The sequence below is a fragment of the Streptomyces sp. NPDC001970 genome (assembly GCF_053594115.1).
In genome coordinates this window covers 113,072-160,416 of sequence record NZ_JBSFDW010000001.1, presented here as the reverse complement: position 1 = coordinate 160,416, position 47,345 = coordinate 113,072, and the positions used below count along the sequence as shown (strand labels likewise).

The following is a 47,345-nucleotide window of genomic DNA, read 5'->3' as shown; positions in this document are numbered from 1 at the left end:
CCCGGTCCAGCTGCCCGCACCGCCGCTCCCGGGCCCGTCCGTTCCGAGCCTGCCTTCCCGTCCGGCGCCCACCGCCTCGGTGCTGACTTCCGCGTAGTCGAGCCTGCCCACCCCGCGTTCCCGGTCGAGCCGGTCAGGCCGGCACTTCCTGTCAGGCCGGCGCCCCCGGTCCAGCTGCCCGCACCGCCGCTCCCGGGCCCGTCCGTTCCGAGCCTGCCTTCCCGTCCGGCGCCCACCGCCTCGGTGCTGACTTCCGCGTAACCGTCTGACCTGCGGTTCTCCGTTCCCGAAGAAAAACTTCCGGCCAGGTGTGACGTTTTTCGGCGCTACGGCGCAGTAGGAAGTGAGCCGACTGGTCATCGGCGGCGCCTGAGCCGGGGTTCCCCCCGTACCTACGGCTCGGCGCACTCGGCGCGGGCGGGACACGTTCCCCCGGTCCCGCCCGCGCCCCCTGTTCCCTCCACCGTCACCAGTGGACGACCACCTTGTCGCCGACCTTCACCTGGGCGAAGACCGCCGCGATCTTTCCCTTGTCGCGGACGTTGACGCAGCCGTGCGACGCGCCGTTGTAGCCGCTGGCCGCGAAGTCCGCCGAGTAGTGCACCGCCTGGCCGCGGCTGAAGAACATCGCGTACGGCATCGGCGTGTGATAGATCGTCGACGTCCACTCCCTGGCCTTCCAGTCCACGCGGAACGACCCTTCACGGGTCGGAGTGTTCTCCGAGCCGAAGCGCACGTCCATCGCCGAGACGACCTTGCCGTCGATCATCCAGGCGAGCGTCCTGCTCTCCTTGCTGATGCACAGCACCCGGCCCGTCATGCACCGTGCGTCGGGCTTGTCCAGCGTGTTGGTCGTCGGCGGGCGCAGCTCGTCGGCCGTCGGCGGGCGCGTCATCGCGATGAGCTGCGCCCAGGTGGTGGCGTCGACCGAGCCGGTCGCCGTCAGCCCGCGCTTCGTCTGGAAGCCGCCGACCGCCTTCGCGGTCATCGAGCCGTAGAACGCGGTGGGCGAGCGGTGGAAGTGACCGATCTGACGGAGCCGCGCCTGCAGTTCACGTACCTGCTCGCTCTCCGTCCCCTCCTTCATGATCGGCTCGGGCGCCGGGGCCGAGGGCTTGGCGTCCGCCGGAGACGGCGAGGCCGACGGTACCGAGCTCGGCTTGGCGTCCGTGACCGGGTCGGCCGACGCGGCGGGCCCCTTCGACGGCGTACCGCTCGCAGACGCCCCGCCGCCCCCCGCGGCCTGGGCGCTGCAACCGGTGGCGAGCGCCACGGCGACGGCGGCCATCATGGTTCTTTGCAGTACGGACATTCGGCGCATACGTGCCCCCCGGGACGGTTGTGTATCAGTAGGGATGCTTCCCGACCGTGCTTGGTTGCGGACGGTGGGGAGCATCCTGTGAGGAAGGTCCCAGCGTGCGCCACTCCACGCGCCGCACGCTCGCCGCTACAGTCCGTCGCGAGGGCCGGTACCAGTCGGTAATAGCAGCATCAGCAGTAGTTCCAGCGGGAGGCACAGCACATGGCGCGCGAGTCGGAATCGGGACTTCCCATCGAGCCGGTCTACGGGCCGGACTCCCTGGACGGTTGGGACCCGGAGGAGAAGCTCGGCGCGCCCGGTTCCTATCCCTTCACGCGCGGTGTCTACCCGTCGATGTACACCGGCCGCCCGTGGACGATGCGGCAGTACGCCGGTTTCGGCACCGCCGTCGAGTCCAACGCCCGCTACAAGCAGCTCATCGCGAACGGCACGATGGGCCTGTCCGTCGCCTTCGACCTGCCGACCCAGATGGGCCACGACAGCGACGCCCCCCTCGCGCACGGTGAGGTCGGCAAGGTCGGTGTGGCCATCGACTCCCTCGACGACATGCGCGTGCTGTTCGGCGGGATCCCGCTGGACAAGGTCTCCACGTCGATGACGATCAACGCTCCTGCCGCCCTCCTGCTGCTCCTCTACCAACTCGTCGGCGAGGAGCAGGGCGTCCCCGCGGACAAGCTGACCGGCACGATCCAGAACGACGTGCTCAAGGAGTACATCGCCCGCGGCACCTACATCTTCCCGCCCAAGCCCTCGCTGCGGCTGATCGCCGACATCTTCAAGTACTGCAAGGCCGAGATCCCGAAGTGGAACACGATTTCGATCTCCGGCTACCACATGGCCGAGGCCGGGGCCTCGCCCGCGCAGGAGATCGCATTCACCCTTGCGGACGGTATCGAGTACGTCAGAACGGCTGTAGCCGCGGGGATGGATGTGGACGACTTCGCTCCCCGTCTCTCCTTCTTCTTCGTCGCACGCACGACGATCCTCGAGGAGGTCGCCAAGTTCCGCGCCGCGCGCCGGATCTGGGCACGGGTGATGCGGGACGAGTTCGGTGCGAAGAACCCCAAGTCGCTGATGCTGCGCTTCCACACCCAGACCGCGGGCGTGCAGCTGACCGCCCAGCAGCCCGAGGTCAACCTCGTGCGCGTCGCCGTCCAGGGCCTCGCCGCCGCACTCGGCGGCACCCAGTCGCTGCACACCAACTCCTTCGACGAGGCCATCGCCCTGCCGACGGACAAGTCGGCCCGCCTCGCCCTGCGCACCCAGCAGGTCCTCGCGTACGAGACCGACGTCACCGCCACCGTGGACCCGTTCGCCGGCTCGTACGTCGTCGAGTCGATGACGGACGACGTGGAGGCCGCGGCGCTGGAGCTGATGGCGAAGGTGGAGGAGCTCGGCGGCGCGGTCAACGCCATCGAGCGCGGCTTCCAGAAGAGCGAGATCGAGCGCAGTGCCTACCGCATCGCGCAGGAGACCGACAGCGGCGAGCGGGTCGTCGTCGGTGTCAACCGCTTCACCCTCGACGAGGAGGAGCCGTACGAGCCGCTGCGCGTCGACCCCGCGATCGAGGCCCAGCAGGCGGAGCGGCTCACGCAGCTGCGCGCCGAGCGCGACCAGGCCGCGGTCGACGCCGCCCTCGCCGCGCTGAAGAAGGCCGCAGAGGGTACGGACAATGTGCTCTACCCGATGAAGGACGCGCTGCGCGCGCGGGCGACGGTCGGCGAGGTGTGCAACGCGCTGCGGGAGGTGTGGGGGACGTACGTCCCGACGGACGCGTTCTGATCGTCTCGTCTCTCGGGTCTCGTTCCGCGGGTCTCGTTTCTCGGCGCGTCTCCAGGTGGCGGGGTTTTCCACCATGCGAAACGCAACGGCGGAGTGTCGTACCCCTGTGCGACACTCCGCCTCATGCTGGGTGTGACAGATCTTCCGACCTATCTCGCGGGCCTCGTCCTGATCGTTCTGCTGCCGGGGCCGAACTCGCTGTACGTGCTCTCGGTCGCCGCGCGCCGGGGTGTGCGCACGGGATACACGGCCGCGGCCGGTGTGTGGTGCGGGGATACAGTCCTGATGACTCTGTCGGCCGCCGGGGTCGCGTCCCTGCTGCAGGCCAATGCCGTGCTCTTCGCCATGGTGAAGTACGCCGGTGCGGGCTATCTGACCTGGCTGGCGATCGGGATGCTGCGGGCGGCCCGGGGCATGTGGCGCACCCGGCACGAGCGCGTTCCCGAGCCGGCCGGTGCGGACACCGCGGCCGGTGCGACGGCGGCCGGGGCCGGAGCCGGGGTCGAGCGGCCGTTCCGGCGCGCCTTCGTCGTCAGCCTCGTCAACCCCAAGGCGATCCTCTTCTTCGTCGCCTTCTTCGTGCAGTTCGTGGACCCGGGCTACGCCTACCCGGCGCTCTCCTTCCTGGTGCTCGGCACCCTCGCCCAGCTGGCGAGCGTCCTCTACCTCAGCCTGCTGATATTCGCCGGTACGTATCTGGCGTCCGCGTTCCGTCGCCGCAAGCGGCTGTCGGCGGGCGCCACGTCCGCCGCCGGTGCGCTGTTCCTCGGCTTCGCGGTGAAGCTGTCGCTCAGCAGCGCGTGACCCGGGCCAGATGGTCACCGAGGCCGGTCGTGTCCTCGCCGGCCCGGCCCACGTACCCGTCGGGCCGGACCAGGAAGAGGCCCTTGCCGTACGGCTCGTACGCCGGGACGCGCCGGACGCGGACGGTCGCGGGGAGGGAGTCCGGCAGCGGCGCGTCCGTGCCGACCGCGAGCAGCGTGAAGTGCGGGCCGCGGAAGACGTCGAAGAGCCGGGTGCCGTCCGGGAGCGGACCGTCCGGGGCGCGGTATCGCCAAGGAGCTCGACGTCAAGGCGCCGGCGCTCTACTGGCACTTCAAGGACAAACAGGCGCTGCTCGACGAAATGGCGACGGAGATGCTCCGCCACATGAACGCGGACATGCCGGACGAGCCCCCCCGCGGACTGGCGCGAGGGGCTCGCCGGAGCGATGCGCGGGCTACGGGCGCATCTGCTGCGCTACCGGGACGGCGCCAAGGTCTACAGCGGCACACACTTCACGGACACCAGCTACGCCGGGCCCATGGAGGCCCACCTGCGCCTCCTCGTCGACGCGGGCTTCACCCCTGCGGGGGCGGCGCGGGCCTGGCTCACCGCGTACAGCTACACGATCGGCTACGTCATCGAGGAACAGGCGATGGGCCCCGATCCGGCGACAAGCGCGGAGGGCTACGACCTTGAGGCTCGCGCCGAGCGGCTCGCCGACCATCCACTGGCCGCGGGAGCGGGCTTCGAGCTCTTCGCGCACCACGACGAGGGCTTCGAGGCGGGCCTGGCGGCGGTGGTCGCGGGGATCGACCAGATCCTGCGCGGCGCGACGGGCCCGGGCACACCGAGCCCGTCCGGCGTCCGAGGCCGGGCGCTGCTCACGGAGCCCGTCCGGCGTCTGAGGACGGACACGCGGGCCGGCCGGGCGCTGCTCACGGAGCCCGTCCGGCGTCCGAGGAAGGACACGCGGGCCGGCCGGGCGCTGCTCACGGAGCCCGTCCGGCGTCCGAGGACGGACACGCGGGCCCGCCCGGCAGTACCGGGCAGGCCCGGGGCCCAGGGGCAGAAACGCTCAGCCGAGCGCCGCGCGCTTCAGGCGGCGCACTCGCCGTGCCACCCGCCGCACCGCCGCGTGCCGCGGGACCGGGATGCCGCCCGGGAGGCCCAGAACCGTCAGGCGGCGACGCTTGAAGTAGCGCCAGGTGCGGGGCGACAGATGGGCGGCCAGATAGCTCTCGGCCGCCTTGCGCAGATCGGAGCGGATCTGCGGCTGCATCGCGAAGCCCACCGCCCGCACCAGCCCGGACACCTCCTCGTCCGCCTGCCCGGCGGCGCCCGCCGTGCCCTCCTCCAGATCGGGCAGCAGCGCGTCGACGATCGTCAGCGGCACCCGGTTGCTGTTCTGGTACGGCGTGAGCCGGTCGAGCAGCGGCGCGGTGCCGATCCTCGCGACCGGGATGCCGTAGAACGTGCTCGCCGTCAGCAGCGCTGTCGAGAAACAGCCCACCACGAGCCCCGGCCTGACCTCCTGGTACAGCACCTCGGCCAGCAACGGCTCCTCCAGCACGGTCAGTTCCGCGCCCAGTCGCTCCGCCTCCCGCTCCAGTGCCAGCGACCACGCGGCCGGGGCCACCGGATGCGGCTTGAAGACGAGACGCCGGTGGCCGAGCGCGACCGCGCCCCGCACCATGCGCAGGTGCAGCGTCTCCTCCTCGTCCGGGGTGAGGATGTCCAGCGCCGCGAGGTACTGGCCGAGCAGCAGAGCCGGAGCCTCGCCACCGGCGGGCCCGCCGCCGGCGGAGTCGTGACCGGAGGACCCGCCCGTCACCGACGACTCTCCCTGCCGGCCTTCGGCGTGGGAGGTGCCCCCGGCGTCCTCCGCCAGTTCCTCGACGACCTTCGTGAACGCCTCGGCCGGCACGAGCCGCGGCTCGGCCCCGAACTCCGCCAGCAGCAGCGGCTTCAGCCCCGGCACCAGGTCCAGGTGGAGCAGCCGCCGCACGCGCTCACCGACCAGCGGGTCGAGCTTGTTGCGCGTCGGTCCGTAGCTCATCAGCCCGTCCGCGTACACATCGAGCCGCGCGTCCGGGAAGAGCTGGGCGACCGCCAGCGCCGGGCTGACCTGGATCGACTCCAGTGCCAGCTCGATCCGGTCGTCCCCGAGCCCCCACAGGACCCGCAGATACCGCTCCCACATCGGGACGTCGTCCGGTCGCGGCGTCCAGCCGCTCGGGTGGAGCGGTTCGATCGCCTCGTTCCACGACAGCACCTCGTCGAACCGCCCGCGCAGCCGCTCGAAGCCCGGCATCTCGTCCAGCGATGCCGTCGTCTCCGGGATCGGCGCGTTGTTGCTGACCAGCAGCAGCCGCCGGTCGGCGGGTTCGAAGCAGCCGCTGTCGAGCGCGGCCGCGAGCGTCGCGGCGCCGTAGAGGGTGGAGGCGAAGAAGATCTGGGTGGTGCGCGTCGTACCCATCAGGCGGCCGCCCCCGCGGAATCGACCGCGGCCGGGGCCGGCACCGGCACGCCCAGGGCCCTGCGGCGCACCCGGCGCAGCCGGGTCGCCCGCTCGGCGTCCATCGAGCCGAGCGCGTCCTTCAAAATGTCCTGCGGCATCCGCCGCATCGCCGCCGCACTCATCGAACGCAATTTCCGGGCCACGGCCGGTTCGAACCTCTCCATTGATCCCAGGTGGTGGGAAATAAGCGCACAGTACGTTCGTACGGCTTTCGGCATCAGCCGGTCGGAATCCGGATCCTTTGCCGTCTCTTCGAGCACCTCGTCGAAAGCCCTGATGAAATCGAGCTGCCGGACGTCGCCGATCTGGGTCAGTGACGAGGCGACCCCGCGCCGGTAGAAGATCCCGAGCAGCCCCACGGCGGCGAAGGACTCCGTCTCGCGGTGCAGCCGCCAGATCCACGGCCGGTCCTCGGCCGTCCGCAGCCCGTCAGTGAAGTGCAGCAGTCCGCGGTCGAGCAGCTCACGCCGGTAGATGCCGGCCCACGCCATCGGGTAGTCGACGGACGTCGTGCGGTCGGCCGGCAGGATCGCGTCGCGCGGCCGCAGCACCTCGCCCCGGCGGCCCACCGGCACCCGGAACGCCTTGCGCTCACGGCCCGTGCACTGGACGTGGTCGGTGCGGACGAAGTCGACGCCGAGCTCCTCGATCGAGGCGAGGAGCTGCTCGTAGTAGCCGGCGGCCAGCCAGTCGTCGCCGTCGAGGAAGGTGATGTACTCGCCGCGCGCGGCGTCCAGACCGGTGTTGCGGGCCGTGGCCAGCCCGCCGTTCTCCTCGTGTCTGATCAGGACCGTTCCCGGGACCTCACGTTCGGCGCGCTCGAGGATCTCGGGCGTCCCGTCCGTCGAGCAGTCGTCGACGAGCAGGAATTCGAAGTCCTCACGCGCGTTCGCGCGCAGGCTTCTGAGGGTGTCGGGCGCGTATGACTGGACGTTGTAGAACGGCACGATGACGGAGAGCTTGACCACCCACCGGACACTAAGCGCCGGTCCGCCATCCACTCTGACGCCAGGAAAGACAGCGGGTGAACAAGGTGCGGCGGAATTGTTAACCGGTACGACTGTTAGGCCATGTCGCGATTCGTCGACGTGCTGTTAACCATTTGTTGCTGTCCAGTTGGGCTGCCGACCGGAATGCCTTTCTAGCGTCTTCGACGTGCCATCCAGTACCAGTAAGGCGCTGCGCGTAGCCGTGCTCGCCGACTCCGACACCCGGTGGAAGTGGGGTGCGCTCACCGCGCGCCGGATCACCGCCCCCGACGCCGCCGAAGAATCCGACCGGGGCACGGCCCTCACCGGATTCCTCCTGCGCGGCCGGGCAACGCCCACCGCCCGCCAGCTCGCCGAGGTCGGGGTCACCGCGGACGACCTGCGCGAAGTGACCGGCGTCGAATTCCTGCGCGCGATGAGCGACGAGGAGTACGACGTCGTCGTCCTCGCCCTCGTCGGCGGCGCCGTGCAGGCGATGCTCCACGGACTGGCCGCGCTGCGGCTGCCGCGCAGGCCGGTGCTGGTCACCGGTTATGTCGGGGTGGTCTACGAGAAGCTCGCCGACGGCCTGCTGCTGCGGCACGGCGCGGACATCGTGCTCGCCAACTCGCGCCATGACGCGGAGCGTTTCCGCGCCGTGTACGAGGGCGTGGGCGCCGACGCGTCCGGGGTGACCGAGGCGGCACTGCCGTTCCTCGGCGGGGCGCCGTACGAGCGCAAGGACGGCCGCGACACCGTCGTCTTCGCGGCCCAGCCGTCCGTGCCGGAGAGCCGCGCCGACCGTACGTACCTGCTGCGCAGGCTCGTCGAGCACGCCCGTCTCCATCCGGACCGTGAGGTCCTGCTGAAGCTGCGCTCCAAGCCCGGTGAGCACACCACGCACCTGGAGGAGCTGCCGTACCAGAAGCTGGCGGACAGGCTCCCCGGCGGACTGCCGCCCAACTTCAGCCTGGTGTACGGGCACATGGGCGAGGTCCTCGACCGCACCGACCTGCTCGTCACCGTCTCCTCGACGGCCGCGCTGGAGGCGCTGCACCGCCGCATCCCGACCGCGGTGCTCTCCGACCTCGGGGTGCGCGAGGCGCTCGGCAACCACCACTTCCTCGGCTCCGGGCTGCTCGCCTCCTGGGACGCCCTGGACGGCGGCCACGCGCCGCGGCCGGACGAGGAGTGGCTGACCAGGCAGGGCGTCGCCGCCGACGGCTCGTACGGGACCGCCTTCGACGAGGCCCGCAAGCGGGTCGCCGACCTGGTGGGCCGCGCGGAACTCCCGCCGGTCGCCCCGTACTACACAACGGCCACCGCGCCCGGCTATCTGCCCGGCATCCTGGCCCGCCACCACCTCGCCGCCGACGGCACCCCGCTGCCCGGCGCGGCCGCGGCGACCGAACCCACCGGGGTGCGCCGTCTGGTGCGCGACGCGGTGCGGGGGGCGGCGCGCGGTGCGTACCGCCACGGCGTGCAGCGCGTCGCCCCCGTCATCCGCCGCATGGGCGCACTGTGATCCACCCGAAGGAGCCCCTCCCCATGTCCACCGTTCTCGCCGTGATCCCAGCCCGCGGCGGCTCCAAGGGCGTCCCCGCGAAGAACCTGGCGCGGGTCGGCGGCATTCCGCTCGTCGCCCGCGCCGTGCGCGCCTGCCTCGGTGCGCGTCTCGTGACGCACGTCCTGGTCTCCACCGACGACGCCGCGATCGCGGACGCCGCCCGCGCCGCCGGAGCGGCCCTCGGCGCAGCCGACAGAGTGCACTGCGTCCAGCGTCCGGCGGCCATCGCGGGCGACACCGCGACGAGCGAGTCCGCGGTCCTCCACGCGATGGACGCCCACGAGGCGATCCACGGCGCGCCGGCCGACGCGGTCCTCCTCGTCCAGTGCACGAGCCCCTTCCTGACCAGCGAGGACATCGACGGTGTCGCCTCGGCGGTCGTCGAGGACGGCGCGGACACGGCGGTCACGGTGGCCCCCTTCCACGCCTTCGTCTGGCGCCGTACGCCCGCGCTCGCCGCGCTCCCGGCGCAGCCGGGCGCCGCCGACGAGGACGCCGCGGCCGCGGTGGAGGACGGCCAGGGCGTCAACCACGACAAGTCCTACCGCCCGCGCCGGCAGGACCGGCCCGAGGACTTCCTCGAGACCGGGGCCGCGTACGCCATGGAGGCCACGGGCTTCCGGACGCACGAGCACCGCTTCTTCGGGCGGACCGTGCTCGTCGAGACCGACCCCGCGCGGGTACTGGAGATCGACGACCCCCACGACCTGGCCCGTGCCCGCGCGCTCGCGCCGCTGCTCGATCCCGCGCCCCTGCCCACCAGGGCGGACGTCGACGCCGTCGTCCTCGACTTCGACGGCACGCAGACCGACGACCGTGTCCTCATCGACTCGGAGGGCCGCGAACTCGTCGCCGTGCACCGCGGGGACGGGCTCGGAATCGCCGCGCTCCGGCGCGCCGGGCTGAAGCTGCTCATCCTCTCCACCGAGCAGAACCCCGTGGTCTCCGCGCGGGCCCGGAAGCTCAACATCCCCGTTCTGCACGGCATCGACCGCAAGGACCTCGCCCTCAAGGAGTGGTGCGAGGAGCAGTCGGTCGCGCCCGAGCGGGTCCTCTACGCCGGAAACGACGTCAACGACCTCCCCTGTTTCGGGCTCGTCGGCTGGCCCGTAGCCGTGGCGAGCGCGCACGACTCCGTGCGCGCCGCCGCCCGCGCCGTCACCACCACCCCTGGTGGCGCCGGCGCGATCCGTGAGATCGCCGCATGGCTCCTCGGTCCCACCCTCAACACCCCGTCCCCTGCCACCACCCCGTAAGGAACCCCACATGAACTCCCGTCTGCGCACCCTCGGCAGCAAGACCGCGGGCCCCGGGCACCCCGTCTACGTCACCGGCGAGATCGGCATCAACCACAACGGCGACCTGAACAATGCGTTCGCGCTGATCGACGCCGCCGCCGACGCCGGCTGTGACGCGGTCAAGTTCCAGAAGCGCACCCCGGAGATCTGCACTCCGCGCGACCAGTGGGACATCGAGCGCGACACGCCCTGGGGCCGGATGACGTACATCGACTACCGCCACCGCGTCGAGTTCGGCGAGGACGAGTACCGCCAGATCGACGAGCACTGCAAGAAGCGCGGCATCGACTGGTTCGCCTCCCCGTGGGACACCGAGGCCGTCGCCTTCCTGGAGAAGTTCGACGTCCCGGCCCACAAGGTCGCCTCCGCGTCCCTCACGGACGACGAGCTGCTGCGCGCGCTGCGCGCCACCGGCAAGACGGTCATCCTCTCCACCGGTATGTCGACGCCGAAGCAGATCCGCCACGCCGTCGAGGTCCTCGGCAGCGACAACATCCTGCTCTGCCACGCCACGTCGACCTACCCGGCCAAGGCCGAGGAGCTCAACCTGCGCGTGATCAACACCCTGATGCAGGAGTTCCCGAACGTCCCGATCGGCTACTCCGGCCACGAGACCGGTCTGCAGACCACCCTCGCCGCCGTCGCCCTCGGCGCCACGTTCGTCGAGCGCCACATCACCCTCGACCGCGCCATGTGGGGCTCCGACCAGGCCGCCTCCGTCGAGCCCGGCGGTCTGCAGCGCCTCGTCCGCGACATCCGCACCATCGAGGACGCTCTCGGTGACGGCGTCAAGAAGGTCTACGAGTCCGAGCTCGCCCCGATGAAGAAGCTCCGCCGGGTCGCGGGCGTCGTCGCCGAGGCCGAGGTCGAGGCCGAGCAGGCCGAAACCGTCGCGGTCTGACGACCATGGACCTCGCCTTCGTCGAGAGCCCGGTCCAGCTGCTGAACGTCCTGGAGTGGGCACACAGCACGCAGGCCGGCACGGCCGGCAGGCTGCCGGGGCTTCCGGCTCAGTCGGCCGCCCCGGCCACGGGTGGCGCGGCAGCGGCGGCACGGGATCTGACCGTCGTCGTCCTGTCGCCCACCGACCCCATGTCGCGCGGTCAGCTGCGCCGCATGGCCGAGCTCGCCCGCGACGAAGGCTTCACGGTCCGCTGGCAGGAGGCGCGCGGCGGCAAGGGCGCGCCCCTGCGGACGATCCGGGAGCTGGCTCCGCTGCTGCGCAGGTCGCGGCGGATCGTCATAGGCGACCCGTTCTCCCGCTACGTCCAGATGCTGCTGACCCTGGTCGGGGCGAAGGACCTCACGGTCGTCGACGACGGCACCGCCACCATGGAGTACGTCTCCCAGGTGGCCCGGGGCGAGCGCCTGGTGCGCTGGCACCGGCGCGGACGGCGGGGACCGCGCGAGTTCGTGCTCGCGCCGGTCTCCGCCGCCGCACGCCGCCGGCTCTCGCCGTCCGGGACCCGCGAGGTCGAGGTCTTCACCTCGATGCCCGTGGAACCGCCGGCCGGGATCACGGTCACCGCCAACACCTTCGCGTGGACCCGCTCCCGCTTCGGCCCTCCGCGTCTCACCCGCGGTGCCGACCTGGTCGGCACCTCCCTCGTCGAGACGGGCGTCGTCGACCCGGAGCAGTACGAGGAGGCGGTCGCCTCGCTCGCACGTGAGCACGGCGCGACCCGCTACTTCGCGCACCGCCGCGAGAGCCCGGAGAAGCTGCACCGGCTCGCGCAGCGCACCGGCCTGGAGATCGTCCGGCCCGATCTGCCGCTGGAGCTGATCGCCAGGCGTGGCCCGATAGGACGTACGGTGCTCAGTTTTCCGTCGACCGTGGTGCACACCCTGCCGCTCGCCCTGGCGGGAACGGGGATCAGGGTCGCGGTGTGCGACATCTCACCCGAGTGGCTCAACGACACCGCATCACCGCGGGCGCAGGGGTTTCTGGCGGGGGTCACCGGCACGGCCCGTGACGTCCACCGGATCGCGGCCCCCGCGTGACGGGACCTCACGCGGCCGGGCCCCGTGCCGGGCCCGGCATGTCCACATCGTGGTCATGGATCGCGTGAGCTTACCCACACCGACGGACGGCTATGCGTCGTCAGGCGACTTTCTTTCCCCTAACGGGCTGAACTTTTGTTGATCTCGAGTTAGTTGGGGCTCAAAGGGGCCTACTCTTCAACGGGTGAACCAGTTGATGTCCCGCGAGCCCGACGCCGACCTGAGCGGCGCAGCCGTACTGCCCGGCACGCTGTCCGATGCCCTGCGCACCGAGCTGATCGCGTTCCGCCGGGACCTTCACATGCACCCCGAGCTCGGCAACCAGGAGTTCCGCACCACAGCCGCGCTCAAGGCCCGGTTGGAGGCCGCGGGGCTGCAGCCCCAGGTACTCGCCACCGGCACCGGGCTCGTGTGCGACATCGGCACCCGGGACAGCGTCCGCCCCATGCTCGCGATCCGCGCCGACATCGACGCCCTCCCCATCCCGGACACGAAGACGGGTGTGCCCTACCGCTCGACCGTGCCCGACCGCGCCCACGCCTGCGGCCACGACGTCCACACCACCGCCGTGCTCGGCGCCGGCCTCGTACTCGCCGAGCTCGACCGGCAGGGCCTGCTGCCGAACGCCGTGCGGCTGATCTTCCAGCCCGCGGAGGAGGTGCTGCCCGGCGGCGCCGCCGACGCGATCGAGTCCGGCGTGCTGACCGGAGTGGGCCGGATCATCGCCGTGCACTGCGACCCCCGGGTCGACGCGGGCCGGATCGGGCTGCGCGTCGGCGCCATCACCTCCGCCTGCGACCGTCTCGAGGTCACCCTCGACGGCCCCGGCGGCCACACCGCGCGCCCGCACCTGACCACCGACCTGGTCACCGCGGCCGCGAAGATCGTCACCGAGGTCCCTGCGGTGCTGTCCCGCCGCGTCGACGCCCGCGCCGGGCTCGCCGTCACCTGGGGCCGCATCGAGTCCGGCCACGCCTGCAACGTCATCCCGCAGCACGCCGAGCTCTCCGGCACCGTCCGCTGCCTGGATCTGCACGCCTGGCGCGAGGCGCCCGACCTGGTGCACGCCGCGATCGACGAGGTCGCCACGCTCCACCGCGCCAAGTCGCAGATCAACTACGTCCGCGGGGTCCCGCCCGTCGTCAACGACGCCGCCGTGACCGAGCTCCTGCGCGACGCCCACGCCGCCCGCCGCGGATTGGATGCAATCGAGGACACCGAGCAGAGCCTCGGCGGCGAGGACTTCTCCTGGTACCTGGAGCACGTCCCCGGCGCGATGGCACGGCTCGGGGTGCGGCCCCCGGGGTCGGGCGCGAGGCTCGATCTGCACCGCGGTGACTTCGACGTGGACGAGTCCGCGATCACGGTGGGCGTGGAGCTGTTCACCGCGGCGGCGCTTCTCGACGGTCACTGTTCGTAGTGCTCGACAGCGTCTGGACCCACTCGATCGCCACCGTTCGTAATCGGCCAGTTCACCCTTCGTTCGCCGTACGCGTCGATCCGATAACGGCTGTCGAACACACCTTTACCTGACATCTACGCGCGTTACGATCGCCGCGAACCCAGCGCCGGAAGTGGCGCTTTCGGTCAGGTTTAAAGGAGCCTCCCAGTGCGCCGGATCACCAGGATCGCCACCGTGGGCATCGCGTCCGCGGCGCTTGCACTGTCCGCCACCGCGTGTGGCGGCAAGACGTCGTCCGAGGCTGGCTCGGACAGCGGCACCAAGGCCGCCATCGCCTACGACATCGGTGGCCGCGGCGACCAGTCGTTCAACGACGCCGCCTTCGCCGGCCTGGAGAAGGCCGAGAAGGAGCTCGGTGTCAAGGGCACCGAGGCCGAGCCCAGCGAGGGCGAGGCCGACCCGGACAAGGTCCAGCGCCTCACCTCCCTCGCCCGCGCCGGCAACAACCCGGTGATCGGTGTCGGCTTCGCCTACGCCCCGGCCATCGCCGAGGTCGCGCCGAAGTTCCCGAAGACCACCTTCGGGCTCATCGACGACACGTCGAAGACCGGCAAGAACATCGCCAACCTGGTCTTCAACGAGGAGCAGGGCTCCTACCTGGCCGGCGTCGCCGCCGCCAAGGTGACCAAGTCCAACACCGTCGGCTTCATCGGCGGCGTCGAGACCCCGCTGATCAAGAAGTTCGAGGCGGGCTTCGTCCAGGGCGTCAAGGACACCAACAAGAACGTCAACGTCAAGGTCCAGTACCTGACGCAGCCGCCGGACTTCGGTGGCTTCTCCAAGCCCGACCTGGGCAAGGCCGCCGCGCAGGGCCAGATCGACGCGGGCGCCGACGTGATCTACGCCGCCGCCGGTCTCGCCGGCTCGGGCTCCATCGAGGCCGCCGCCAACGCGAAGAAGTGGGCCATCGGCGTCGACTCCGACCAGTACAACCAGTCGGGTCTCGCGAAGTACAAGGAGTCCATCCTCACCTCCGTGACGAAGGACGTCTCGGGCGCGGTCTACAACCTGATCAAGTCGGTCAAGGACGGCAAGCCGCAGAACGGTGAGATCCGCTACGGCCTCGACAAGAACGGCGTGGGCCTGGCCACCTCCAACCCGGCCTTCACCAAGATGACCGATGTCGTCGCCGCGGTCGACAAGGCCAAGGCCGACATCATCGCCGGCACGATCACGGTCAAGACCGCTCCGTAACCGAGCGGCCGGACCAGGACCCGCGGGTCCGGAGGGGCGGCGAAAACCGCCCCTCCGGACCCCGGATCAGGTTCTGGCCAGTGGTTTCTGTCATTTGGCATCGCTACGCGCGTAGAACCCTCTCCGGCGCGATAACTTCGCCCCACCCCCCTGCCGCTGCGACAGCCCCCTGCCCTGCCCTCGCTCCTTTCCCGCCAAGGAGAGTGCGTCATCAACGCGTCCAGTCCGTCATCGCCGCCGGCTGCTGCTGCCGTAGAGCTGCGCGGCATCACCAAGCGCTTCCCCGGCGTCGTCGCCAACCACGACATCGACATCACGATCCGCAAGGGCACCGTGCACGCCCTCGTCGGTGAGAACGGTGCCGGCAAGTCGACCCTGATGAAGATCCTCTACGGCATGCAGAAGCCGGACGAGGGCACCATCACCATCGACGGCAGCCAGGTCTCCTTCCACAGCCCGGCCGACGCCATCGCCACCGGTATCGGCATGGTCCACCAGCACTTCATGCTGGCCGACAACCTCACGGTGCTGGAGAACGTCGTGCTCGGCGGCGAGAAGCTGTACGGCATCGGCGCCAGGGCCCGCAAGAAGATCAGGGAGATCTCGGACGCGTACGGGCTGAACATCCGCCCCGACGTCCTGGTCGAGGACCTCGGAGTCGCCGACCGTCAGCGTGTGGAGATCCTCAAGGTCCTCTACCGCGGCGCCCGCACCCTCATCCTCGACGAGCCGACCGCCGTGCTCGTCCCGCAGGAGGTCGACGCGCTCTTCGACAACCTGCGCGAGCTCAAGGCCGAGGGCCTGACCGTCATCTTCATCTCCCACAAGCTGGGCGAGGTCCTGTCGGTCGCCGACGACATCACGGTCATCCGCCGTGGTACGACCGTGGGCACCGCCGACCCGCGCACCACCACGACCAAGCAGCTCGCGGAGCTGATGGTCGGCAGCGAGCTGCCCTCGCCGGAGACCCGCGAGTCGACCGTCACCGATGTGCCGATGCTCGACGTGCGGGAGCTGCACCTGAGCGAGACCGACTCCGACGGGGTCGTCCGCGCGGTTCTCGACGGCATCACCTTCACCATCCACAAGGGCGAGGTCATGGGCATCGCCGGCGTCGAGGGCAACGGCCAGACCGAGCTCATCGAGGGCGTGATGGGCATGCGTGATCCCGACAAGGGTGTGATCACCCTCGACGGCACCGACATCTCGCACGCGCCGACCCGCAAGCGCCGCGAGAACGGCATCGGCTACATCCCCGAGGACCGCCATCGGCACGGTCTGCTCCTGGAGTCCCCGCTCTGGGAGAACCGCATCCTCGGCCATGTCACCGAGAGCCCCAACAGCAAGCACGGCCTGCTCGACCTCAGGGCCGCCCGCAAGGACACCGAGCGCATCGTCCGCGAGTACGACGTCCGCACCCCCGGCATCGAGGTCACCGCGGCCTCCCTGTCCGGCGGCAACCAGCAGAAGCTGATCGTCGGCCGGGAGATGAGCCACAAGCCCAAGCTGCTGATCGCCGCGCACCCCACCCGGGGCGTGGACGTCGGCGCGCAGGCCCAGATCTGGGACCAGATCCGTGAGGCCCGCCGCGAGGGCCTGGCGGTGCTGCTGATCTCCGCCGACCTGGACGAGCTCATCGGGCTCTCCGACACCCTGCGGGTGATGTACCGCGGCCGGCTGGTCGCGGACGCCGACCCCGCCACGATCACCCCCGAGGAGCTGGGCTCGGCCATGACCGGCGCCGCCACCGGCCGCCTCGACGAGCAGCCTGAGAACGGTGAGGGCCGATGAGGAAATTCGACAAGGACCGGCTGATCCTGGGCTTCGCAGGCCCGGCGCTCGCCCTGGTCGTGGCCTTCCTGCTCACCTCGGTGGTGCTGCTCGTATCGGGCCGTGATCCGATCGAGCCGTACCAGCTGATGATCAACAGCGCCGAGTTCACCGACGTGCAGGTACTGATCATCAATCAGACCGGTACGTACTACCTCGCCGCGCTCGCCGTCGCCATCGGCTTCCGGATGAACCTGTTCAACATCGGCGTGGACGGCCAGTACCGCCTCGCCGTGATGCTGGCGGCCGTCGTCGGTGCGTCCGTCGAGCTGCCGGGACCGCTCCACATCCTGCTGATCGTGGTCGTCGCCATGCTCGTCGGCGCCATGTGGGCCGGTATCGCGGGCGTCCTCAAGACCACCCGCGGGGTCAGCGAGGTCGTCTCCACGATCATGCTCAACGCGATCGCCACCAGCCTGATCGCGTGGATGATCCTGCCCGCCAACCTCGGTGTGCAGCTGCCGGGCTCCAACGACCTGACCACGGGCGAGATCGCCGAGTCCGGCCGGTTCCCGGGCCTGGATCTCGAGGGCGGCTCGATCTACGGCTTCACCTTCATCGCCTTCGCGCTCGGCATCGTCTACTGGTTCGTGCTGAACCGCACCCGCTTCGGCTTCGACCTGCGCGCCACCGGCGCCAGCGAGTCCGCCGCCCGGGCGAGCGGTGTCGACTCCAAGAAGATGGTCCTCACGGCCATGCTGATCTCCGGTGCGGTCGCGGGTCTGTCCGGTCTGCCGCTCCTGCTGGGCCAGACCCACACGTACAGCCTCAGCTTCCCGGTCGGCGTCGGCTTCACGGGCATCACCATCGCGCTGCTCGGCCGCAACAACCCGGTCGGCATCTTCTTCGCCGCCCTGCTCATCTCCTTCCTGGAGAAGACCTCGGCCGATCTGGACCAGTACGGCTACGAGAAGGAGATCGCCACGATCATGCAGGGCCTGATCGTGATCTCGGTCGTCGTGTCCTACGAGCTCGTCCGCCAGTACGGGCTCCGCCGTCAGCAGCAGAAGGTCGGCGAGGAGCTTGCCGCCCAGGCCCGTATGAAGAAGGAGGTGGCCGCGTGACCACCACGGCCGTCCCGGCCGGCGCGGCGCCCATCAAGCGCGCCCGTCGCACTCTGTCCGTGCCCATGATCCTGCTCATCATCGCGGGCGGTCTTGCGCTGTTCTCGCTGGTCCGTGTCATCAGCGGCGCGAACGACCTCACCTCCGTCGGGCAGGTGTCCGGCGCTCTTCAGCTCGCCGTGCCCATCGGTCTCGCCGGTCTCGGTGGTCTGTGGGCCGAGCGGGCGGGCGTCGTCAACATCGGCCTCGAAGGCATGATGATCATGGGCACCTGGTTCGGCGCCTGGGCCGGCTACCAGTGGGGCCCGTGGAGCGGTGTCCTGCTGGGCATCGTCGGCGGCGCGCTCGGCGGTCTGCTGCACGCGATCATGACGGTGACGTTCAACGTCAACCACATCGTCTCGGGTGTGGCCATCAACATCCTGGCCGTCGGCGTCACCCGCTACCTGTCGAACTTCACCTTCGCCGAGGCCCCGGGCGGCTCCTCCAAGCAGTCCCCGCGCATCGAGCAGATCGCCGACATCACCATCCCGGGCCTGTCGGACTGGATGGCCCAACTCCAGGCCAAGCACTGGTTCTTCGTGTCGGACCTCGCGGGCGTGCTCGGTGGCCTGATCACCAACCTGTCGGTGCTGACCGTTCTCGCGATCCTGCTGATCCCCGCCACCTGGTGGATCCTGTGGCGCACCGGCTTCGGCCTGCGGCTGCGGTCCTGCGGTGAGAACCCCGTCGCCGCCGAGTCCCTCGGCGTCAACGTCTACAAGTACAAGTACATCGCCGTCATCGTCTCCGGCGCTCTGGCGGGCCTCGGCGGCGCCTTCCTGGCCATCGTCTCCACCGGCATCTACCAGGAGGGCCAGACCGGCGGCCGCGGCTACATCGGTCTCGCGGCGATGATCTTCGGCAACTGGATGCCCGGCGGCATGGCGCTGGGCGCGGGCCTCTTCGGCTTCACCGACAGCCTCAAGCTGCGTGGCGGCGCCGAGAACGTCCACGCGATGCTCCTGCTGCTGGCGATCCTGCTGGTGCTCGTGTTCGCCTGGCAGCTGTACAAGAAGAAGCACTGGCAGGCCGCGATCTCCCTGGGTGTCTCCGCCCTGCTGTTCACCTGGTACTCGCTCACCGACGCGCTGCCGAGCCAGTTCGTGGACGCCGCGCCGTACGTCACGACGTTGCTGGTCCTCGCCCTGTCGGCACAGCGGCTGCGCATGCCCAAGGCGGACGGCCTGCCGTACAAGAGGGGACAGGGCAAATGACGTCTCCGGCGTCGGCCGCCGATTCCGCCGTCTGGGAGGCCCTGCGCGAGGCGGCGCGGGACGCGATGTCCCACGCCTACGCCCCGTACTCGGGCTACCCCGTCGGCGCGGCGGCCCTCGTCGACGACGGTCGCACGGTCAGCGGCTGCAACGTCGAGAACGCCTCGTACGGGCTGTCCCTGTGCGCCGAGTGCGGTCTCGTCTCGCAGCTGCAGGCTTCGGGCGGCGGCCGGCTCACGCACTTCACCTGCGTCGACGGGAACGGCGAAGTGCTGATGCCCTGCGGGCGCTGCCGTCAGCTGCTGTACGAGTTCGGCGGGCCCGGCCTGCTGCTGGAGACCGCGGCGGGCATCCTGACGCTCGCCGAGATGCTTCCGCTGGCCTTCGGGCCCGAGAAGCTCGGGCCGGAGAAGCTCGGCTAGACCCGCGGCCCCTTCGCTCCCCCACGGCGGAGGGGCCGCGACATTTTCGTACCTGGAAGGAATCCGGAAAGACATGGACGCCATCTCCGTCATCCGCACCAAGCGGGACCGCGGCGAACTCACTCCCGAGCAGATCGACTGGGTCATCGACGCCTACACCCGCGGCGAGGTCGCCGACGAGCAGATGTCCGCGCTGGCGATGGCGATCCTGCTCAACGGCATGAACCGCGCCGAGATCGCCCGCTGGACCGCCGCGATGATCGCGTCCGGCGAGCGCATGGACTTCTCGTCGCTGTCCCGCCCGACCGCCGACAAGCATTCCACCGGAGGCGTCGGCGACAAGATCACCCTGCCGCTGGCACCGCTCGTCGCCGCCTGCGGCGCGGCCGTGCCGCAGCTGAGCGGCCGCGGTCTCGGCCACACCGGCGGCACCCTCGACAAGCTGGAGTCCATCCCCGGCTGGCGGGCGCTGCTGTCCAACGAGGAGATGCTGCACGTCCTCGACACGACCGGCGCGGTCATCTGCGCGGCGGGCGACGGCCTGGCACCGGCCGACAAGAAGCTGTACGCGCTGCGCGATGTCACGGGCACCGTCGAGGCCATCCCGCTGATCGCCTCCTCGATCATGTCGAAGAAGATCGCCGAGGGCACCGGCTCGCTGGTCCTGGACGTCAAGGTCGGCTCCGGCGCCTTCATGAAGAACATCGAGGACGCGCGCGAACTCGCCTCCACCATGGTCGGCCTGGGCACGGACCACGGCGTGAGGACCGTCGCCCTGCTCACCGACATGTCGACCCCGCTCGGCCTCACCGCGGGCAATGCCCTCGAAGTCCGCGAGTCGGTGGAGGTGCTGGCGGGAGGCGGCCCGGCCGACGTCGTCGAGCTCACGCTCGCGCTGGCCGGCGAGATGCTCGACGCGGCCGGCATCAAGGACGCCGACCCGGCGAAGGCGCTGGCCGACGGTTCCGCGATGGACGTCTGGCGCCGGATGATCGCGGCGCAGGGCGGCGACCCCGATGCGGCCCTCCCGGTCGCCCGCGAGCAGCACGTCGTGACGGCCCCCTCCTCGGGTGTCCTCACCCGTCTCGACGCGTACGGCGTCGGCGTCGCCGCCTGGCGCCTCGGCGCGGGCCGGGCCCGCAAGGAGGACCCGGTCCAGGCGGGCGCGGGCATCGAGCTCCACGCCAAGCCGGGCGACACGGTCACCGCCGGCGCCCCGCTGCTGACGCTGCACACGGACACCCCGGAGAAGTTCGACTACGCCCTCGAGTCCCTGGAGGGCGCGTACGACATCGCCCCGGCGGGCACGGCGCACGAGGCGAGCCCGGTGGTGCTGGGACGAATCGCCTGACTTGGGATTTCCTCGTCCGGGTGAACGGGATCGGCGGGTCTCCGCCGGTCCCGTTCGGCATGCCGGCCCCGGTGACGCACCGACACGCTGTCCTGACGTATGCCCATGACCGCATCGGCCTGCGGAGGCAGGACCCACGCGGGGGCACGCCGCGGGGCACGAAGGGGCCCGTGGCGATGAGTTATCGCCACGCCAGGGGTCTCTTCCATGTGGACAGCACAGGACAGCCGATCGTTCTCGAGCTCATCGGCCGGGTCACCCCGGCCGATGTGCCGCTGCTGTGCGCGCATCTGCAGGCACAGGCCGTCACCGCCGGGGATGCCGGTGACGTGATCTGCGAGGCCGGCGGGCTGGTCGTCGCCGACCTCGCGGCCGTCAACGCCATCGCCCGGCTGCGGCTCACGGCGCACCGGCTCGGCCGCGGGCTGCGGCTGAGGAACGCCGGGGCCGAACTCCTCGCGCTCCTCGACTTCGTCGGGCTCGGCGACGACCCGGAGCCGGAGCCGGACGCGGGCCCGGAACCGGACGCGGGCCCGGAACCGGATGCGGACCCCGAGCCGGATGCGGACCCCGAGCCGGACCGGCCGCCCGCGCTCAGTCCTCGCGGCTGAGCCGGTCGGGCAGACCGAAGAGCGGGAACCAGCGCTTGGTGTCCAGGAAGAAGTCCATCCCGCCGATCTTGCCGTCCGAGACATCCAGAACGATCAGCGCCCACGGTTCGTACCCTTCGCCCGACTGGCTCGGGTGGTAGTGCGCGAACGCCGGCGAGCCGTTCGCCACGGTCGGGACCAGCTTCGAGCCGCGGCAGACCTCGCCCACTCCGAGCATCCAGCCCACGATGTCGTCATGGCCGCGCAGCCACAGGTCGTACGGCGGCATGGACATCGTCGCGTCCTCGTGGAGCAGCGCGGTGAGGGCCTTCATGTCGTACCCCTCGAAGGCGGCGACATAGCGCTCCAGGAGCCGCTGCTGCTCCTCGTCGAGCGGGTCGGCCGGGTCGGACTCCCGGGGCTCGGACTCGGCGAGGGTGGCGCGGGCGCGCTGCAGTGCGCTGTTGACCGAGGCGACCGACGTGCCCAGCAGCTCGGCGACCTCGGCGGCCTTCCAGGCCAGCACCTCGCGCAGGATGAGCACGGCGCGCTGCTTGGGCGGCAGGTGCTGCAGTGCCGCGACGAACGCCAGCCGGATCGACTCCCGCTCGACGGCCGTCTCGGCCGGATCGGCCACCGACGGCAGCACGCGCCCGTCCGGAACCGGCTCCAGCCAGGTGATCTCCGGACGGGCGTTGAGCTGGGCCTGCGCCACCGGCGTCGCGGGGGACAGGTCCATCGGGCGGGCCCGGCGGTTGCCCGCGTTCAGCATGTCCAGGCACACGTTCGTCGCGATGCGGTACAGCCACGAGCGCAGGGACGACCTGCCCTCGAACTTCTCGAAGCTCTTCCAGGCACGGACCATCGTGTCCTGGACGGCGTCCTCCGCCTCGAAGGCGGAGCCCAGCATGCGGTAGCAGTAGCCGGTCAGCTCCGTCCGGTACTTCTCCAGCCGGGAGTCGAGATCCTGCGTCGTTGCCAGATCACTCATCGGGTCCACCCCTGTCGCCCTTGGCACCAGCCCTTCGGACGCTACAGGAGGGCACTGACAACGGGGGTCAGGTTCCGGGCTTGCGCCCGTACACGTAGACGTCGTCCCCGTTCTTCAGCAGGTTCCAGTACGCCTTGGCGTCCGCCGACCGCATGTTGACGCAGCCGCCGGATCCCGGGGGGTTGTACATCGACTTGGTGACCGAGTGGAACGCGATCCCGCCGTCGAAGAACTGCGAGTACGGCATCCACACGTGGTAGATCGTCGACCAGTGGTTGAGGTTGCGGTAGTAGATCCTCTTCGAGCCGGTCCGGGTCTCCGCCCCGTCCCGTCCGGTCCGCACGGGCACCGGGCCGTACTTCAGCCGGGAGCCGTCCTGGATCCAGCTCAGCTGCCGGGTCAGGTCCACACAGGCGATGCGGCCCTTGTTGGTCGGACACTTGCCGGCCTTGTTGGGCGTGCTGCCCGCCGCCTTCTGCGCCAGCATCGTGTTCATCGTGCGCCAGGTGATCGGCCCGGCGTAGCCCATCGTCGGCGTGATGCCGTGCTTGGCCTGGAACGCCTTGATCGCCTGGCAGTCGCTCGCCGACTGCCTTCCGTCGACGCGGAGGCCGAGGAACTTCTCGACCTGCTTCTGGTACGGCCCGGTGCTCATGTTGCACGAGGCGGCCTGCGCCGGGGCGGCGCCGAGCGCCAGCGTCAGCGGCACCACCATCCCCGTGATGCCGAGGGCGACGCCGCCCCGTCTCCGTATGTTCGTGATGCTCCTTGCACGTTCCACGGTCACCAACTCCCCTGGGCGCCAGAGCGGTTGCTCTACCGTTGGACGCTTGCAGGGGTGCCGGAGTTGCAGGGAAGTGGCCGTGGATTTCCGGAGATTTCCTCAATGGTGGGCGGCCGCCGTCCTCAGGACGGGCCGCGGCTCCTTCGCCCGGGCCGCGTACGTGCCGTACAGGGTGATCGACACGACGCCGAGGACCGCGAGCAGCCCCAGCAGGACGGTGCCCGCCCAGCCGCCGGAGTGGAAGGCGACGGCGCCGAGCGTGCCGCCCGCGCTGCTGCCCAGGTAGTACGCCGACTGGTAGAGCGCCGACGCCTGGGCGCGGCCGGTCTTCGCGGTGCGGCTCACCTCGGACGAGGCGACCGCATGGCCCGCGAAGAAGCCCGCAGTGATGAGGACCAGGCCGAGCAGGACCGCGGTCAGGGAGTCCGCGAGGGAGAGCAGCAGCCCCGTCGCCGTCGTGCCGACCGCGAGATACAGCGCGCCGCGCCGGCCCATGCGGCCGACGAGCCTGCCGGCCGCCGCGGAGGAGACCGTACCGACCAGGTAGACGAGGAAGACCGAACCGACCACGCCCTGGGCGAGGTTGAAGGGGGCGTCGACGAGGCGGTAGCCGATCACCGTGTAGACCGCGCCGAAGACGGTCATGAAGAGCGCGCCGATCCCGTACAGCCGCATCAGCAGCGGGTCCGAGAGGTGACCGCGGACGGTCTCCGCCAGCGCGCGCGGGTTCAGCGAACCGGGGGCGAAGTGACGTGCCTTCGGCAGCAGCAGCCGGAACGCGACCGTGCAGACCACGGCGATCAGACCCACCGCGGCGAGCGCCGCCCGCCAGCCCCACAGCTGGGCGACCCAGCCGGTGACGATCCGGCCGCTCATGCCGCCGATGCTGTTGCCCGCGACGAACAGGCCGATCGCGGCGATGAGTGCCCTCGGCCGCACCTCCTCGGCGAGATACGCCATCGCCGAGGCCGGGATCCCGGCCAGCGCCGCGCCCTGCACCGCGCGTAGCACGACCAGCCACTCGAGGTCGGGCGCGAGCGGCACCAGCAGTCCGATCGCGGTCGCGACCACCAGCGACACCGTCATCAGCCGCACCCGCCCGAAGCGCTCGGAGAGCGCGCTCAGCGGCAGCACGCACAGGGCGAGTGCGCCGGTGGCCGCGGAGACCGTCCAACTGGCCGCGCTCGCGGTGACGCCGAAGCCGGCGGAGACGGCGGGGAGCAGGGCCTGCGTGGAGTAGAGGAGGGCGAAGGTCGCGACGCCCGCGGCGAAGAGCGCGAAGCTCATGCGGCGGTAGCCGGGCAGGCCGGGGGCGAGCTGAGGGGACGGCGAGGTGAGGGCACCCACGGTGGTGGGCGCCCCGGTACTGGCGGAAGGCATACCTCGAAGGTAGACACGTCCTTCTGATGCGTCCAATGCATGGAACGGCTTTAATCGTTCCCATGGCGCATGACTACAGCTCAGGGGCTCGCCTGTCACCGAGCAGTTACGAAGAAGACATGCGGCTGCTGCTCGCGCCGCGGCTCGCGTACTTCGCCGGGGTCGCCAGGCACGAGCATGTGACCCGGGCCGCGCAGGAGCTGGCCGTGCCGCAGTCGACGCTGTCACGGGCGATGGTCCGGCTCGAACAGGATCTGGGAGTCGCGCTGTTCACGCGCAAGGGGCGGACGGTGTCGCTGACCGCGGCGGGCCGCACCTTCCTCACGGCCGTGGAGCGGGCCCTCGCCGAGGTCGAACGGGCCGCGGAGTCCGTGCGGGCCGACGCCGATCCCTCCGGCGGCAAGGTCGCCTTCGGCTTCCTGCACACCATGGGTTCCGAAACCGTGCCCGAGCTCATCCGCGCCTTCCGCGTCAACCACCCCCGGGTGCGCTTCACGCTCGTCCAGAACTACGGCGAGGCGATGATCGAGCGCCTTCGCGCGGGAGAGCTGGACCTGTGCCTGACCTCGCCGATCCCGGACGCGCCCGACCTGGTCGCCCGCCGCCTCGACGAGCAGCGCCTGCGCCTCGTCGTCCCCGACGACCACCGCCTCGCCACGCGCAAGCGCGTCCGCCTGGCCGAGGCCGCGGACGAGACCTTCGTGACCCTGGAACCCGGCTACGGTCTCCGCCGCATCACCGACGCCCTGTGCGCCGAGGCGGGCTTCGTCCCGCGCGTCGCCTTCGAGGGCGAGGAGGCCGAGACCCTGCGCGGCCTCGTGGCGGCGGGCCTCGGCGTGGCCCTGCTTCCGCCGCCCGCGGTGCCGCGCCCCGGGGTCGTCGAGCTGACGGTGACGGCCCCGCGCGCGGTGCGCGAGGTCGGTGTCGCCTGGCTCGACGGGCATCCGGACACGGCACCGGTGGCGGCGTTCAAGAAGTTCCTGCTGTCGCGGCGCGGGAATCTGCTGCCGGACTGACCCGGCGGGGAGGCGGGCGGCGTCGCGGCGTCGGCGTCGTGGTGCAGCGCCGCAGTGCAGGGTCGTGGTTCGGCGTCGTGGTCTCGGCCGGCGTCGAGGTGTCAGTGCCGCAGCGAGCGCCCGAAGCCCGCCGCGAGCGGCATCCGCAGCCCCAGCGGCGGCGGCGCCGCCAGCGCGTCCGCGACCGGGCGGGCGTACCCGCGTGAGAAGAGCGCGCCGAGGACGAAGTCGGAGGCCAGGGCGAGGACTTCCGTCTGGTACTGACGCAGCGCGTGGCCGTCCGAGTGCACCTCGAAGCGGCAGGTGTCCCGGTTGGACTTCTTCGCGCGCTCGGCCAGCCGGTACGACAGCTCCGGATCCGTACGCGCGTCGTTCGTGCCGTGGACGATGAGGACCTGGCGGCCGGTGAGCTGTTTCACCGGTTCGGGTTGCGCCGCCACGTCTTGCGGGGGCAGCCAAGGGGCGAGAGCGAGCACGGAGTTGACGGCACCGTGCCCGGCTGCGTGCAGCGCGGCGCGGCCGCCCATGCCGTGCCCGGCGAGGCACACGGGGACGTCCCCGTACCGCCGTATCGCCTCGTCCGCCGCCCATGCGGCGTCCGCCGCGAGCCGTGCGTCGGGTCCGTTCCAGCCGCGCCCGCGGTAGCGCACGACGTGGGCGACGAGTCCGTCGGCGCGCCCGGCCCGCGCCAGCGAGCGCGCCAGCGGCAGCGCGGCCGCGTGCGACACGGCCGAAGGCCCGCGTGCCGACTCCGGTTCACCGTCCGGGAGCAGCAGCACCACCCCGCTCACGGCCCCGTCCGCGGGCGTCGGGCCGGCCACCGTTCCCCGGACCGGCCGACCCAGCCTCGGCCGTACCACCGAACTGCCTCCTCGCGTCACGTTCGCTTCGAGACGGGCCTGTGCCGCTCCGGCCTCGGCCGGACGCCCCCACCGCCGGGGCAGTGCGTGGTGTGCCATGGCAGAACAGTCTCAGAAGTGCGGGTGTACTCCACCCGTCCGCACGGTCACTGTTACGTATCGACAGGTGGTTCGTGGAGCCGCCCTCTACGCGCGTAGGGACTAGAGTGCGGAGATGAGGCAGACCACCCATGTGTCATCCCGGGGAACCGCCCCCGGACCTGACAGGCCCACCGCGGACCAGATCCGCCGCGCCCCGAAGGTGCTGCTCCACGACCACCTCGACGGCGGGCTGCGCCCCGGCACGATCATCGATCTCGCCCGCGAGTCGGGCTACGAGTCCCTTCCCGAGACCGAGCCCGACAAGCTGGGCATCTGGTTCCACGAGGCCGCCGATTCCGGCTCGTTGGAGCGATACCTGGAGACGTTCGCGCACACCTGCGCCGTCATGCAGACCCGTGAGGCGCTGACGCGCGTCGCCCTCGAGTGCGCCGAGGACCTCGCCGAGGACGGTGTCGTCTACGCCGAGGTGCGCTACGCCCCCGAGCAGCACCTGGAGGACGGCCTGACCCTCGAAGAGGTCGTCGAGGCCGTCAACGAGGGCTTCCGCGAAGGTGAGCGCCGCGCACGCGCGAACGGGCACCGCATCCGCGTCGGCGCCCTGCTCACCGCCATGCGGCACGCCGCCCGCGCCCTGGAGATCGCCGAACTCGCCAACCGCTACCGGGACTCGGGCGTCGTCGGCTTCGACATCGCGGGTGCCGAGGCGGGCTACCCGCCCACCCGCCACCTCGACGCCTTCGAATACCTCAAGCGCGAGAACAACCACTTCACCATCCACGCCGGTGAGGGCTTCGGATTGCCGTCGATCTGGCAGGCCCTCCAGTGGTGCGGTGCCGACCGCCTCGGCCACGGCGTCCGCATCATCGACGACATCGAGGTCGCCGCCGACGGCACGGTGAAGCTCGGCCGTCTCGCCGCGTACGTACGCGACAAGCGCATTCCGCTGGAGCTGTGCCCGACGTCCAATCTGCAGACGGGCGCGGCCGCTTCGTACGAGGAGCACCCCATCGGACTGCTGCGGCGGCTGCACTTCCGGGCCACCGTCAACACGGACAACCGGCTGATGAGCAACACCAGCATGAGTCGTGAATTCGAGCATCTGGCCGAGACCTTCGGGTACACGCTCGACGACATGCAGTGGTTCACCGTCAATGCGATGAAGTCCTCGTTCATTCCTTTCGATGAACGCCTCGCGATGATCAATGACGTGATCAAGCCCGGCTACGCGGAGCTGAAATCCGAATGGCTGTTCCGTCAGACCGTCACGACCAGCGAGTCTTTCCCCGACGAGAGCTGAGCGCGGGCAGCGGCAAGGGGCCGGGAGCGTCAACTCCCGGCCCTTTTCGTCGGCACGGCCGTTTGCGGCGCGGAGTTCACGCTGGCTAGCTTGCAAAGCCGCTCATATTCCCCCTCCCCAAGGAAAAGTCGCTGATGAAGCACGCTGCCAAGACCCTCGGTGTCGCCGCGCTCGGTGCCGCCTTCGCCGCTGCCGCCGCAGGTACGGCCTCCGCCGCTCCGCAGCTCCCCGAGGTCGGCACCCCGCTCAACGCCGTCTCCCTCCTCCAGAACCCGGCGGTCGCCTCCGCCGTCCAGCAGGCCGTCGAAGGTGCAGGTGCGAACGCGCTGCCGCCGGGGCCCGCCGAGCAGGCCACCGGTCTTCTCGGCCCCGCCGAGGCGGCCACCGGTCTCCTCGGCGGTCTGCCGCTGCGCTGACCCGCGGACGACGAGAGGGGCGCACACCCGGTGCGGGTGTGCGCCCCTGCGCGCTGTCAAGGCGCCGTCACCAGGCGGTCGACGCGCTCTTCTCGGACGGCAGCAGCAGCCACAGCGCCAGGTAGATCAGGAACTGCGGGCCGGGCAGCAGGCACGAGACCACGAAGATCACGCGCATCGTGGTCGCGGAGGTGCCGAAGCGCCGTGCCAGCGCTGCGCACACTCCGCCGATCATGCTCCCCCTACGCCTCCGGCGTGGGAGGTGCCCCCAGTCACGGGGGCGGGCAAGTGCGGCCATGGTGGGCTCCTCGAGTCCTCGACTGGGAGCCACTCACCGGGCTCCCGATGACTCCATGCTCCCGCCGCGAACAGGGACGAAGCGTCGCTCTACGGGGCGATCCCGACCCTCGGAATCGTCGGGGTCGGCCCCTGAGAGGTGTCCTCCCGGAGCAGGGGTCCCCGCTGCTTCCTCGGGCCCGCGGACTGCCTGCGGCGCCTGCGCCGCAGCCGTGCGCGACCCGCGGGGACGACCGCGAGGTGGGCCAGGGCCACGCCCGCCGTGTTCAGCAGCAGCGAGTCCACGTCGACGACCTGACCCGGCACCCCGGTCTGCAGCAGCTCGATGCCCAGCGACAGCAGCGCGCCCGCGGCGACCGTACGGGCCAGCGAGGCCCAGGGGGAGACGACGAGCCGGCCGCCCGCCATCGGCAGCAGCACACCGAGCGGGGCGAGCAGCAGCAGCCCCTCGCCTATCCGGCGGGCCGCCTGCACCGGGCCCAGGGCGAGATCCGCCTTGATGCCCGCGAGCGGCTCAAGATTCGCCGCCGTCACCCACATCACGTCGAGAGGGCGAAGCGTCAGCCATCCCACGAGTGCCAGATGGGCGAGGAGGAGGACGACCCCCGCCACGCGGAAGCGGATGGCGGCACTGCCGCCCGAACCTTGACGCTGCACGACCACCAAGACGACACGACCGGCGGGATCGGTTCCGCCGAGTGACGCGAACGTCAGGAACCACTCGCGGCGGGCAGCGGGCCGACCGTCGGGAGAACGGTCTCGGGGCGCTCCTTGGCCGCGTCCGTGCACCGGTATCCGCGTGGCGCGTACTCCCCGGGTCCGCCCAGGACCACCGTGCCGGAGTCCGCCGCGACCTCGCTCTCCGCGAGCGTGCACACGATCTGCGCGAGCGCGACGGGCGGCAGGTCCTCCGGCTGCCGGGTCAGCCGCAGCGTGCCCTCGGGGTCGCCGTCGCGCGCCGGGGCCACGGTCAGCGGGCCTCGTACGTCGGTGGCGAAGCCTGCCTCGCGCTCGGCCGCGGACGGGTCCGCCTGCAACTGGTCGAGGAGTGTCCTCGCGATGACGCTCCGGTCGCCGGCGGCCTTCTCGGAGACCGTTGCCGTACGGTCCACGGGCTCCAGCGCCGACGCGCACACCAGATACACCCGCACCGGCACGGCCCCCGGCGCGGCCGGCGTGCGCGTCTCCTTGCCGGTCAGCGAGCACGGCACGCGCGACGGGGCGGGGCCCGCGTCGACGGGGACGGAGGTGGTACGGATGCCGCAGCCGGTGGCCGCGGCGGCCACGACGAGAGCGCCGGCGAGCGCGGCGGCACCGCGCCGCAGCCGGGCCCGGGCGCTGCTGACGGTGGTCGTCGCTGTCACGGTGCGTCACCTGCCTCGTGCCCGTCGTTCTCGTCCGCGGGCGTGATGTCCGAGGCGTCGCGCGGGAGGCGGAGCACGAAGACCGCGCCGCCGTCGCCGTCCGTGGTGTTGGCCGCGGTGATGCCGCCGCCGTGGATCAGGGCGTTCTCCATCGCGATCGACAGGCCCAGACCGCTGCCCTCCGAGCGCGGGCGTGAGGCGCTCGCCTTGTAGAAGCGGTCGAAGACATGGGGCAGTACGTCCTCGGGGATGCCGGGCCCGTGGTCCCGTACCTCGATGATCAGCTCGTCCCCTCCCGTGCCGCCGGTCTCCGTACGCACCGACACCCGCACCGGGGAGCCGCCGTGCTTCAGTGCGTTGCCGATCAGGTTGGCCAGGATGACGTCGAGGCGGCGCGGGTCGAGGCGGGCCACGATGCCGCGCTCCGCGTCCAGCTCGACCGCGTCCAGCCAGGCGCGTGCGTCGATGCAGGCGGTGACCTGGTCGGCGACGTCGACGTCGTCGAGGACGAGCCGGGCCGTGCCCGCGTCGAAGCGGGTGACCTCCATCAGGTTCTCCACCAGGTCGTTGAGGCGCCGTGTCTCGCTCACGACCAGCGCGACCGCGGGCGCGATCATCGGGTCGAGGCTCTCCTGCTCGTCCTCCAGGACCTCGGTCACGGCGGTCAGCGCGGTCAGCGGTGTGCGCAGCTCGTGCGACATGTCGGCGACGAAGCGGCGGCTCGACTCCTCCCGCGCGCTCATGTCGGCGACCTTCTTCTCCAGTGACTCCGCCGCGCGGTTGAACGTCCGCGACAGCTCCGCCAGTTCGTCCGTACCGGAGACGTTCAGCCGGGTGTCGAGCTTGCCCTCGCCGAGCTGCCGCGCCGCCTCGCCGAGGCGCCGCACCGGCCGGAGCACGGTCGTCGCCGCGGCATGCGCGATCAGCGCGGAGCCGACCAGCGCCAGCGCCGTGGCGATGCCCAGCGACCAGGCCAGCGAGTTCAGATCCGCCCGCTCCTGGTCCAGTGACTTGAACATGTAGCCCGTCGGCCCGCCGCCGGTGATCCTCGTACCGCCCACCAGATAGGGCGTGTTGCCCTGCTGCGTCCGCAGCCAGAACAGGTGGTACGGGTACGCGTTCCCGGCCGTCACCGGCTGCTGCTCGTTGACCGCGTCCCGTAGCGACTTCGGCACGTCGTCGAGCGTGAACACGTCGGGGTCGGACGCCCCGACGATCGGCTTGCCCGCCTCGCGCTCGCCCAGCAGCACGACGCTGTAACCGGCGTTGCCGCTCGCCATCTGCTCGGCGGTCGTCTGCAGCTCGCTCTGCGTGGGACGCGCGGGCAGCGTCGCGGCCCGGTTCTGCATCTCCTGCCGGAAGTCGCCCAGCGCCGCGTCCTGCGTACGCGTCAGTACCGCCTCGCGGTTGAGCCAGTACGCGATCCCCGAGGCGGACACCGCGGCCGTCAACGCGACCAGGCCGAACACGACGACGAGCCGCAGCCGCAGGCTGGTCCACCCGAATCCCGCGAGTATGCCTCTCTTCGCGGAACCCTTTTTCTCGGCCTGCGTCACCGCGCCGTCCCGTTCTCACCCAGAGCTGACGCCTGGGAGGGGGGCCCATCTCCGACCGCGCGACGCAGAAGTGCGGCCATCGTGGACGGCTGCGGCCCGGCGGCCGCGCGTGCGTCGCTCACTGAGGAGCGTCCAGTCGGTAGCCCACGCCACGGACCGTACGGATCAGGGTCGGCGAGGACGGCACGTCCTCCACCTTCGCCCGCAGCCGCTGCACGCACGCGTCCACCAGGCGGGAGTCCCCCAGGTAGTCGTGCTCCCACACCAGCCGCAGCAGCTGCTGACGCGACAGCGCCTGGCCCGGGCGGCGGCTCAGCTCCAGCAGAAGCCGCAGCTCGGTCGGCGTGAGCTGCAGATCCTCGCCGTTCTTGGTGACCGTCATCGCGGAACGGTCGATCACCAGCGAGCCGAAGGTCGCCGAGTCCGTAGACTCGCGCTCACCGCGCCGCAGTACGGCCCGGATACGTGCGTCCAGGACACGGCCCTGCACGGGTTTGACCACATAGTCGTCGGCTCCGGACTCCAGCCCGACCACGACGTCGATGTCGTCGCTGCGCGCGGTCAGCAGGATGATCGGCAGCTGGTCCGTGCGCCTGATCCGCCGGCACACCTCGAAACCGTCGATGCCGGGCAGCATCACGTCCAGCACGATCAGATCCGGCCGCTGCTCACGCAGCAGCTTCAGGCCGTCCTCTCCCGTCGCCGCGGTGGCCACACGGTGGCCCTGGCGTGACAGCGAGAGTTCGAGGGCCGTGCGGATGGCGTCGTCGTCCTCGATCAGCAACAGGAAAGGCACGGAGGTCATTCTGACTCATGGGGGAGCCGGAGTTCGACAGTTGGGACGCCTCCCGCCACGACGTGGCCCTGTGACAGCCCTGTGACAGTCGGCGGACACCGGCGTGAAGGTGCCCGGGCAATCTTTTTCGCACAGGGCCGGAAGACGACCCGCAGCCGACTCCAACCGACGGGGGGCGCGAGATGAACGCACTGCACAGCACCACGTCAAGCGCAGTTGTCACGCGTCTGCACGACGTCGTGCGGAGCACCGAGAAGTCCGGCGCCGTGAACGGGCGGGGGTGCGTTCGCGGCGCCGGGCGCCAGCACAAGGCGTCGACGCCGGCCACGACGTACATCACGGTCGTCGACACCACGCACGAGGGGGGCCACGGGGGGTCCGCGTACGGGGAGGCCGAGGGGGAGCGGACGGGGTCGCCCCTGACGGAGGCAAGGGGTCTGTCGGAGGCGGAGTTCACCGCCTACGTGCAGGAGCGCCGCGCCTCCCTGTACGCGACCGCGTACCACCTGACCGGCGACCGGTTCGAGGCCGAGGACCTGCTGCAGAGCGCGCTCTTCTCGACGTACCGGGCGTGGGATCGCATCAGCGACAAGGCCGCGGTCGGCGGCTATCTGCGCCGGACCATGACCAACCTGCACATCAGCGCGTGGCGCCGCCGCAAGCTGAACGAGTACCCGACCGAGGAGCTCCCGGAGACGGTGGGCGAGACGGACGCGATGCGCGGCACGGAACTGCGGGCGGTGCTGTGGCAGGCGCTGGCGCGGCTGCCCGAGCTGCAGCGCACGATGCTGGTGCTCCGCTACTACGAGGGCCGCACGGATCCCGAGATCGCGGACATCCTCGACATCAGTGTCGGCACGGTGAAGTCGAGCATCTGGCGGTCGCTCCGCCGGCTGCGCGAGGACCAGGTCCTCAGCTTCGGCCGTGACGAGGAAGAGTCCTTCGGCGAGCTGGTGGCCTGAGGGAGTACGGGGGGAACACGGGGGACACGGGGGAGCCCGGGGCCGGTCAGGACCGAGAGGTCCTGGTCGGCCCCGGGGTCGTTGTGCGGTGACCCCGGAGCGGCCCCCGACGGCAACTCATTCGTGCCGGGTCACCCCGACCATCAAGCCCGTCCGGCGTTCGAGGACGGACGCGCGGGCCGCTGACCCGGCACGAGGCACCTGGACAGGCCCCACGCCGCGGCTGCGGCACCGGCTCACGCCGTACCCGTAGCGGCTACGCCTCGCTTGCCGCAGGCGTACGGCGGCAGCGGCCCGCCGCCGCGGCGGCGAGGCGGCCGAGGGCCTCCTCCTTGCCGCACGGGTGGGCGCCGAGCGCGGCCTGGCGGGCGACGATGCCGCGTTCCAGGCGCATGAGGCGCCAGCCGCGGCGGAGCAGGAACGCCACGGACTTGCGGCCCTCGCGCAGGTCGCGCAGCAGGCGTCGGCGGAAGGTCGTGGAAGGGCGCCCGCGCAGGCACAGCGCGTCGGCCAGTACCCCCGCCTGCCGGCAGGGGTCGACGATCTCCGCCGCGAAGATGCCCTCGGCGACGAAGAGCGGGGTGCGCTCGATGTCGAGGGTCTCGGTCCCGGCCCGCGAACTGGTGGCGATGTCGTAGACGGGAACGGTCGTACGTCCCGTACGGCACAGCTCCACAACCGCGTCGACCGCCGCGTCCGCGTCCCAGGACGCCGGGGAGTCCCAGTCGATGTCCGTGCTGCCCGTGATCAGCGGGAGCGTGGGGTCGTCCGCTTCCTTGTAGAAGTCGTCGAGGCGCAGCACCGGGAGGCCGGAGCGGGCGGCGAGGGACGACTTGCCGGAACCCGAGGGCCCGGTGAGCAGGACGACGCGCGTCGGAAGGGGTTGGGAATTCACGGGACACCAGTCTGGGGCATTCAGCCGTGTGGGGGACCCCTCGGAGGTCCCGTTGGTATCGAGCATCACACCGGAACTACGCTGCGTGCTCCAGCTGTCACTTCTCGTCGAGGCAGGATTCTCATGGCACGTCCCACATTGCTCAGATCGGCCGGTCTCACCGTCACCGCGCTCGGTGCGGCGCTCGGCGCCGGTGCCGGCGTGGCGCAGGCGGGTCAGGCGGGCGACCTCGACCCGGCGGCGGCGCTGCGGACCACCGCGGCGACCGCCGAGCACCTCCCGCTGAACCCGCTCGCGAACACCGGCGTGGACCCGCTCGACAACGGCGTCGCCACCCAGGGCGCAGGCTTCAAGGGGGTCAACACCCGGACCCTCACCGGCGACCTGGCCAGTGCGCCGGACCTCCCGGTCGCAGGCCCGCTGCTGGGCGGCCTGCTGCCCGGCTGACGGACCCGTCGGCCCGGCGGACACGAGGGGCCCGCAGGAAGCTTCCTGCGGGCCCCTCGTCGCTGCACGGCAGGGTCGCTGTGCGGAGGTCTCGCGCGGTGTACGGCGGTCTCGCTGTACGTCAGTACGCCGAGCCGGACGCGCCCAGCGAACCCGTCGGGTGCCACACCGTCTTCGTCTCCAGGAACGCGGTCATGCGCCGCGTGCCCGGGTCGGCGGACCAGTCCTCGTCGCGCGGGCGCAGCATCCGCTTGAGGTTGTCGGCGGCGGCGACCTCCAGCTCCTTGGCCAGCTGCTCGTCCGCGCCGGTCAGGTCGATCGCGTTGACGTCCTGGTGGGCGGCGAGCGGGGCCGCGATCTCGGCCGTGCGGCCGGAGAGGACGTTGACCACGCCGCCGGGCAGGTCGGACGTCGCCAGCACCTCGCCCAGCGAGAGCGCCGGCAGCGGTGCCTGCTCCGAGGCGATCACGACGACCGTGTTGCCGGTCGCGATCGCCGGGGCGATCACCGACACCAGGCCCAGGAACGACGACCTCTGCGGCGCCAGGACCGTGACCACACCGGTCGGCTCGGGCGTCGACAGGTTGAAGAACGGGCCCGCGACCGGGTTCGCCCCGCCCACGATCTGGCCGATCTTGTCCGTCCAGCCCGCGTACCAGACCCAGCGGTCGATCGCGGCGTCCACGACCGCGCCGGCCTTGGACTTCGACAGGCCCTCGGCGTCGGCGACCTCGCGCACGAACTGGTCCCTGCGGCCCTCCAGCATCTCGGCGATGCGGTAGAGGATCTGGCCCCGGTTGTACGCGGTCGCGCCCGACCACGCGCCGAACGCCTTGCGCGCCGCGACGACCGCGTTCCGGGCGTCCTTGCGGGAGGACAGCGGTGCGTTGGCCAGCCAGTTGCCCTTGGAGTCGGTCACCTCGTACACCCGGCCGCTCTCGCTCCGGGGGAACTTGCCCCCGACGTACAGCTTGTAGGTCTTGAAGACGGACAGACGCGTCTGCTCGACGGGACTCACTTGCGCTCCCCCTCCGGGGTCGACGGGGCGAGGTAGGCCTCCAGACCGTGGCGGCCGCCCTCGCGGCCGAAGCCCGATTCCTTGTAGCCGCCGAAGGGCGAGGTCGGGTCGAACTTGTTGAAGGTGTTGGCCCACACCACACCCGCGCGGAGCTTGTTCGCCACCGCGAGGATGCGGGAGCCCTTCTCCGTCCAGATGCCCGCCGACAGGCCGTACTGGCTGTTGTTGGCCTTGGCGACGGCCTCGTCCGGCGTACGGAACGTCAGGACCGACAGCACCGGGCCGAAGATCTCGTCGCGGGCGACGGTGTGCGCCTGCGTGACGTTCGTGAAGAGCGTCGGCGCGAACCAGTAGCCGGACGACGGCAGTTCGCACGGCGCGGTCCAGCGCTCGGCGCCCTCGGCCTCGCCGGTCTCGGTGAGGGCCGTGATCCGGGCCAGCTGCTCGGCCGAGTTGATCGCGCCGATGTCGGTGTTCTTGTCCAGCGGGTCGCCGAGGCGCAGGGTCGCGAGGCGCCGCTTCAGCGAGTCGAGCAGCTCGTCCTGGATCGACTCCTGTACGAGCAGACGCGAGCCCGCGCAGCAGACCTGGCCCTGGTTGAAGAAGATGCCGCCGACGATGCCCTCGACGGCCTGGTCGATGGGGGCGTCGTCGAAGACGATGTTGGCGCCCTTGCCGCCCAGCTCCAGGGTGACCTTCTTGTCCGTACCGGCCACGGAGCGGGCGATGGCCTTGCCGACCGCCGTCGAACCGGTGAAGGCGACCTTGTCGACGTCCGGGTGCCCGACGAGCGCGGCGCCCGTGTCCCCGTAACCGGGAAGGATGTTGACGACACCCTTCGGCAGCCCGGCCTGACGGCAGATGTCCGCGAAGAACAGGGCGGACAGCGGGGTGGTCTCGGCGGGCTTCAGGACCACCGTGTTGCCGGTGGCGAGCGCCGGGGCGATCTTCCACGCGAGCATCAGCAGCGGGAAGTTCCACGGAATGACCTGCCCGGCGACGCCCAGCGGACGGGGGTTCGGGCCGTAGCCGGCGTGGTCGAGCTTGTCGGCCCAGCCCGCGTAGTAGAAGAAGTGCGCCGCGACCAGCGGGAGGTCCGCGTCGCGGGTCTCCTTGATCGGCTTTCCGTTGTCCAGGGTCTCCAGGACGGCCAGCTCACGGCTGCGCTCCTGGATGATCCGGGCGATACGGAAGAGGTATTTGGCGCGCTCGGAGCCCGGCAGCGCGGACCACTTCTCGAACGCCTTGCGCGCGGCCCTCACGGCGCGGTCGACGTCCTCGGCACCCGCCTGGGCGACCTCGGAGAGGACCTCCTCGGTGGACGGGGAGACCGTCTTGAAGACCCTGCCGTCGGCGGCGTCGGTGAACTCGCCGTCGATGAACAGGCCGTACGACGGCGCGATGTCGACGACGGACCGGGACTCGGGAGCCGGTGCGTACTCGAATACGGATGTCTGCTTGTCCATGGTCATGGGGTCTCAGTCCACCGTCACGTAGTCGGGGCCGGAGTAGCGGCCGGTGGCCAGCTTCTGGCGCTGCATCAGCAGGTCGTTGAGCAGGCTGGACGCGCCGAAGCGGAACCAGTGGTTGTCCAGCCAGTCCGCGCCCGCGGTCTCGTTGACCAGCACCAGGAACTTGATCGCGTCCTTGCTGGTGCGGATGCCGCCGGCGGGCTTCACGCCCACCTGCACTCCAGTCTGCGCCCGGAAGTCGCGGACGGCCTCGAGCATGAGCAGGGTGTTCGCCGGGGTCGCGTTGACCGCGACCTTTCCGGTCGACGTCTTGATGAAGTCGGCCCCGGCCATCATGCCGAGCCAGGAGGCGCGGCGGATGTTGTCGTACGTGGACAACTCGCCGGTCTCGAAGATGACCTTCAGGCGAGCGGCGCCCGAGGTCTCCTTCACGGCCCGGATCTCCTCGAAGACCTTCATGTAGTTGCCCGCGAGGAAGGCGCCGCGGTCGATCACCATGTCGATCTCGTCTGCCCCGGCGGCGACGGCGTCGCGGGTGTCCGCGAGCTTCACGTCGAGCGCGGCGCGGCCGGCCGGGAAGGCGGTGGCGACGGAGGCGACCTTGACGTCCGCGCCCTGCAGGGCGGCCTTGGCGGTGGCCACCATGTCGGGGTAGACGCAGACGGCGGCCGTCTTCGGGGCCGTACGGTCGGTCGGATCGGGATGGACGGCCTTGGCCGCGAGCGCCCGGACCTTGCCCGGGGTGTCCGCGCCTTCCAGCGTCGTCAGGTCGATCATCGAGATGGCCAGGTCGATGGCGTACGCCTTGGCCGTCGTCTTGATCGAACGGGTGCCGAGAGACGCGGCGCGCGCTTCCAGGCCGACGGGGTCGACACCGGGGAGCCCGTGCAGGAAGCGGCGCAGTGCGCTGTCGGACGAGGTCACGTCAGCGAATGCAGGTGCAATGGTGGGCATGGTCACCAGGGGAGCATATCTACGCGCGTAGCGGCCTGTACACCCCAGAAGGCGATTCAGGTGCGAATTCGCAGGTGGACACGTGTGTACGTGACGCCTTTCACACTTCTGCGACATGGACCGGACGAATCCTGCACGCGTGATCACCGACGTCGTTTCTGCAGCCTGCCAGACGCATCGCCGCCGCGCTGCTCACCCTCACGGCCCCGGCCGCCGCCGGAGCCGGATTCGCCGGCCGTGACTCCGATGCCGGGAACGCCTGGTCCGCACAGCCCGCGGTCCCGACCGCCCAGGTGAGGCCCGCCACCGCCGCGCCGGCGACGGGGGCTGCGCCGAGGGCGAAGTCGAAGCCGGTCCGGGTCCGGATTCCCGCCGCCGGGGTCGACACCGGGCCCGTACCGGAGCTCGGCCTCGCCGCCGACGGCAGCGTCGAGGTGCCGTCCGTGGCGGACGCGGACCGGATCGGCTGGTACGGCCCGGGCGTCACGCCCGGCGAGACCGGACCGGCCGTCCTGATCGGCCACTTCGACACGGTGAAGGGCCCGGCCGTGCTGAAGGACGTCGCCAAGGTCCGCGTCGGGGGCGAGATCAGTGTCGCGCGCGCCGACGGCAGCACCGCCGCCTTCCGGGTCCGGGAGCTGGAACAGGTGAGCAAGAAGGCCTTCCCGACGCGGAAGGTCTACGGCGACACCGCCCGTCCCGAGCTGCGGCTCATCACCTGCGGCGGGGAGCTCACCGACGGCCACCGGCCCGACAACATCATCGTGTACGCCGATCTCGTCCCCTGAGACGCGTGAGGCAGAATCAGGAGCATGACGAGCCGCGCCCCCGACCCCGAGCCGACCTACGCCGACCGCGTCTTCCGGTCGAAGCCCGCCATGGCCGCCGGTGCGCTGATGCTGGCGCTGGTCTGCTGGATCGGCGTGGACGCGCTGGTGCGCGGCGAGGGCCGCACGCCGTGGCTGGGGCTCGCGGGGCTGCTCTTCGTGGTGCCTTTGATCGTCGCGTTCACGCTGCGGCCCGCCGTGTACGTGAATGACGACCGGCTGCGGATCAGGAACCCGTTCCGCACGATCACGGTTCCCTGGGCGGCGATCGCGGATGTGCGCGCCGGCTACTCCAGCGAGGTCTTCACGCAGAAGGGCGTCAAGTACCAGCTGTGGGCCGTGCCGGTGTCGCTGCGGCAGCGCAAGCGGGCCGCCCGCCGCCAGGCGATGGCCGCCCACGACGACCCCCACGGCCGTACGTCCGTGACCGCGGACGTCACCGACTCCACGTCCCGCCTGGCGCCCGCCGACCAGACGGTCGCGGACCTGCGGGAGCTGGCCGAGCGCAGCGCCGGCCGCCCGGGTGCGCAGGGGGAGCCGCAGGTGCGCTGGGCCTACGAGGTCATCGGTCCCGCGGCGGCAGGTGCGGTTGCCCTCGTGGTGCTGCTGGCCACCGGCTGAGCCGGGCGAACGCCGGTCCGCCACGCGGTCCCGCTCATCACTCGTCCTGCTCATCACTCGTCCTGCTCATCACGGTCCTGCTCATCACCGGTCCGCCACGCCGGTCCCTGCAGGGCATTCCCGCTGCACACGTCGGGCCCACGCCGGTCCCTGCAGGGCATTCCCGCTGCACACGTCGGGCCCACGCCGGTTCCGCCCCACGCGCGCCCCACACGCATGGGTCCTGTCGCGCTCCGCTTCCGCTGCGGGTCCGTCCCGTCACCTGTCTCCGCAGGTGGGCGCCGGCTGGTCCCTCGTACGCCCCTCGCGGGGCAGGGGACGGGAGCCATGGTCGCGCAGGTCTCGCGCCGCAGGGCGAACGCACCGGACTCCCACGCCCTCCTCCACGCCCAATCCGGGGCGGCGCCGCCGGCGGGCAGCGCGTTCGCCACCGGCTTCCACCTCACCGCGGGCGCCCTGGCGGCCGTCGCACCGACCCAGACCCTGCTGAGCGCCTCCGGGCGGGCGGCAAGCCGCGCGGCGCAGCCGTAGCGGCCACACGCGTATTAAGGCGTTTCTAAGCTTTCCCGAGAGTTCCGCTGAGCCGGGGGTGGTCTGCTCGCTGATGGGCGACGGCAGAAGCCGCGCACCCGCACAGCGAAGGAGAACGAGCATGCGCATCAACGCGCGTTGGGTCGCCGCGGCAGCGGTGTTCGCCGCGGTGACCGGGGTGACGACCGGCTCGGTGGCGGCCTCCGCGGCCACGCCGGGTACGAGCAGCCCGGCCGCGGACCGGCAGGACCAGGCCGGGGCCGGGGCCGACGGCGAGGGCGACAAGGGCAAGGGGTGCGTCGTCATCCCCGAGAAGCTCACCGAGGAGGAGCGCGCGAGGCTCAAGGAGAAGCTGGAGAAGGCGCGCGAGGCGAGGAACGAGTCGCCGGCGAAGCTCACCGAGGAGGAGCGCGCGAAGCTGAGGGACACGTTCGAGGAGGTGCCCAAGAAGCTCCGGGAACTGACCGAGGAGGAGCGCGCGCGGGTCGAGGAGAAGATCAGGAAGGCGCGCGAGGTGGCGCCCGAGAAGCTTCCGCGGCTGATCGAGGAGCAGCGCACGACGCTCAGGGAGAAGCTGGAGAAGGTACGCGAGGAGGCAGGCAAGGAGGGGGCGCAGGGGCCCGGCAGGAAGCTCCGCGAGGGGCTGGTCTGCCACGTGGAGAAGGACGGAACGGGCAGGGACGGCAAGCTGCCGAAGCTCGCTGACGCCCTGACCGAGGTGTGGAAGGACCTGCGGGAGCACAAGCCGGACAACTGACCGGGTGTCGGCCGGAGCGTGTGCGCCCCGTCGCCCGCGCCGGCCGTCCCCCCGCCGTTTTACCTGCCGCCCTTGGCGAACCCCGATCCAGCAGTACGGAGATTTACGGCCATGCGTGTGATGGTGGTGGACGACGACGCGGCGGTGCGCCTCTCGCTGACCCGCGCCCTGACCAGGGACGGGTACGAGGTCTCCGAGGCCGCGAACGGAAACGCGGCCCTGGAGGTCTATGCGGGCGCCCGCCCGGACGCCGTCGTACTCGACGTGCTGATGCCCGAGCCGAACGGGCTGGAGATCTGCCGCCGGATCAGGTCGCGCGGCGACCGCACCCCGATCCTCATGCTGACGGCCCGCGACCTGGTCGAGGACCGGGTCGCCGGACTGGATGCGGGTGCCGACGACTACCTGGTCAAGCCCTTCGCACTGGACGAGCTGAGAGCGCGGATCCGGGCCCTGCTGCGGCGCGGCGGCGCCGCGCAGGAGGAGGTGATCCGCTTCGCGGACCTCGAGTTCGACGTGGCCGCCTGCCGGGCGAGGCGTGGCGGCCGGGTCCTCGATCTGACCCGGACCGAGTACGCGCTGCTCGAGCTCTTCGTCCGCAATCCGCGGCGGGTGCTCAGCAGGTCGCTGATCTTCGACGCGGTCTGGGGGTACCACTTCGGCCCCTCCTCCAACGCCCTGTGGGTCTACATCAGTTATCTGCGCGGCAAGCTGGAGTCCGGGGGAGAGCCCCGGCTGATCCAGACGGTCCGCGGCCTCGGCTACGTCCTGCGGGAGGAGCCGTGAGCCTCGGCAACCGGGTCGCCCTCGCGGGCGGTGTCGTGGTGTGCGCGGCCCTGCTGCTCGCCTCGCTGGTCCTCTATCCGACGCTCAGCGCCAATCTGCACCGGCAGTACGAGAGCACCCTGGTCTCCGCCGCCGACCGCGACGCCGGGGCCCTGTTCGACGCTCTGGTACGCAAGAAGAAGGCGGCGGCGGAGGGCGCGCGGCGGCAGGGCGGTGCGGCGCCCCGGAAGCCGAACGCCACCGAACTCGTCCCGCGCAAGCCGGTGAAGATCGGCTCGACCCTGCTGCAGTTCCTGCCCCTCACGGCCGGCGAGGGTCCCACCACGGGCTTCATCGAGGTCACCGAACGGGACATGCTGGTGGCCCTGGGCAAGACGGAGCCCTACTTCCAGGACGCCGAGTACGGGGGCTCGCGGTACCGGGTCTACACGGCGTCGCTGGCCGGCGCGGACGGGATCCTCGTACGGACGGCCGTGCCGGAGTCGGTCTTCGAGTCCACCCTCGACGAGATGAAGGCGCTGCTCGTCGCGATCACCGTCGGCGGGAGCCTGCTCGCCGCGGCCGCCGCCCGACTCGCCGCCGGACGGGTGCTGCGCCCCGTACGCCGTCTCACCGACACCGTCGAGCACGTGGCGCAGACCCAGGACCTGACGGCGCGGATCGACATCGGCGGCCGGGACGAGATCGCCCGCCTCGCCCGCTCCTTCACCGCGATGATGACCGCCGTCGACGAGTCGGTGCAGGCCCAGCGGCGGCTGGTCGCCGACGCGTCCCATGAGCTGCGGACGCCGCTGACCAGCCTCACCACCAATCTCGAACTCCTCGACGAGGCCCAGGGGGTGGCCGATCCACACGCCCCCGCGCTGGTGCGCGAGGCGCGCATCCAGGCCGAGGAGCTCAAGCTGCTCGTCAACGACCTGGTGGACCTCGGCCGCTACGGGCACGCACCGGTCCACACCGAGGACACCCGGCTGGACCTCGTGGCCGAGCGGGTGGCGGCCCGCGCCGCCGCCCGCTCCCCCCGCGTCTCCCTCCGCACGGAGCTCTCCGAGTGCCTCGTGCACGCGGACCCCGACGCGCTGGAGCGTGCCGTCGGCAACCTCGTCGACAACGCGGTCAAGTGGAGCCCCGACGACGGCCACGTACTGGTCCGCGTGACGTCCTGCGGCACCGTCACGATCAGCGACCAGGGGCCCGGCATCCCGGCGGCGGACCTGCCGTACGTCTTCGACCGCTTCTACCGCTCACCGGCGGCGCGCTCGCTGCCCGGCTCGGGGCTCGGCCTCGCCATCGTGCGCCAGGTCGCCGAGACGTACGGCGGCAGTGTCGCCGCCGAGCCGCTGGAGAGGGGTCTGCGGATGCGCCTCTCGCTGCCGGTCCTGGTCTGAGCCTTCCACGGCCCCTTACGGCGGCCCCGTCCACACCAGCAGCGCATACGCACCGAGCCACGCCGACGACAGCGCCGCCCCGCCCAGCACCACCAACGCGACCGGACGCCGGGCCCGCGCCACGGCCACCGCGATCGGCAGGAGCAGCGGGAAGGCGGGCAGGAGGAAGCGGGCGCGCGGGAAGTAGACGCCGCCGCTGCCGAGGACGATCACCAGCAGCACCCCCGTGAAGACGAGCAGCACCAGTGGCTGGCGGTCCGTCAGACAGAGCAGATACAGCCCCACCGACCCCACCAGGACGACCGACACCAGCACCAGGAAGAGCATCGGGCTCGCGTCGTAGGCGAGGTGCTGGCGCAGTTGGACCAGCGTCGACCGCCCGCCGTCCCACTGGTTGCGCCACAGTTCCTGCACGGCGAAGTAGCCGTCCCAGCGCCCGACGCGCTGCCCGACCCAGGCGACGTAGCCGCACCACCCCAGCGGTGCGAGCAGCGCGCCCGCGAGCGCCCGCCGGTCGCGCGTGCGTACGTACGCCAGGAGCCCCGCGACGGTCACGGCCGCGGCGAGGGCGATCCCCGTGGGCCGGGTCAGCCCTGCCAGTACGGCGAGCGAACCGGCCCACGTCCAGCGGTCGTTGAGCGTCGCGTACAGCGACCATGCGGTGAGCGCCGTGAAGAGCGACTCGGTGTAGCCCATCCACTGGACGACCGCGACGGGGTACGCGCCCCACAGCACCGCCAGCACGGTCCCGGCGCGCTGCCCGTGGAGCCGGTCGCCGACCGCGAAGATCCCCCACGCCGCGACCAGCGACGCCACGGCCGCGATCACGAGCGCGACGGAGGCCCTGCTGCCGGGCGTCACCGCCGCGGCGGCCTTCACCAGGGCCGGGTAGAGCGGGAAGAAGGCCAGGTTGTTCGAGTCCAGCGTGGTGCCGAGCTCCCGCTGGTACCCGTGGTCGGCGATGCCGAGATACCAGTTGGAGTCCCATGTCGTGGCGAGCGTCGGCCAAATGCCGCGCTCCTGGATGTGCGCCCACCGCGCGAGCACCAGCAGCCCGAACAGCCGCACCACGAGATACCCGACCAGCGCGGGCGCCGCCCGCTCCAGCGCCCGGACCAACCGGCCCTCCCCACCTGGTACGCCACCGCCCCCCGGGGCCGGTGGCCGACGGGAGGCGGGGACGGTCGGGCGGTGTGTCGCGATCGGGGGCACTGCGGCAGCTCCGGTGACTCGGCGGGCGGTACCGGGGTCACCTTCGCCGCTGGGCCGCGCGAGGGCACGGGGCGCTGCGTCGACTGCCGTACGGGATTCACCCGTTCGGGGTTCGGCGCCCGACCCGCCCGGGCGGCGCACCTGTGGCGGGCGGCCCGGCACCGACCGGCGGGCCGGGGCGTCCGTTCTCGGAGAACGCCGAGCGGGCTGCCGGGGAGCCGGGCGTCAGATGCCGGCCGCGGCCGCCAGGTCGCGCTTGATCGCGTCCAGCACCTCCGCCGCCCGCGCCCGGGCGCTCGCCAGCCCGCTCGCGTCGGCGACCGGGACCACGACCTCCAGGTAGCACTTCAGCTTGGGCTCGGTGCCGCTCGGGCGGACGATGACGCGGGCCTTGAACTCGCCCTCCAGGTAGTACCGCAGGCCGTCCGTCGGCGGCAGCTTCTCGCTGCCCTTCGTCAGGTCCTCCGCCTCGACGACCTGCAGCCCGGCCAGCAGCACGGGCGGCTGCTCGCGCAGCGCCCGCATCGCGTTCGCGATGACGCTCAGGTCCTCCACGCGCACCGACAGCTGGTCGGTGGCGTGCAGTCCGTGCTCGACGGCGAGGTCGTCGAGCAGGTCGGAGAGCGTACGGTCCTGCTCCTTGAGCTCCGACACCAGCTCGGCGACGAGCAGCGCGGCGGTGATGCCGTCCTTGTCGCGTACGCCGTCGGGGTCGACGCAGTAGCCGAGCGCTTCCTCGTAGCCGTACCGCAGGCCCTCGACGCGCGAGATCCACTTGAAGCCGGTCAGGGTCTCCTCGTGACGGAGCCCGGCCGCCTCGGCGATCCGCCCCAGCAGCGACGACGACACGATCGACTCGGCGAACGTTCCGCGCGCACCCTTGTGGACGAGGTGCGCGGCGAGCAGTGCGCCGACCTCGTCGCCGCGGAGCATCCGCCAGCCTCGGTCCGCACTGTCGTCGGGGACGGCCACGGCGCAGCGGTCGGCATCCGGGTCGTTGGCGATGACGACGTCCGGCCGGGTCTCGCGCGCCTTCGCGAAGGCGAGGTCCATCGCGCCCGGCTCCTCCGGGTTGGGGAAGGCGACGGTCGGGAACGCGGGGTCCGGCTCGGCCTGCTCCTCGACGAGCACCGGCGCGGGGAACCCCGCCCGCTCCCAGGCCGCAAGCACCACGTCCTTGCCGACGCCGTGCAGGGCCGTGTGGACGACGCGGGCGGTACGGGGGGAGTGGGGGTTCAGCACGGCGTCCGTACGGGCCAGATACGCCTCCAGGACCTCGTCCCCGAGGGTCTCCCAGCCGGCCTCCGGCAGCGGCACGTCGTGCAGGCTGCCCACCGCGTCGATCCGGGCCGCGATCTCGCCGTCCGCGGGGGGCACGATCTGGGAACCGTCGCCGAGGTAGACCTTGTAACCGTTGTCCCGGGGCGGGTTGTGGCTGGCGGTCACCTCGACGCCCGCGACGGCGCCCAGGTGCCTGATGGCGTAAGCGAGCACGGGCGTCGGCAGCGGGCGCGGCAGCAGGGCGGCGCGCAGGCCGGCGCCGACCATGACGGCGGCGGTGTCGCGGGCGAAGTCGGCGGACTTGTAGCGGGCGTCGTATCCGATGACGACGAGCCCGTCGGTGTGGCCCTGGGCCTTGAGGTGTGCGGCGAGCCCCGCGGCGGCGCGGATGACCACGACGCGGTTCATCCGCATCGGGCCCGCCCCCAGCTCACCGCGGAGCCCGGCGGTCCCGAACTGCAGCGTCCCGGCGAACCGGGCGGCGAGCTCGTCGGTGTCCTGGGCCTCGATGAGCTTGCCCAGCTCGTCCCGGGTCTCCGCGTCGGGGTCCTCGGCCAGCCAAGCCTGGGCCTGCGCGATCAGGTCCTGCGCCACGGTGTGCCTCTCTGATGTCGTTGTGTGCGTATGCGTGTGTCTGCGGGTACGCCTACCCGCTCCGGGCACGTGTCGCCCGGTCACCCGAGTCGGGCTGCGTGTCCGTCTGCCGCCAGGTGGGTGGTTCGTGCCCGCCCGTCCCCCTGCGGAACGACTGCCCACGAATCACGGGGCGGAACGACTGCCCACAAACCATGGGGCACCCGCTCACCGGGCTCAGCCACCGGGGCCGGACCCCGACGGCAACCGCACGGCACGGGCCGACCCCACACACCCAGCCCGTCCCGCGCCGGAGGACGGACACCCCGGACGCCGACCCGGCACCGTGTCACCCCGCACCCCGCACGGCCCAGCCGCGGGCGCCGGGCAGCCGCGGGGGTCCGGGGGCGTCAGGCCCCGGGGATCAGATACGCGCCAGGACCTTGGTGAGCAGGTCGCCCATGCGCGCAGCCGAGTCGCGGCCCGCCTGGAGGACCTCCTCGTGGTTGAGGGGCTCGCCCGAGAGGCCTGCCGCGAGGTTGGTGACCAGGGAGATGCCCAGCACCTCCGCGCCCGCCTCGCGCGCCGCGATCGCCTCCAGGACCGTGGACATGCCAACGAGGTCGCCGCCCATCACACGGACCATGTTGATCTCGGCCGGGGTCTCGTAGTGCGGGCCGGGGAACTGGACGTACACGCCCTCCTCCAGCGACGCGTCGACCTCCTTGCACAGCGCGCGCAGCCGCGGCGAGTACAGGTCGGTCAGGTCCACGAAGTTCGCGCCGACGATCGGCGACGTGGCCGTGAGGTTGATGTGGTCGCTGATCAGCACGGGCTGCCCGGGACGCATGCCCTCGCGCAGACCGCCGCAGCCGTTCGTGAGGACGACGGTCTTGCAGCCGGCGGCGACGGCGGTGCGCACACCGTGGGCGACGGCGGCGACGCCACGGCCCTCGTAGTAGTGCGTGCGGCCGAGGAAGACCAGTGCGCGCTTGTCGCCGATCTTGTACGAGCGGATCTTGCCGCCGTGGCCCTCGACGGCGGGCGGCGGGAAGCCGGGCAGGTCGGTGGCCGGGAACTCGGCCTCGGGCGCGCCGAGGGCGTCGACGGCCGGCGCCCAGCCGGAGCCCATCACCAGGGCGACGTCGTGGGTCTCGGCGCCCGTGAGCTCGCGCAGGCGTGCGGCGGCGTCGGTGGCGGCGGCGTGGGGGTCCGGGTGGGTAACAGAAACGTTCACGGGAAAAGGGTAGCCCGTGAAACCCTACGCGCGTAGATGACGATGCTCACGACTCTGCAGCGCTTTCCTCGTCGTTATGCACAAGAGCCCGGACAGGCAGCCGAACAAGAAGCCGCGGACACCGCCACGGCCGGGA

44 protein-coding genes and 2 pseudogenes are annotated in these 47,345 nt (G+C 71.5%); 26 read left to right on the top strand and 20 right to left on the bottom strand.

The genetic code is table 11. From position 1 onward, the window contains the following. Window positions 1-466: 466 nt before the first annotated feature. Window positions 467-1,321, bottom strand: coding sequence for a L,D-transpeptidase family protein (locus ACWCP0_RS00770; RefSeq protein WP_451076718.1), 855 nt, complete (start codon window positions 1,319-1,321; stop codon window positions 467-469). Between the two features lie 201 nt (window positions 1,322-1,522). Between ACWCP0_RS00770 and ACWCP0_RS00765 the strand changes: the two genes are divergently transcribed. Then, entirely contained in the window at window positions 1,523-3,103 is a 1,581-nt protein-coding gene (locus ACWCP0_RS00765) for an acyl-CoA mutase large subunit family protein (protein WP_451076717.1), read from the top strand. 123 nt (window positions 3,104-3,226) lie between these two features. Next, complete coding sequence (gene leuE, locus ACWCP0_RS00760; RefSeq protein ID WP_451076716.1) at window positions 3,227-3,907, top strand: leucine efflux protein LeuE; 681 nt, start codon at window positions 3,227-3,229, stop codon at window positions 3,905-3,907. Here the strand turns inward: leuE and ACWCP0_RS00755 are convergent. Further along, window positions 3,894-4,091 (bottom strand): annotated as a pseudogene (locus ACWCP0_RS00755) (pentachlorophenol monooxygenase); the annotation flags it as partial. The gene leuE and the pseudogene ACWCP0_RS00755 sit on opposite strands and share 14 nt — an antisense overlap. Before the next feature lie 222 nt (window positions 4,092-4,313). On the opposite strand from ACWCP0_RS00755, the pseudogene ACWCP0_RS00750 reads away from it, so the two are divergent. Continuing rightward, window positions 4,314-4,625: pseudogene (locus ACWCP0_RS00750) on the top strand (TetR/AcrR family transcriptional regulator C-terminal domain-containing protein); the annotation flags it as partial. Between the two features lie 318 nt (window positions 4,626-4,943). Here ACWCP0_RS00750 and ACWCP0_RS00745 read toward each other — a convergent pair. Together ACWCP0_RS00745 and ACWCP0_RS00740 are read right to left on the bottom strand one after the other, a co-directional pair. Continuing rightward, window positions 4,944-6,344 (bottom strand): alpha-2,8-polysialyltransferase family protein, encoded by a 1,401-nt coding sequence (locus tag ACWCP0_RS00745; protein ID WP_451076715.1) that lies wholly within the window; start codon window positions 6,342-6,344, stop codon window positions 4,944-4,946. After that, complete coding sequence (locus tag ACWCP0_RS00740) at window positions 6,344-7,354, bottom strand: glycosyltransferase family 2 protein (protein ID WP_451076714.1); 1,011 nt, start codon at window positions 7,352-7,354, stop codon at window positions 6,344-6,346. Before ACWCP0_RS00740 ends, ACWCP0_RS00745 begins: the two co-directional genes overlap by 1 nt. A gap of 187 nt (window positions 7,355-7,541) precedes the next feature. Here ACWCP0_RS00740 and ACWCP0_RS00735 point away from each other — a divergent pair, with 187 nt between their 5' ends. The 12 genes from ACWCP0_RS00735 to ACWCP0_RS00680 all read left to right on the top strand — a co-directional run bounded on the left by ACWCP0_RS00735 (window position 7,542) and on the right by ACWCP0_RS00680 (window position 21,410). Further along, window positions 7,542-8,879: a DUF6716 putative glycosyltransferase gene (locus tag ACWCP0_RS00735; protein WP_451076713.1), complete on the top strand. Its 1,338-nt coding sequence runs from the start codon at window positions 7,542-7,544 to the stop codon at window positions 8,877-8,879. 23 nt (window positions 8,880-8,902) lie between these two features. Then, on the top strand, window positions 8,903-10,177 hold the full coding sequence (locus ACWCP0_RS00730) for a cytidylyltransferase domain-containing protein (RefSeq protein WP_451076712.1): 1,275 nt from the start codon (window positions 8,903-8,905) through the stop codon (window positions 10,175-10,177). A gap of 10 nt (window positions 10,178-10,187) precedes the next feature. Then, on the top strand, window positions 10,188-11,120 hold the full coding sequence (locus ACWCP0_RS00725) for an N-acetylneuraminate synthase family protein (RefSeq protein ID WP_451076711.1): 933 nt from the start codon (window positions 10,188-10,190) through the stop codon (window positions 11,118-11,120). Window positions 11,121-11,125: 5 nt separating this feature from the next. Continuing rightward, complete coding sequence (locus ACWCP0_RS00720; protein ID WP_451076710.1) at window positions 11,126-12,220, top strand: hypothetical protein; 1,095 nt, start codon at window positions 11,126-11,128, stop codon at window positions 12,218-12,220. A gap of 196 nt (window positions 12,221-12,416) precedes the next feature. Further along, window positions 12,417-13,640 carry an amidohydrolase gene (locus tag ACWCP0_RS00715; RefSeq protein ID WP_451076997.1) on the top strand — a complete coding sequence of 408 codons (1,224 nt, stop codon included), beginning with the start codon at window positions 12,417-12,419 and terminating at the stop codon, window positions 13,638-13,640. A 189-nt stretch (window positions 13,641-13,829) separates the two neighbouring features. Beyond that, window positions 13,830-14,876, top strand: a complete 1,047-nt coding sequence (locus ACWCP0_RS00710; RefSeq protein WP_451076709.1) for a BMP family lipoprotein — start codon at window positions 13,830-13,832, stop codon at window positions 14,874-14,876. A gap of 174 nt (window positions 14,877-15,050) precedes the next feature. Beyond that, entirely contained in the window at window positions 15,051-16,667 is a 1,617-nt protein-coding gene (locus ACWCP0_RS00705) for an ABC transporter ATP-binding protein (RefSeq protein WP_451076996.1), read from the top strand. Further along, window positions 16,664-17,770: an ABC transporter permease gene (locus ACWCP0_RS00700; RefSeq protein WP_351229467.1), complete on the top strand. Its 1,107-nt coding sequence runs from the start codon at window positions 16,664-16,666 to the stop codon at window positions 17,768-17,770. Before ACWCP0_RS00705 ends, ACWCP0_RS00700 begins: the two co-directional genes overlap by 4 nt. Then, window positions 17,767-19,026, top strand: coding sequence for an ABC transporter permease (locus ACWCP0_RS00695; protein WP_451076708.1), 1,260 nt, complete (start codon window positions 17,767-17,769; stop codon window positions 19,024-19,026). Before ACWCP0_RS00700 ends, ACWCP0_RS00695 begins: the two co-directional genes overlap by 4 nt. Further along, the gene (locus tag ACWCP0_RS00690; protein ID WP_451076707.1) at window positions 19,023-19,448 is read left to right on the top strand and encodes a cytidine deaminase; all 426 of its coding nucleotides are present in this window, start codon (window positions 19,023-19,025) and stop codon (window positions 19,446-19,448) included. The genes ACWCP0_RS00695 and ACWCP0_RS00690 overlap by 4 nt, the downstream gene beginning before the upstream one ends. A 73-nt stretch (window positions 19,449-19,521) precedes the next feature. Then, window positions 19,522-20,799 (top strand): thymidine phosphorylase, encoded by a 1,278-nt coding sequence (locus tag ACWCP0_RS00685; protein WP_451076706.1) that lies wholly within the window; start codon window positions 19,522-19,524, stop codon window positions 20,797-20,799. Between the two features lie 176 nt (window positions 20,800-20,975). Beyond that, window positions 20,976-21,410, top strand: coding sequence for an STAS domain-containing protein (locus tag ACWCP0_RS00680; RefSeq protein ID WP_451076705.1), 435 nt, complete (start codon window positions 20,976-20,978; stop codon window positions 21,408-21,410). Here the strand turns inward: ACWCP0_RS00680 and ACWCP0_RS00675 are convergent. The 3 genes from ACWCP0_RS00675 to ACWCP0_RS00665 all read right to left on the bottom strand — a co-directional run bounded on the left by ACWCP0_RS00675 (window position 21,394) and on the right by ACWCP0_RS00665 (window position 24,544). Next, window positions 21,394-22,380, bottom strand: a complete 987-nt coding sequence (locus tag ACWCP0_RS00675) for a sigma-70 family RNA polymerase sigma factor (protein WP_451076704.1) — start codon at window positions 22,378-22,380, stop codon at window positions 21,394-21,396. The two genes, ACWCP0_RS00680 and ACWCP0_RS00675, sit on opposite strands and share 17 nt — an antisense overlap. Window positions 22,381-22,447: 67 nt before the next feature. Further along, window positions 22,448-23,095: a L,D-transpeptidase family protein gene (locus ACWCP0_RS00670; protein ID WP_451076995.1), complete on the bottom strand. Its 648-nt coding sequence runs from the start codon at window positions 23,093-23,095 to the stop codon at window positions 22,448-22,450. A 168-nt stretch (window positions 23,096-23,263) separates the two neighbouring features. Continuing rightward, on the bottom strand, window positions 23,264-24,544 hold the full coding sequence (locus tag ACWCP0_RS00665) for an MFS transporter (RefSeq protein ID WP_451076703.1): 1,281 nt from the start codon (window positions 24,542-24,544) through the stop codon (window positions 23,264-23,266). Between the two features lie 62 nt (window positions 24,545-24,606). Here ACWCP0_RS00665 and ACWCP0_RS00660 point away from each other — a divergent pair, with 62 nt between their 5' ends. Beyond that, window positions 24,607-25,560 (top strand): LysR family transcriptional regulator, encoded by a 954-nt coding sequence (locus ACWCP0_RS00660; protein ID WP_451076702.1) that lies wholly within the window; start codon window positions 24,607-24,609, stop codon window positions 25,558-25,560. 101 nt (window positions 25,561-25,661) lie between these two features. Here the strand turns inward: ACWCP0_RS00660 and ACWCP0_RS00655 are convergent, their stop codons facing one another. Beyond that, window positions 25,662-26,342: an alpha/beta hydrolase gene (locus ACWCP0_RS00655; RefSeq protein WP_451076994.1), complete on the bottom strand. Its 681-nt coding sequence runs from the start codon at window positions 26,340-26,342 to the stop codon at window positions 25,662-25,664. A gap of 292 nt (window positions 26,343-26,634) precedes the next feature. Here ACWCP0_RS00655 and ACWCP0_RS00650 point away from each other — a divergent pair, with 292 nt between their 5' ends. Beyond that, on the top strand, window positions 26,635-27,819 hold the full coding sequence (locus ACWCP0_RS00650; protein WP_451076701.1) for an adenosine deaminase: 1,185 nt from the start codon (window positions 26,635-26,637) through the stop codon (window positions 27,817-27,819). 134 nt (window positions 27,820-27,953) lie between these two features. Continuing rightward, window positions 27,954-28,235, top strand: a complete 282-nt coding sequence (locus tag ACWCP0_RS00645) for a hypothetical protein (protein WP_451076700.1) — start codon at window positions 27,954-27,956, stop codon at window positions 28,233-28,235. Between the two features lie 67 nt (window positions 28,236-28,302). Here the strand turns inward: ACWCP0_RS00645 and ACWCP0_RS00640 are convergent, their stop codons facing one another. The 5 genes from ACWCP0_RS00640 to afsQ1 all read right to left on the bottom strand — a co-directional run bounded on the left by ACWCP0_RS00640 (window position 28,303) and on the right by afsQ1 (window position 32,248). After that, window positions 28,303-28,533 (bottom strand): PspC domain-containing protein, encoded by a 231-nt coding sequence (locus tag ACWCP0_RS00640; protein ID WP_451076699.1) that lies wholly within the window; start codon window positions 28,531-28,533, stop codon window positions 28,303-28,305. 89 nt (window positions 28,534-28,622) lie between these two features. Further along, the gene (locus tag ACWCP0_RS00635) at window positions 28,623-29,189 is read right to left on the bottom strand and encodes a VanZ family protein (protein ID WP_451076698.1); all 567 of its coding nucleotides are present in this window, start codon (window positions 29,187-29,189) and stop codon (window positions 28,623-28,625) included. Window positions 29,190-29,242: 53 nt separating this feature from the next. Next, the gene (locus ACWCP0_RS00630) at window positions 29,243-29,896 is read right to left on the bottom strand and encodes a hypothetical protein (protein ID WP_451076697.1); all 654 of its coding nucleotides are present in this window, start codon (window positions 29,894-29,896) and stop codon (window positions 29,243-29,245) included. Next, window positions 29,893-31,452 carry an ATP-binding protein gene (locus tag ACWCP0_RS00625; RefSeq protein WP_451076696.1) on the bottom strand — a complete coding sequence of 520 codons (1,560 nt, stop codon included), beginning with the start codon at window positions 31,450-31,452 and terminating at the stop codon, window positions 29,893-29,895. The genes ACWCP0_RS00630 and ACWCP0_RS00625 overlap by 4 nt, the downstream gene beginning before the upstream one ends. A 118-nt stretch (window positions 31,453-31,570) precedes the next feature. After that, the gene (gene afsQ1, locus ACWCP0_RS00620; protein WP_351229557.1) at window positions 31,571-32,248 is read right to left on the bottom strand and encodes a two-component system response regulator AfsQ1; all 678 of its coding nucleotides are present in this window, start codon (window positions 32,246-32,248) and stop codon (window positions 31,571-31,573) included. Window positions 32,249-32,430: 182 nt separating this feature from the next. On the opposite strand from afsQ1, the gene ACWCP0_RS00615 reads away from it, so the two are divergent. Continuing rightward, a complete protein-coding gene (locus tag ACWCP0_RS00615) occupies window positions 32,431-33,210 on the top strand; it encodes a SigE family RNA polymerase sigma factor (RefSeq protein ID WP_451076695.1) in 780 nt (259 codons plus the stop codon). Window positions 33,211-33,466: 256 nt separating this feature from the next. Here ACWCP0_RS00615 and ACWCP0_RS00610 read toward each other — a convergent pair whose 3' ends face one another. After that, on the bottom strand, window positions 33,467-34,171 hold the full coding sequence (locus tag ACWCP0_RS00610; RefSeq protein ID WP_451076694.1) for a uridine kinase: 705 nt from the start codon (window positions 34,169-34,171) through the stop codon (window positions 33,467-33,469). A gap of 57 nt (window positions 34,172-34,228) precedes the next feature. Here ACWCP0_RS00610 and ACWCP0_RS00605 point away from each other — a divergent pair, with 57 nt between their 5' ends. Beyond that, window positions 34,229-34,552, top strand: a complete 324-nt coding sequence (locus ACWCP0_RS00605; RefSeq protein ID WP_451076693.1) for a hypothetical protein — start codon at window positions 34,229-34,231, stop codon at window positions 34,550-34,552. 121 nt (window positions 34,553-34,673) lie between these two features. Here ACWCP0_RS00605 and ACWCP0_RS00600 read toward each other — a convergent pair whose 3' ends face one another. Genes ACWCP0_RS00600 through deoC form a run of 3 tightly spaced genes read right to left on the bottom strand, consistent with a single transcriptional unit; the run spans window position 34,674 to window position 37,996 of the window. Further along, window positions 34,674-35,570 carry an aldehyde dehydrogenase family protein gene (locus ACWCP0_RS00600; protein ID WP_451076692.1) on the bottom strand — a complete coding sequence of 299 codons (897 nt, stop codon included), beginning with the start codon at window positions 35,568-35,570 and terminating at the stop codon, window positions 34,674-34,676. Then, window positions 35,567-37,042, bottom strand: coding sequence for an aldehyde dehydrogenase family protein (locus ACWCP0_RS00595; RefSeq protein WP_451076691.1), 1,476 nt, complete (start codon window positions 37,040-37,042; stop codon window positions 35,567-35,569). Before ACWCP0_RS00595 ends, ACWCP0_RS00600 begins: the two co-directional genes overlap by 4 nt. Before the next feature lie 6 nt (window positions 37,043-37,048). Beyond that, a complete protein-coding gene (gene deoC / locus ACWCP0_RS00590; RefSeq protein WP_451076690.1) occupies window positions 37,049-37,996 on the bottom strand; it encodes a deoxyribose-phosphate aldolase in 948 nt (315 codons plus the stop codon). 158 nt (window positions 37,997-38,154) lie between these two features. Between deoC and ACWCP0_RS00585 the strand changes: the two genes are divergently transcribed. The 6 genes from ACWCP0_RS00585 to ACWCP0_RS00560 all read left to right on the top strand — a co-directional run bounded on the left by ACWCP0_RS00585 (window position 38,155) and on the right by ACWCP0_RS00560 (window position 42,906). Then, a complete protein-coding gene (locus ACWCP0_RS00585; protein ID WP_451076993.1) occupies window positions 38,155-38,784 on the top strand; it encodes a class F sortase in 630 nt (209 codons plus the stop codon). A 24-nt stretch (window positions 38,785-38,808) separates the two neighbouring features. Further along, window positions 38,809-39,444, top strand: coding sequence for a PH domain-containing protein (locus ACWCP0_RS00580; protein ID WP_451076689.1), 636 nt, complete (start codon window positions 38,809-38,811; stop codon window positions 39,442-39,444). Between the two features lie 327 nt (window positions 39,445-39,771). Then, complete coding sequence (locus tag ACWCP0_RS00575; protein WP_451076688.1) at window positions 39,772-39,975, top strand: hypothetical protein; 204 nt, start codon at window positions 39,772-39,774, stop codon at window positions 39,973-39,975. Between the two features lie 121 nt (window positions 39,976-40,096). Next, window positions 40,097-40,732 carry a hypothetical protein gene (locus ACWCP0_RS00570; RefSeq protein ID WP_451076687.1) on the top strand — a complete coding sequence of 212 codons (636 nt, stop codon included), beginning with the start codon at window positions 40,097-40,099 and terminating at the stop codon, window positions 40,730-40,732. A gap of 111 nt (window positions 40,733-40,843) precedes the next feature. Further along, window positions 40,844-41,518, top strand: coding sequence for a response regulator transcription factor (locus tag ACWCP0_RS00565; protein ID WP_451076686.1), 675 nt, complete (start codon window positions 40,844-40,846; stop codon window positions 41,516-41,518). Then, window positions 41,515-42,906 (top strand): sensor histidine kinase, encoded by a 1,392-nt coding sequence (locus ACWCP0_RS00560; RefSeq protein ID WP_451076685.1) that lies wholly within the window; start codon window positions 41,515-41,517, stop codon window positions 42,904-42,906. Before ACWCP0_RS00565 ends, ACWCP0_RS00560 begins: the two co-directional genes overlap by 4 nt. 15 nt (window positions 42,907-42,921) lie before the next feature. On the opposite strand, the gene ACWCP0_RS00555 is transcribed toward ACWCP0_RS00560, so the two are convergent. The 3 genes from ACWCP0_RS00555 to ACWCP0_RS00545 form a co-directional block, all read right to left on the bottom strand. Continuing rightward, complete coding sequence (locus tag ACWCP0_RS00555) at window positions 42,922-44,118, bottom strand: hypothetical protein (RefSeq protein WP_451076684.1); 1,197 nt, start codon at window positions 44,116-44,118, stop codon at window positions 42,922-42,924. A 225-nt stretch (window positions 44,119-44,343) separates the two neighbouring features. Beyond that, on the bottom strand, window positions 44,344-45,993 hold the full coding sequence (locus ACWCP0_RS00550; protein ID WP_451076683.1) for a phospho-sugar mutase: 1,650 nt from the start codon (window positions 45,991-45,993) through the stop codon (window positions 44,344-44,346). 403 nt (window positions 45,994-46,396) lie between these two features. Beyond that, window positions 46,397-47,209, bottom strand: coding sequence for a purine-nucleoside phosphorylase (locus tag ACWCP0_RS00545; RefSeq protein ID WP_451076682.1), 813 nt, complete (start codon window positions 47,207-47,209; stop codon window positions 46,397-46,399). Window positions 47,210-47,345 lie beyond the last annotated feature (136 nt).

Excerpts from the sequence above, each read along its gene's own strand:
- ACWCP0_RS00640 (WP_451076699.1), bottom strand. The coding sequence starts at position 28,533 with ATGGCCGCACTTGCCCGCCCCCGTGACTGGGGGCACCTCCCACGCCGG.
- ACWCP0_RS00670 (WP_451076995.1), bottom strand. The coding sequence starts at position 23,095 with ATGGTGGTGCCGCTGACGCTGGCGCTCGGCGCCGCCCCGGCGCAGGCC.
- ACWCP0_RS00615 (WP_451076695.1), top strand. The coding sequence starts at position 32,431 with ATGAACGCACTGCACAGCACCACGTCAAGCGCAGTTGTCACGCGTCTG.
- ACWCP0_RS00715 (WP_451076997.1), top strand. The coding sequence starts at position 12,417 with ATGTCCCGCGAGCCCGACGCCGACCTGAGCGGCGCAGCCGTACTGCCC.
- deoC (WP_451076690.1), bottom strand. The coding sequence starts at position 37,996 with ATGCCCACCATTGCACCTGCATTCGCTGACGTGACCTCGTCCGACAGC.
- leuE (WP_451076716.1), top strand. The coding sequence starts at position 3,227 with ATGCTGGGTGTGACAGATCTTCCGACCTATCTCGCGGGCCTCGTCCTG.
- ACWCP0_RS00725 (WP_451076711.1), top strand. The coding sequence starts at position 10,188 with ATGAACTCCCGTCTGCGCACCCTCGGCAGCAAGACCGCGGGCCCCGGG.
- ACWCP0_RS00765 (WP_451076717.1), top strand. The coding sequence starts at position 1,523 with ATGGCGCGCGAGTCGGAATCGGGACTTCCCATCGAGCCGGTCTACGGG.
- ACWCP0_RS00605 (WP_451076693.1), top strand. The coding sequence starts at position 34,229 with ATGGCACGTCCCACATTGCTCAGATCGGCCGGTCTCACCGTCACCGCG.
- ACWCP0_RS00660 (WP_451076702.1), top strand. The coding sequence starts at position 24,607 with ATGGCGCATGACTACAGCTCAGGGGCTCGCCTGTCACCGAGCAGTTAC.
- ACWCP0_RS00690 (WP_451076707.1), top strand. The coding sequence starts at position 19,023 with ATGACGTCTCCGGCGTCGGCCGCCGATTCCGCCGTCTGGGAGGCCCTG.
- ACWCP0_RS00595 (WP_451076691.1), bottom strand. The coding sequence starts at position 37,042 with ATGACCATGGACAAGCAGACATCCGTATTCGAGTACGCACCGGCTCCC.
- ACWCP0_RS00700 (WP_351229467.1), top strand. The coding sequence starts at position 16,664 with ATGAGGAAATTCGACAAGGACCGGCTGATCCTGGGCTTCGCAGGCCCG.
- ACWCP0_RS00745 (WP_451076715.1), bottom strand. The coding sequence starts at position 6,344 with ATGGGTACGACGCGCACCACCCAGATCTTCTTCGCCTCCACCCTCTAC.
- ACWCP0_RS00580 (WP_451076689.1), top strand. The coding sequence starts at position 38,809 with ATGACGAGCCGCGCCCCCGACCCCGAGCCGACCTACGCCGACCGCGTC.
- ACWCP0_RS00665 (WP_451076703.1), bottom strand. The coding sequence starts at position 24,544 with ATGCCTTCCGCCAGTACCGGGGCGCCCACCACCGTGGGTGCCCTCACC.
- ACWCP0_RS00650 (WP_451076701.1), top strand. The coding sequence starts at position 26,635 with ATGAGGCAGACCACCCATGTGTCATCCCGGGGAACCGCCCCCGGACCT.
- ACWCP0_RS00685 (WP_451076706.1), top strand. The coding sequence starts at position 19,522 with ATGGACGCCATCTCCGTCATCCGCACCAAGCGGGACCGCGGCGAACTC.
- ACWCP0_RS00770 (WP_451076718.1), bottom strand. The coding sequence starts at position 1,321 with ATGCGCCGAATGTCCGTACTGCAAAGAACCATGATGGCCGCCGTCGCC.
- ACWCP0_RS00680 (WP_451076705.1), top strand. The coding sequence starts at position 20,976 with ATGAGTTATCGCCACGCCAGGGGTCTCTTCCATGTGGACAGCACAGGA.
- ACWCP0_RS00570 (WP_451076687.1), top strand. The coding sequence starts at position 40,097 with ATGCGCATCAACGCGCGTTGGGTCGCCGCGGCAGCGGTGTTCGCCGCG.
- ACWCP0_RS00730 (WP_451076712.1), top strand. The coding sequence starts at position 8,903 with ATGTCCACCGTTCTCGCCGTGATCCCAGCCCGCGGCGGCTCCAAGGGC.
- ACWCP0_RS00575 (WP_451076688.1), top strand. The coding sequence starts at position 39,772 with ATGGTCGCGCAGGTCTCGCGCCGCAGGGCGAACGCACCGGACTCCCAC.
- ACWCP0_RS00675 (WP_451076704.1), bottom strand. The coding sequence starts at position 22,380 with ATGAGTGATCTGGCAACGACGCAGGATCTCGACTCCCGGCTGGAGAAG.
- ACWCP0_RS00720 (WP_451076710.1), top strand. The coding sequence starts at position 11,126 with ATGGACCTCGCCTTCGTCGAGAGCCCGGTCCAGCTGCTGAACGTCCTG.
- ACWCP0_RS00565 (WP_451076686.1), top strand. The coding sequence starts at position 40,844 with ATGCGTGTGATGGTGGTGGACGACGACGCGGCGGTGCGCCTCTCGCTG.
- ACWCP0_RS00610 (WP_451076694.1), bottom strand. The coding sequence starts at position 34,171 with ATGCTCGATACCAACGGGACCTCCGAGGGGTCCCCCACACGGCTGAAT.
- ACWCP0_RS00645 (WP_451076700.1), top strand. The coding sequence starts at position 27,954 with ATGAAGCACGCTGCCAAGACCCTCGGTGTCGCCGCGCTCGGTGCCGCC.